Source organism: Streptomyces sp. NPDC043176, from assembly GCF_056436715.1.
The window spans coordinates 1-53189 of record NZ_JBWKCA010000034.1 but is presented as its reverse complement, the minus strand read 5'-3'; the positions used below and the strand labels follow the sequence as shown (position 1 = coordinate 53189).

At 69.0% G+C, this 53189-nt stretch carries 60 protein-coding genes, 1 tRNA gene and 10 pseudogenes; 40 read left to right on the top strand and 31 right to left on the bottom strand.

The window, feature by feature from the left end; genetic code table 11:
• Nucleotides 1-475 precede the first annotated feature (475 nt).
• Nucleotides 476-1342, top strand: coding sequence for a hypothetical protein (locus AC067A_RS34735; RefSeq protein ID WP_479247222.1), 867 nt, complete (start codon nt 476-478; stop codon nt 1340-1342).
• 396 nt (nt 1343-1738) lie between these two features.
• Here the strand turns inward: AC067A_RS34735 and AC067A_RS34730 are convergent, their stop codons facing one another.
• Both AC067A_RS34730 and AC067A_RS34725 read right to left on the bottom strand, forming a co-directional pair.
• Complete coding sequence (locus tag AC067A_RS34730) at nt 1739-2242, bottom strand: DinB family protein (protein ID WP_479247220.1); 504 nt, start codon at nt 2240-2242, stop codon at nt 1739-1741.
• Nucleotides 2243-2737: 495 nt separating this feature from the next.
• Entirely contained in the window at nt 2738-3307 is a 570-nt protein-coding gene (locus AC067A_RS34725; RefSeq protein WP_479247219.1) for a hypothetical protein, read from the bottom strand.
• Between the two features lie 262 nt (nt 3308-3569).
• Between AC067A_RS34725 and AC067A_RS34720 the strand changes: the two genes are divergently transcribed.
• The 7 genes from AC067A_RS34720 to AC067A_RS34690 all read left to right on the top strand — a co-directional run bounded on the left by AC067A_RS34720 (nt 3570) and on the right by AC067A_RS34690 (nt 6098).
• The gene (locus tag AC067A_RS34720; RefSeq protein ID WP_479247217.1) at nt 3570-4001 is read left to right on the top strand and encodes a hypothetical protein; all 432 of its coding nucleotides are present in this window, start codon (nt 3570-3572) and stop codon (nt 3999-4001) included.
• 55 nt (nt 4002-4056) lie between these two features.
• A complete protein-coding gene (locus AC067A_RS34715) occupies nt 4057-4347 on the top strand; it encodes a hypothetical protein (RefSeq protein WP_479247216.1) in 291 nt (96 codons plus the stop codon).
• Nucleotides 4340-4675 (top strand): hypothetical protein, encoded by a 336-nt coding sequence (locus AC067A_RS34710; protein WP_479247214.1) that lies wholly within the window; start codon nt 4340-4342, stop codon nt 4673-4675. Before AC067A_RS34715 ends, AC067A_RS34710 begins: the two co-directional genes overlap by 8 nt.
• Nucleotides 4672-5118, top strand: coding sequence for a MerR family transcriptional regulator (locus AC067A_RS34705; RefSeq protein ID WP_479247212.1), 447 nt, complete (start codon nt 4672-4674; stop codon nt 5116-5118). Before AC067A_RS34710 ends, AC067A_RS34705 begins: the two co-directional genes overlap by 4 nt.
• Before the next feature lie 37 nt (nt 5119-5155).
• Complete coding sequence (locus AC067A_RS34700; RefSeq protein ID WP_479247210.1) at nt 5156-5413, top strand: hypothetical protein; 258 nt, start codon at nt 5156-5158, stop codon at nt 5411-5413.
• A 154-nt stretch (nt 5414-5567) separates the two neighbouring features.
• On the top strand, nt 5568-5699 hold the full coding sequence (locus AC067A_RS34695; RefSeq protein WP_479247208.1) for a hypothetical protein: 132 nt from the start codon (nt 5568-5570) through the stop codon (nt 5697-5699).
• 63 nt (nt 5700-5762) lie between these two features.
• Nucleotides 5763-6098, top strand: a complete 336-nt coding sequence (locus AC067A_RS34690; RefSeq protein ID WP_479247206.1) for a YnfA family protein — start codon at nt 5763-5765, stop codon at nt 6096-6098.
• Between the two features lies 1 nt (nt 6099).
• On the opposite strand, the gene AC067A_RS34685 is transcribed toward AC067A_RS34690, so the two are convergent.
• Together AC067A_RS34685 and AC067A_RS34680 are read right to left on the bottom strand one after the other, a co-directional pair.
• Nucleotides 6100-6432, bottom strand: coding sequence for a Tn3 family transposase (locus AC067A_RS34685; protein ID WP_479247205.1), 333 nt, complete (start codon nt 6430-6432; stop codon nt 6100-6102).
• Nucleotides 6433-6464: 32 nt separating this feature from the next.
• The gene (locus AC067A_RS34680) at nt 6465-7025 is read right to left on the bottom strand and encodes a TetR/AcrR family transcriptional regulator (RefSeq protein WP_479247204.1); all 561 of its coding nucleotides are present in this window, start codon (nt 7023-7025) and stop codon (nt 6465-6467) included.
• A 115-nt stretch (nt 7026-7140) separates the two neighbouring features.
• On the opposite strand from AC067A_RS34680, the gene AC067A_RS34675 reads away from it, so the two are divergent.
• From AC067A_RS34675 to AC067A_RS34665, 3 genes are all read left to right on the top strand, one after another.
• Nucleotides 7141-7827: an SDR family oxidoreductase gene (locus AC067A_RS34675; protein ID WP_479247203.1), complete on the top strand. Its 687-nt coding sequence runs from the start codon at nt 7141-7143 to the stop codon at nt 7825-7827.
• 126 nt (nt 7828-7953) lie between these two features.
• Nucleotides 7954-8958 carry an NADP-dependent oxidoreductase gene (locus AC067A_RS34670; protein ID WP_479247201.1) on the top strand — a complete coding sequence of 335 codons (1005 nt, stop codon included), beginning with the start codon at nt 7954-7956 and terminating at the stop codon, nt 8956-8958.
• A 93-nt stretch (nt 8959-9051) separates the two neighbouring features.
• The gene (locus tag AC067A_RS34665) at nt 9052-9936 is read left to right on the top strand and encodes an alpha/beta fold hydrolase (protein ID WP_479247199.1); all 885 of its coding nucleotides are present in this window, start codon (nt 9052-9054) and stop codon (nt 9934-9936) included.
• Between the two features lie 324 nt (nt 9937-10260).
• Here AC067A_RS34665 and AC067A_RS34660 read toward each other — a convergent pair whose 3' ends face one another.
• The gene (locus AC067A_RS34660) at nt 10261-10482 is read right to left on the bottom strand and encodes a hypothetical protein (RefSeq protein ID WP_479247197.1); all 222 of its coding nucleotides are present in this window, start codon (nt 10480-10482) and stop codon (nt 10261-10263) included.
• Between the two features lie 592 nt (nt 10483-11074).
• Here AC067A_RS34660 and AC067A_RS34655 point away from each other — a divergent pair.
• Nucleotides 11075-11584, top strand: a complete 510-nt coding sequence (locus tag AC067A_RS34655; protein WP_479247196.1) for a GNAT family N-acetyltransferase — start codon at nt 11075-11077, stop codon at nt 11582-11584.
• A gap of 319 nt (nt 11585-11903) precedes the next feature.
• Here the strand turns inward: AC067A_RS34655 and AC067A_RS34650 are convergent, their stop codons facing one another.
• Together AC067A_RS34650 and AC067A_RS34645 are read right to left on the bottom strand one after the other, a co-directional pair.
• Nucleotides 11904-12893, bottom strand: a complete 990-nt coding sequence (locus AC067A_RS34650; RefSeq protein WP_479247195.1) for an ornithine cyclodeaminase family protein — start codon at nt 12891-12893, stop codon at nt 11904-11906.
• Between the two features lie 844 nt (nt 12894-13737).
• Nucleotides 13738-14484: an NAD(P)H oxidoreductase gene (locus AC067A_RS34645; RefSeq protein WP_479247193.1), complete on the bottom strand. Its 747-nt coding sequence runs from the start codon at nt 14482-14484 to the stop codon at nt 13738-13740.
• Between the two features lie 44 nt (nt 14485-14528).
• Here AC067A_RS34645 and AC067A_RS34640 point away from each other — a divergent pair, with 44 nt between their 5' ends.
• Entirely contained in the window at nt 14529-15458 is a 930-nt protein-coding gene (locus AC067A_RS34640; RefSeq protein ID WP_479247191.1) for an AraC family transcriptional regulator, read from the top strand.
• Between the two features lie 158 nt (nt 15459-15616).
• Nucleotides 15617-16113, top strand: a pseudogene (locus tag AC067A_RS34635) (transposase family protein); the annotation flags it as partial.
• Nucleotides 16114-16332: 219 nt separating this feature from the next.
• Here AC067A_RS34635 and AC067A_RS34630 read toward each other — a convergent pair.
• Nucleotides 16333-17379: a peptidoglycan-binding domain-containing protein gene (locus AC067A_RS34630; RefSeq protein WP_479247189.1), complete on the bottom strand. Its 1047-nt coding sequence runs from the start codon at nt 17377-17379 to the stop codon at nt 16333-16335.
• Nucleotides 17380-17818: 439 nt separating this feature from the next.
• Between AC067A_RS34630 and AC067A_RS34625 the strand changes: the two are divergent.
• Nucleotides 17819-17965 (top strand): annotated as a pseudogene (locus tag AC067A_RS34625) (IS630 family transposase); the annotation flags it as partial.
• Nucleotides 17966-18307: 342 nt separating this feature from the next.
• On the opposite strand, the gene AC067A_RS34620 reads toward AC067A_RS34625, so the two are convergent.
• Nucleotides 18308-19063 carry a hypothetical protein gene (locus AC067A_RS34620; RefSeq protein ID WP_479247187.1) on the bottom strand — a complete coding sequence of 252 codons (756 nt, stop codon included), beginning with the start codon at nt 19061-19063 and terminating at the stop codon, nt 18308-18310.
• A gap of 415 nt (nt 19064-19478) precedes the next feature.
• Here AC067A_RS34620 and AC067A_RS34615 point away from each other — a divergent pair, with 415 nt between their 5' ends.
• Nucleotides 19479-19826, top strand: coding sequence for a DUF4158 domain-containing protein (locus tag AC067A_RS34615; RefSeq protein WP_479247248.1), 348 nt, complete (start codon nt 19479-19481; stop codon nt 19824-19826).
• Between the two features lie 24 nt (nt 19827-19850).
• On the opposite strand, the gene AC067A_RS34610 is transcribed toward AC067A_RS34615, so the two are convergent.
• Nucleotides 19851-21278 carry a hypothetical protein gene (locus tag AC067A_RS34610; protein ID WP_479247185.1) on the bottom strand — a complete coding sequence of 476 codons (1428 nt, stop codon included), beginning with the start codon at nt 21276-21278 and terminating at the stop codon, nt 19851-19853.
• A gap of 263 nt (nt 21279-21541) precedes the next feature.
• On the opposite strand from AC067A_RS34610, the gene AC067A_RS34605 reads away from it, so the two are divergent.
• Nucleotides 21542-22129: an IS5 family transposase gene (locus AC067A_RS34605; RefSeq protein WP_479247246.1), complete on the top strand. Its 588-nt coding sequence runs from the start codon at nt 21542-21544 to the stop codon at nt 22127-22129.
• 61 nt (nt 22130-22190) lie between these two features.
• Here AC067A_RS34605 and AC067A_RS34600 read toward each other — a convergent pair whose 3' ends face one another.
• Entirely contained in the window at nt 22191-22712 is a 522-nt protein-coding gene (locus AC067A_RS34600; RefSeq protein WP_479247184.1) for a hypothetical protein, read from the bottom strand.
• Between the two features lie 287 nt (nt 22713-22999).
• A pseudogene (locus AC067A_RS34595) lies at nt 23000-23560 on the bottom strand (class I SAM-dependent methyltransferase); the annotation flags it as partial.
• A gap of 218 nt (nt 23561-23778) precedes the next feature.
• Between AC067A_RS34595 and AC067A_RS34590 the strand changes: the two are divergent.
• The 3 genes and pseudogenes from AC067A_RS34590 (at nt 23779) to AC067A_RS34580 (ending at nt 26933) form a co-directional block, all read left to right on the top strand.
• A complete protein-coding gene (locus AC067A_RS34590; RefSeq protein WP_479247182.1) occupies nt 23779-25026 on the top strand; it encodes a PP2C family protein-serine/threonine phosphatase in 1248 nt (415 codons plus the stop codon).
• Nucleotides 25027-25063: 37 nt separating this feature from the next.
• Nucleotides 25064-25447: pseudogene (locus tag AC067A_RS34585) on the top strand (GNAT family N-acetyltransferase); the annotation flags it as partial.
• Between the two features lie 586 nt (nt 25448-26033).
• Nucleotides 26034-26933, top strand: a complete 900-nt coding sequence (locus tag AC067A_RS34580; protein ID WP_479247180.1) for a hypothetical protein — start codon at nt 26034-26036, stop codon at nt 26931-26933.
• 193 nt (nt 26934-27126) lie between these two features.
• Here AC067A_RS34580 and AC067A_RS34575 read toward each other — a convergent pair whose 3' ends face one another.
• On the bottom strand, nt 27127-27510 hold the full coding sequence (locus AC067A_RS34575) for a DUF1622 domain-containing protein (protein WP_479247178.1): 384 nt from the start codon (nt 27508-27510) through the stop codon (nt 27127-27129).
• 153 nt (nt 27511-27663) lie between these two features.
• Between AC067A_RS34575 and AC067A_RS34570 the strand changes: the two genes are divergently transcribed.
• A complete protein-coding gene (locus AC067A_RS34570) occupies nt 27664-28653 on the top strand; it encodes a magnesium and cobalt transport protein CorA (protein ID WP_479247176.1) in 990 nt (329 codons plus the stop codon).
• Nucleotides 28654-29002: 349 nt separating this feature from the next.
• Here AC067A_RS34570 and mscL read toward each other — a convergent pair whose 3' ends face one another.
• The 9 genes and pseudogenes from mscL to AC067A_RS34525 form a co-directional block, all read right to left on the bottom strand.
• Nucleotides 29003-29446: a large conductance mechanosensitive channel protein MscL gene (gene mscL / locus AC067A_RS34565; RefSeq protein WP_479247175.1), complete on the bottom strand. Its 444-nt coding sequence runs from the start codon at nt 29444-29446 to the stop codon at nt 29003-29005.
• Between the two features lie 52 nt (nt 29447-29498).
• Nucleotides 29499-29936 carry a hypothetical protein gene (locus AC067A_RS34560; RefSeq protein ID WP_479247174.1) on the bottom strand — a complete coding sequence of 146 codons (438 nt, stop codon included), beginning with the start codon at nt 29934-29936 and terminating at the stop codon, nt 29499-29501.
• 192 nt (nt 29937-30128) lie between these two features.
• Nucleotides 30129-30428: a hypothetical protein gene (locus tag AC067A_RS34555; RefSeq protein WP_479247172.1), complete on the bottom strand. Its 300-nt coding sequence runs from the start codon at nt 30426-30428 to the stop codon at nt 30129-30131.
• Between the two features lie 80 nt (nt 30429-30508).
• Nucleotides 30509-30774: pseudogene (locus AC067A_RS34550) on the bottom strand (DUF4235 domain-containing protein).
• Nucleotides 30771-31238 (bottom strand): DUF3618 domain-containing protein, encoded by a 468-nt coding sequence (locus AC067A_RS34545; RefSeq protein ID WP_479247171.1) that lies wholly within the window; start codon nt 31236-31238, stop codon nt 30771-30773. The pseudogene AC067A_RS34550 and the gene AC067A_RS34545 overlap by 4 nt, the downstream one beginning before the upstream one ends.
• Nucleotides 31235-31663 (bottom strand): phage holin family protein, encoded by a 429-nt coding sequence (locus AC067A_RS34540; protein WP_479247170.1) that lies wholly within the window; start codon nt 31661-31663, stop codon nt 31235-31237. The genes AC067A_RS34545 and AC067A_RS34540 overlap by 4 nt, the downstream gene beginning before the upstream one ends.
• An 81-nt stretch (nt 31664-31744) precedes the next feature.
• Complete coding sequence (locus tag AC067A_RS34535; protein ID WP_479247168.1) at nt 31745-31939, bottom strand: YegP family protein; 195 nt, start codon at nt 31937-31939, stop codon at nt 31745-31747.
• Nucleotides 31940-32026: 87 nt separating this feature from the next.
• Nucleotides 32027-32524 carry a phosphatase PAP2 family protein gene (locus AC067A_RS34530; RefSeq protein ID WP_479247167.1) on the bottom strand — a complete coding sequence of 166 codons (498 nt, stop codon included), beginning with the start codon at nt 32522-32524 and terminating at the stop codon, nt 32027-32029.
• Nucleotides 32525-32731: 207 nt separating this feature from the next.
• Nucleotides 32732-33094: pseudogene (locus tag AC067A_RS34525) on the bottom strand (transposase family protein); the annotation flags it as partial.
• Between the two features lie 256 nt (nt 33095-33350).
• Here AC067A_RS34525 and AC067A_RS34520 point away from each other — a divergent pair.
• Complete coding sequence (locus AC067A_RS34520; protein ID WP_479247165.1) at nt 33351-33626, top strand: STAS domain-containing protein; 276 nt, start codon at nt 33351-33353, stop codon at nt 33624-33626.
• A 279-nt stretch (nt 33627-33905) separates the two neighbouring features.
• Here AC067A_RS34520 and AC067A_RS34515 read toward each other — a convergent pair whose 3' ends face one another.
• Nucleotides 33906-34184 (bottom strand): GlsB/YeaQ/YmgE family stress response membrane protein, encoded by a 279-nt coding sequence (locus tag AC067A_RS34515; RefSeq protein WP_190156292.1) that lies wholly within the window; start codon nt 34182-34184, stop codon nt 33906-33908.
• A 150-nt stretch (nt 34185-34334) separates the two neighbouring features.
• Here AC067A_RS34515 and AC067A_RS34510 point away from each other — a divergent pair, with 150 nt between their 5' ends.
• The 6 genes and pseudogenes from AC067A_RS34510 (at nt 34335) to AC067A_RS34485 (ending at nt 37658) form a co-directional block, all read left to right on the top strand.
• Nucleotides 34335-34814: a MerR family transcriptional regulator gene (locus tag AC067A_RS34510; protein ID WP_479247245.1), complete on the top strand. Its 480-nt coding sequence runs from the start codon at nt 34335-34337 to the stop codon at nt 34812-34814.
• 366 nt (nt 34815-35180) lie between these two features.
• Nucleotides 35181-35638 (top strand): annotated as a pseudogene (locus tag AC067A_RS34505) (DUF6415 family natural product biosynthesis protein).
• A 242-nt stretch (nt 35639-35880) separates the two neighbouring features.
• Nucleotides 35881-36177 carry a hypothetical protein gene (locus AC067A_RS34500; protein ID WP_479247163.1) on the top strand — a complete coding sequence of 99 codons (297 nt, stop codon included), beginning with the start codon at nt 35881-35883 and terminating at the stop codon, nt 36175-36177.
• Between the two features lie 43 nt (nt 36178-36220).
• The gene (locus AC067A_RS34495) at nt 36221-36376 is read left to right on the top strand and encodes a hypothetical protein (RefSeq protein ID WP_479247162.1); all 156 of its coding nucleotides are present in this window, start codon (nt 36221-36223) and stop codon (nt 36374-36376) included.
• A gap of 370 nt (nt 36377-36746) precedes the next feature.
• The gene (locus AC067A_RS34490) at nt 36747-37055 is read left to right on the top strand and encodes a TerD family protein (protein WP_479247161.1); all 309 of its coding nucleotides are present in this window, start codon (nt 36747-36749) and stop codon (nt 37053-37055) included.
• Nucleotides 37056-37097: 42 nt separating this feature from the next.
• Nucleotides 37098-37658, top strand: a complete 561-nt coding sequence (locus AC067A_RS34485; protein ID WP_479247159.1) for a hypothetical protein — start codon at nt 37098-37100, stop codon at nt 37656-37658.
• 352 nt (nt 37659-38010) lie between these two features.
• On the opposite strand, the gene AC067A_RS34480 is transcribed toward AC067A_RS34485, so the two are convergent.
• Nucleotides 38011-39291 (bottom strand): low temperature requirement protein A, encoded by a 1281-nt coding sequence (locus AC067A_RS34480; RefSeq protein WP_479247157.1) that lies wholly within the window; start codon nt 39289-39291, stop codon nt 38011-38013.
• Between the two features lie 401 nt (nt 39292-39692).
• Nucleotides 39693-39863, bottom strand: a complete 171-nt coding sequence (locus tag AC067A_RS34475; protein WP_479247156.1) for a hypothetical protein — start codon at nt 39861-39863, stop codon at nt 39693-39695.
• On the opposite strand from AC067A_RS34475, the gene AC067A_RS34470 reads away from it, so the two are divergent.
• The 7 genes and pseudogenes from AC067A_RS34470 to AC067A_RS34440 all read left to right on the top strand — a co-directional run bounded on the left by AC067A_RS34470 (nt 39862) and on the right by AC067A_RS34440 (nt 42466).
• The gene (locus tag AC067A_RS34470; RefSeq protein WP_479247155.1) at nt 39862-40116 is read left to right on the top strand and encodes a hypothetical protein; all 255 of its coding nucleotides are present in this window, start codon (nt 39862-39864) and stop codon (nt 40114-40116) included. The two genes, AC067A_RS34475 and AC067A_RS34470, sit on opposite strands and share 2 nt — an antisense overlap.
• A complete protein-coding gene (locus AC067A_RS34465) occupies nt 40085-40612 on the top strand; it encodes a DUF6879 family protein (RefSeq protein ID WP_479247153.1) in 528 nt (175 codons plus the stop codon). Before AC067A_RS34470 ends, AC067A_RS34465 begins: the two co-directional genes overlap by 32 nt.
• A 43-nt stretch (nt 40613-40655) precedes the next feature.
• Nucleotides 40656-41192: pseudogene (locus AC067A_RS34460) on the top strand (Scr1 family TA system antitoxin-like transcriptional regulator); the annotation flags it as partial.
• Between the two features lie 22 nt (nt 41193-41214).
• Nucleotides 41215-41454 carry an ATP-binding protein gene (locus AC067A_RS34455; RefSeq protein WP_479247152.1) on the top strand — a complete coding sequence of 80 codons (240 nt, stop codon included), beginning with the start codon at nt 41215-41217 and terminating at the stop codon, nt 41452-41454.
• 8 nt (nt 41455-41462) lie between these two features.
• On the top strand, nt 41463-41744 hold the full coding sequence (locus AC067A_RS34450) for a hypothetical protein (RefSeq protein WP_479247150.1): 282 nt from the start codon (nt 41463-41465) through the stop codon (nt 41742-41744).
• Between the two features lie 87 nt (nt 41745-41831).
• Nucleotides 41832-42083 (top strand): antitoxin MazE7, encoded by a 252-nt coding sequence (locus AC067A_RS34445; RefSeq protein ID WP_479247148.1) that lies wholly within the window; start codon nt 41832-41834, stop codon nt 42081-42083.
• Between the two features lie 2 nt (nt 42084-42085).
• Nucleotides 42086-42466 (top strand): toxin Doc, encoded by a 381-nt coding sequence (locus AC067A_RS34440; protein ID WP_479247146.1) that lies wholly within the window; start codon nt 42086-42088, stop codon nt 42464-42466.
• 720 nt (nt 42467-43186) lie between these two features.
• Here AC067A_RS34440 and AC067A_RS34435 read toward each other — a convergent pair.
• A tRNA-OTHER gene (locus tag AC067A_RS34435) sits at nt 43187-43306 on the bottom strand.
• Between the two features lie 138 nt (nt 43307-43444).
• Nucleotides 43445-43765: pseudogene (locus AC067A_RS34430) on the bottom strand (transposase family protein); the annotation flags it as partial.
• A 77-nt stretch (nt 43766-43842) separates the two neighbouring features.
• Between AC067A_RS34430 and AC067A_RS34425 the strand changes: the two are divergent.
• The gene (locus AC067A_RS34425) at nt 43843-44256 is read left to right on the top strand and encodes a hypothetical protein (protein ID WP_479247145.1); all 414 of its coding nucleotides are present in this window, start codon (nt 43843-43845) and stop codon (nt 44254-44256) included.
• Between the two features lie 58 nt (nt 44257-44314).
• Here the strand turns inward: AC067A_RS34425 and AC067A_RS34420 are convergent, their stop codons facing one another.
• A complete protein-coding gene (locus AC067A_RS34420; RefSeq protein WP_479247143.1) occupies nt 44315-44554 on the bottom strand; it encodes a hypothetical protein in 240 nt (79 codons plus the stop codon).
• A 505-nt stretch (nt 44555-45059) separates the two neighbouring features.
• Between AC067A_RS34420 and AC067A_RS34415 the strand changes: the two genes are divergently transcribed.
• The 3 genes from AC067A_RS34415 (at nt 45060) to AC067A_RS34405 (ending at nt 47092) form a co-directional block, all read left to right on the top strand.
• Nucleotides 45060-45470 carry a transposase family protein gene (locus tag AC067A_RS34415; protein WP_479247142.1) on the top strand — a complete coding sequence of 137 codons (411 nt, stop codon included), beginning with the start codon at nt 45060-45062 and terminating at the stop codon, nt 45468-45470.
• A 26-nt stretch (nt 45471-45496) separates the two neighbouring features.
• Nucleotides 45497-46600, top strand: a complete 1104-nt coding sequence (locus AC067A_RS34410) for an ISL3 family transposase (protein WP_479247141.1) — start codon at nt 45497-45499, stop codon at nt 46598-46600.
• A 90-nt stretch (nt 46601-46690) separates the two neighbouring features.
• Nucleotides 46691-47092 carry an SMI1/KNR4 family protein gene (locus AC067A_RS34405; protein ID WP_479247139.1) on the top strand — a complete coding sequence of 134 codons (402 nt, stop codon included), beginning with the start codon at nt 46691-46693 and terminating at the stop codon, nt 47090-47092.
• Nucleotides 47093-47101: 9 nt separating this feature from the next.
• Here the strand turns inward: AC067A_RS34405 and AC067A_RS34400 are convergent, their stop codons facing one another.
• Together AC067A_RS34400 and AC067A_RS34395 are read right to left on the bottom strand one after the other, a co-directional pair.
• Entirely contained in the window at nt 47102-47419 is a 318-nt protein-coding gene (locus AC067A_RS34400) for a suppressor of fused domain protein (RefSeq protein ID WP_479247243.1), read from the bottom strand.
• Between the two features lie 678 nt (nt 47420-48097).
• On the bottom strand, nt 48098-48271 hold the full coding sequence (locus AC067A_RS34395) for a CsbD family protein (RefSeq protein ID WP_078905605.1): 174 nt from the start codon (nt 48269-48271) through the stop codon (nt 48098-48100).
• A gap of 556 nt (nt 48272-48827) precedes the next feature.
• Between AC067A_RS34395 and AC067A_RS34390 the strand changes: the two genes are divergently transcribed.
• A complete protein-coding gene (locus AC067A_RS34390; protein WP_479247137.1) occupies nt 48828-49199 on the top strand; it encodes a ClpX C4-type zinc finger protein in 372 nt (123 codons plus the stop codon).
• A gap of 1682 nt (nt 49200-50881) precedes the next feature.
• Here AC067A_RS34390 and AC067A_RS34385 read toward each other — a convergent pair.
• A pseudogene (locus tag AC067A_RS34385) lies at nt 50882-51345 on the bottom strand (transposase); the annotation flags it as partial.
• Nucleotides 51346-53189 lie beyond the last annotated feature (1844 nt).

The following is a 53189-nucleotide window of genomic DNA, read 5'->3' as shown; positions in this document are numbered from 1 at the left end:
CCATACCAAGTTTCGGTCGTCGTGACGGCTGGCCCACCCCTACCGACGGGTGCCGGCGAAGTCCCGGACTGCGGTCCCGTGCCCGCGGTTCGGTGGTCTTGGGGCCGCGCGGTCATCCCGCGCGGCGCCGTGGACATCGCCCTACGGATTCTCGGCTGCGTGCGGCGCGGCCACCTCCTCGGCAAGAAGCGTCTCGTCGAAAGCGTGCGCCCCGTCTGCGGAGTCCTTCTGGAAGGACCTTTCCCGCCGCCCCACTTGGCGCGGCCGAAGGTGAACGGACCGGCGCTCACGCCACCCGGTCCCCGAACCGCCATGGCTCCAGGGCTTCTCCTCACGACATCCATCTCCGCGCAGTCGGGAACCACGGCGAGGGCGCACAAGTCTGGTACTGGCAGAGGGGGCAGACCGTACAACAGTGCGGTCGAGGACCCCCGAGGACGGCTGGGAGACCGCACCGAGAGCTGGGGGGCGACAGGTGGACTGGTGGCTGACCGACAGCGAAGGGATCGTGGCGCTCTGGCTGCTGATCTTCGCGGTGTGCAACGGACTGCGCGGTGCCTACTGCCGGCTCCGCGACAAGGGGGAGCGGCGGGTGGTGGAGAACCTGCTCGCCTCCCGACTCCATCCGGTAAGGGCTTCGTTCCACCTCGGGGGAATGGCCGAAGCAGCCGAGACCGCGGTCTGCATGCTCGTCGACGACGGCGTCGTGAAGGTGTCCTCCACCGGAGAGTTACGCCCCACCCACCGCGGGAGGAAACAAGCGGACCAAGCCCTGCGCGCCCTGGCGGAAGCGATCCGCGCCACGCCGAAGGGCACGACCACCAAACTGCACGAGATCCCGGCCGAGGCCCGCTTCACCTCCTTCCGAGAACGCGTCGAACGCGACGCGCCCGCAGTCCACCCGACCGTCTCGGGCAAGAGCCAGTCCCTCATGCTCGCGACCTCGATGCTGACCACGTTCGCCATGGGCATCCACGCCGGAGGGGCCATGGCGCCGACCCCGTTCGTCCCCGAAGCCCACCGCATGTCCTGGCTCTACGTCTGCATGGCCGCCTGGGTGGCGCAGTGGGCAGCGGCATGCCTGTGGCCGTCCGAAAAGCGCCGCCGCTGGAAGGCCCTCGACGCCTTCTGCAAGGACGTGACCGAGATCGCCCGCGCGGCCCTTCCCGACTCCACACGACAGGCGATCGCCCGCACCAAGGAACGCCCCAAACCGCCACCCCCACCTTCGCAACCCGCCCGCCACCACACACCCAGCGACAGCGGCACATCCTGCGGCGCCGGCATCGACACCGACTCCGGCAGCACCTGCGGCGGTTGTGGGGGCTGCGGAGGAGAGTGACTCGGCTGGGCTGGGAAACCCCGTACCGCGCGAAGCCCGTCTCACCACAGCGGCGCCGTCACCCCACATACGGACGGCCCGTTTCACCAGCCGTCTGGGGCCCTCCGACAGGCCAGAACACGCAGCGCCCGGGGCGTCCCGGAGCCCGGCTCGCCGGTGCAGACCTCCACCGCCCTCGGCGTCGCCGGGAACCTGGAGAAACTCCTGGGAAAAGTGCAGCCCGCCGACGACGGGACGGTAGCGCTTCGCCCCACAGGTGCGACGCAGGGCACGCCTGGCGGTTCACCATGGCGCATGGCGTCTGCTGTCGGATGCCGTACCCCGACCGTAGGGAGCGGTGGGGGAGAGGGCTTGCGGGGGAGCGGTGTACGGACCGTGCGGGTGACCGGACAAGTCCTAGCCGGTCGTGCCGTCGAGCATCTCGCGCAGGATGTCCAGGTGGCCGTTGTGGCGGGCCGTCTCCTCGGTGAGGTGGAGGAGGATCCAGCGCAGGTCGACGTGGAGACCGTTGCGGACGGGGCGCTTCGCCTGGCTGTCCAGGGCGTTGCCGGCGACCAGTTCGCGGTAGCGGGCGCTTTGTTCGGCGTACTCGTCGAGCAACTGCGTGAGCGGGAAGTCGACGGCGATCCGCATCTCGCGATCGGGGTCCTCCTCCGTCATGGGGGCCCGGTCTTCCTCGCCGAGGAAGACGACCTGGAACCAGTAGTACTCGACCCAGCGCAGGTGGTTGATCACTCCGCTCATGGTCATCAGCGGTGAGCCCGGCAGGAGCGCCCTGCGGGCGTTCTCCGCCGAGACGCCGGCGCACTTGGCGCGGGCGGTGTCACGTGCGTAGTCGAGGAAAGTGGTGAGCTGGGTGCGCTCGTCCCATGCGGGAGGCGTGTCATCGATGGTGGTCATCGCGCGAAGCGTCCCCGATCACCGCGCCCGCTGTCGAGGTGTTTATCGACGGACCCCACCTGCTCCACCCAGCGCCTTCTCCAGCGGCGCTACATCGATTCAGCGCCGACGGCCGCCCGGCATGATCCGCCGGACAGGCCTAGGCATGCCCTGTGGCGTGGAGGGAAGCGCGGTCGCCGTGGCGGCCTGCTCGACGGCGCCCAGTTGACGCTCGAGTCAGGCCCGGGCCATGCGCGCAGGCGATCTACCAAACGTGTGATCCGGACTCAAACAGGAGCTGGTCCCGCCAGGTTCGGCCGCACACACCAGTGGGCCGCGATCTCCCGTGACTGCTCCCGTCGCTGACACCATCCCCAGGCCAGGCCAGGCCAGGCCAGGCCAGGCCAGGCCAGGCCAGGCCAGGGAAGGGAAGGGAAGGGAAGGGAAGGGAAGGGAAGGCCAGGCCTGGGCCAGTCGCGGTCCGCACGGTCCGCCTGCTCGCGGAGCCCCAGGGCGTCAGTCAAAGCAGCCGGTTTTCGCCCCGTCCGTCTCGGAGCCGACCTCTATCTCGAATCCGGAGCCCGAATCGAACTCCGGCCCGGCGTCGTAGTCGTACTCAAACTTCAGGTCGCCGACCGTGATGAACTGCACGGTCAGCAGGAGGGCCTCTCCGTCCCCGCCTTTGGTGAAGCACAGTCCCGCCGTGGCTTCGGGGGCGTTCGGGTCCGAGGGGTTGTGCTGTAGGTGCCAGCCGTTCTCCTTGGCGGCGGTGCGGTAGAAGTCCACGACTTTCTGCCGGGAGCCGGGGAAGGCGTAGACGCGCGCGGCGTACAGCCAGGCGTCGCCGGTGTCGTCGATGCAGCGCGAGTCAACCGAGTCGAGCCCCTTCGGGGCGGTCGCCCCTTCGGGGGTGGAGCTCAGGATCGACTGAGAGCGCAGGCCCTTAAGCCGCGCTGCTGTGTCGTCACATGTGTTGAACGGGGACAACACGGAGCAGCCGGTCAGGCCGGCGGCCATCAGGGCGGCGGCCAGGAGCAGTGCGCCAGACACGGCGAGCGGCCGGACGGGGCACGTCGGCAGCGGCATGGGGTCTCCCGAAGTTTACGGAAAGGTCGGAGGCTAGGGGCGGAAGTGAACCAGAAGGAGCTCGGGGACCGGACGGCGAGAGGGCCCCAAGGAGAGAACCGGCCGATGGTCGCACGCGGGTGCCGGAGCACGCCCTCAGCAAGGCCTGCCCCGGCACCCGTCGGCCAGGTCAGCGAGTCAGTGGATGTAAGAGTTCCATGATCGCTGTGGGACCACTTCTAGGACGTGCGTCGGAAGCGGACCCTGCACATAGGGTGTCGGCATGTCGCTGAGCCACATAACTCTCTCTTCCGGTCGCTCGATCGAGCTCACCGAGCTGCGGTTGTCTACGACCTACGCAGGGATGCTGGAGGGCTATCCGGGCCAGCGCATCAACGACATGAAGGTCAGCGGCCTCCTCCGGCAGGCCGAGCATGCGTTCTCCTTCGCGCCGGTTCATCTCGTTCCGCCCTCCCGCGAGTACCCGGACCGGACCGCCGGCGCCTTCGGCCCCGTTGAGGTGCTGCCCTCCGTGGCTTGCATCGGTGTTTTCGGCTCCACGGCGGTCGATCCTGAACTCGACGCAGTGCTGCATCGCTCCGCACTCATCGTGGCCTGGTTCCAGGCCACCCCGGATGTCCCGTCGGACGAGAATGCCGATCTTGCTCTTCGCGGCATTCGCTGGGACGAGCTGGCCCAGGACCACGAGCTTTAGGGACACGTGCTGATCACAGCCACTCGTTAATGGCCGCGACGAGGACGGCCGCCTCGTGGCAGGCGGCGAGCTTTTCGTATCGCGCGGCGACGGCGCGGTGCCGTTTGAGGCGGTTGATCCCGCACTCGACCTCATGACGCTCGCGGTGGTCGACCGGGTCGAAGTGCGGCGGTCGGCCACCGTGGGAGCCGGGCTTCTAACGATTGCGAGCCTGATCGGCCTTGTCCGGGAGGATGCGGCGGATCTCCCGGCGGCCGGGGTTGCAACCGGTACCCAGGTACAGGTTTACCGTCGGAAGTGTCCTCACCACCGGGGACGTGACGACGGGAGTGAGCGCGATGAGTGATCTTGCGTGGGTGCCGCAGTCCTGCACCCTGCCCACCGAGGAGCGGCCCCTGCGGGTCGCCGAGTGGGATGCGCTGTTCGCCGGGCGGCTGTCCTCGCTGTCCCGGCCGCAGCCGCTCCATCTGCGCCTTGACCTGGTCGGCGGTGAGGGCGTGGAGGACCGGGTGCGTGACCTGGTGGAGCGCGAGAGCGGGTGCTGCTCGTTCTTCACCTTCACCACCACACCCGTCCAGGACCTGATCCGGCTGGAGATCTCGGTGGACCAGGCGCACGAGGCGGTACTGGGCGCCCTCGCCGCTCGGACCGCTGCCGCCGGGGAGCAGGGGTGAGCACGGGCCTGCGTAGCGGCCAGGTCGCCGAGGCGGCCGGGGTGAACATCCAGACCCTGCGCTACTACGAGCGGCGCGGCCTGCTGGCAGAGCCGGAGCGCAGCAATGGCGGCCACCGCCTGTACGGCGAGGACGCGGTGACCGCCCTGCGGGTGATCAAGGCGGCCCAGCGGCTCGGGTTCACGCTGGAGGAGGTCGCCGAACTGCTGGAGGCCGGCCGTCACCGCCACGGCCGCCCCGTCGCCGGGCTTCAGGAGCGGGCTGCGGCCAAGCTCGTCGAGGTCGACGCGAAGATCGCCGATCTCACCACCATCCGCACCGTCCTGGCCGCTGCCGTCGAGGCCGGCTGCGACGACCTGACCGCCTGCGCCTCCAGCTCGTGCTGCCCCATTCCCTTCACCGACCTCGCCGAGGAGAACCGCCATGCCGGGCCCTGCTGCTGATCCCCGCCCCCAGCTCGCCCCGAAGGCGCTCGGGGGCTTGGCTGCGCTGGCTTGCGTGGCGTGCTGCGCGCTGCCCGTCCTGATCACGGCGGGCGTCGTCGGCGCCGGCGCCGGGGCGGTGGTGGGCTGGCTGCCCGCCCTCGCCGTCCTCCTCGCCCTGCTCGCCGCCGGCACCTGGTGGCTCGGCCGGCGCCGCCGTTCCTGCTCCTGCGCGCCGAAGACCGCTGGTGAGGGCGGCTGCGGCTGCAAGACGTCCGCCGCCCCGCTGACCATCGACGGACCCAAGGTCCGGTAGAGCCGACGCAGCGAGCGCGGCGGCTCGTTCCCCTTCTCGGCCTGTCCGAGGACGGAGTGCCCTGGCGCTTCTGTCCGTCCTCGTCCCCTTCCGGATCGGAGCGATCCCGGTGCTTGTGGCCGCACATGTTCGGAGAAGATCCTTCCGCCCGGTCATGGCCCGGCGTCCGGCGGTGATCATCGCGGGAGCGGTTGCCGCCGCCCTGGGTGCCAACCTCGCCCTGTGGTTGATCGCTCTGGGCTTCGACGGGTCTTTCCGGTACGTCGAGGCGGAGAGGACGGCCTGACCGGACCTGCCCAGCCGGCCCGCTGAAGATCAGCGGCACGGGCCGCCGGTAGGGTCAGCCGGTATGACCGTCGCTCGTTCCGTGGCCCTGTTCGTCGTCGCCGCCCTCTTCGAGATCGGTGGCGCCTGGTTGGTGTGGCAGGGCATCCGCGAGCACAAGGGCTGGATCTGGATCGGCGCCGGCGTCATCGCCCTCGGCCTCTACGGCGTCGTGGCGACCTGGCAGCACGACGACAACTTCGGCCGCATCCTCGCCGCGTACGGCGGGATCTTCGTGGCCGGGTCGATCGCCTGGGGCATGGTCGCCGACGGCTACCGCCCCGACCGCTACGACGTCATCGGCGCCCTGGTCTGCCTCGCCGGGATGGCCGTGATCATGTACGCGCCCCGCAGCCACTGACCTACTCCTCGTCCACCGCGTCCGCGTGGCGCAGGGGCCGCAGGCCACCGGACAGGTCCGGGAGCGAGAAGGAGTAGCGGCCGAGCATGTTGATGTGGGGCCGTACGAACGACGGGATGCGGGCCATGTCCGCATCCCGTACGTCGAACCCGTCGGCGCGCAGCTGTGTGACGGCGGCGCCCATGGAGCGGGTGTCGAACAGCAGCAGGGCGTTGAGGACAAGGCCGGGGGCGCCGGTCTGGTCTTCCATGCCGTCCTGGTAGCGCTGCCCGGCCCGGCCGTGGAAGGTCTTCCGGGCGAGCGCGTGGCGGTCCTCCTGGAGGTTGGCCCGCACCTTGATCTGGCTACGGCAGCCGGGCTCTCCGGTCAGTTGGTGGCCGTCAGTGCCTCGCGTGCGGTGGTGAGGATCTCCTCGGAGAGCGGGGAGCCTTTGGTGGCCCGGGACAGGACGAGTGCGCCGAGCATGGTGCACAGCCGGGTGAGGCCGTCCTGGTCCTCGGTGGTGAGCCACTCGGCGAAGTCGCTCACTCCCTGGGTGTAGACGCGGCGGGCCTCGCTTTCTCCGCCGTCGCGGGCCATGTCGGTGGCGAGTGCGGCGACGGGGCACCCCTCTGCCGCGCCGTCACGGTGCTCGGCGGAGAGGTAGGTGTCGATCAGCGCCCGCTGGGCGGCGTCGCGCTGCCCGCCGTACTGATCGAGGCCGTCCTTGTGGTGCTGGGCGAGTTCGCCGAAGGCGCGGGCGGTGGCTTCGTCGATGAGTGCCTCCTTGGAGGCGAACTGCTTGTAGAAGCCGCCGTGGGTCATACCGGCCGCCTTCATGAGGTCGGCGACGCTGACGTGGGTCCCCTGTTCCCGGAACATGCGGGAGGCGGTTTCGACGACCCGCCTGCGGTTCTCCTCGGCCTGCGCCTGCGATACGCGGCCCATCGGCCACCTCCCGATTGGATGTCGACTGGCATCTATCTTAGACCAGTGCTTAGATTGTAGTCGTAATCTAATTGGTGCGGGTCGCTTGACGGTGGCCGTGGTGCTGGGAGTGGGCATGGAACTGAAGGACGCGGTAGCAGTGGTCACGGGCGCCAACCGGGGGCTCGGGCGGCACCTGGCCGCCCAGCTCGTGCAGCGCGGGGCCAAGGTGTACGCGGCGGCCCGTCGCCCCGAAGGGGTGGACCTTCCCGGTGTCATCCCGCTGCGGCTCGACGTGACGGACGCGGAGTCGATCCGGGCGGCGGCTCGCACCGCATCCGACGCGACGCTGCTGGTCAACAATGCGGGCATCTCCACCGGAACGCCCCTGATGGCGGGCAGCCCGGACGCGGTGCGCCTGGAGATGGAGGTGAACTTCTTCGGCCCGCTCGCCGTGACGCGGGCTTTCGCCCCGGTCATCGAGTCCAACGGCGGCGGCGCCGTGCTCAACGTGCTGTCGGTCCTGTCCTGGCTGCACCCGGCCGACCTCGGCGCCTACGCCGCGGCGAAGGCCGCGGCATGGGCGCTGACCGGCGCGACCCGGGAGGAACTGGCGCCCCGCGGCATCACCGTCACCGCGCTGCACGTCGGATACATGGACACCGACATGGCCGCCGGCGTTCCCGCCGGCCAGAAGGCCGACCCCGCCGAGGTCGCCGCCCAGGCCCTGTCCGGCATCGAGCGGGGACTGCCCGAGATCCTCGCCGACGAGACCACCCGGCACGTGAAGCGGAGCCTGGCCGCATCGCCGAACGCGGCGTGAGGCGCGCCCGCCGCATCGGTGGGGGACGTCATGAACCAGCAGTGAACACCGGAAAGTATCTCGTACCGGGGCAGCCCGAAGCGAGCAGAGATCCCGTCCCTGTGCGGACGAGACAGGAAGACGGCGATGAAGACCTACTTGATCGAGAAGTACGGCGACCAGTCCGCGGTGCGCGCCGCCGAGAGGCCCGATCCGGAGCCGGGCGCCGACGACGTGCTGGTCAAGATCCATGCGGCGAGCGTCAACCCGCTGGACTTCAAGATCCGTGACGGCGACTTCAGGATGATCCTCCCGTACCGCCTCCCCCTCGTGCTGGGCAACGACCTCGCCGGAGTGGTGGTCCAGGTCGGCTCGGCCGTCACCCGCTTCGCGGTGGGCGACGAGGTCTACGCCCGGCCCGACAAGGACCGTATCGGCACCTTCGCCGAACTCATTGCCGTCCACCAGAACGACCTGGCCCACAAGCCGGCCACCCTCACCATGGCGGAGGCCGCCTCCCTTCCCCTGGTAGCCCTCACCTCATGGCAGGCGCTGGTCGAGAGGGCACAGGTCCAGCCGGGCCAGAAAGTCCTGATCCACGCGGGCTCCGGCGGAGTGGGCACCATCGCCCTCCAACTGGCCGGGCACTTGGGCGCCCACGTGGCCACCACCGCGAGCGCGGCCAACGCCGCCCTGGTCAAGGAACTCGGCGCAGACGTCGTCATCGACTACCGCACCCAGGACTTCGAGGAGCTCCTGGACGGCTACGACGTCGTCCTGGACACCCTCGGCGGCAAGACCCTGGAGAAGTCGCTGCGGGTCCTCAAGCCAGGCGGGAAGGTCATCAGCATCGCCGGGCCGCCCGACGCGGACTTTGCCCGAGAGCTCGGCGCGAACCCGGTCCTGCGGCAGGCGATGAACGCGCTGAGCTTCAAGACCCGACGCCACGCCAAGCGTCAGGGTGTCACCTACTCCTTCCTGTTCATGAAGGCCGACGGCGACCGGCTGCGCGAACTCACCCGGCTCATCGACGCCGGAGCGATCCGCCCCGTCGTCGACCGCGTCTTCCCCTTCGAACAGACCCGCGAAGCCATGGAGTACGCCGAGAAGGGCCGCGCCAAGGCCGGCAAGGTCGTCATCGCGATGGCGTGAGGGCCGGCACTCGCCACATCACCGACAGGCCCCGGGCAGCGAGAGGATCCCGCCTCCCACCACCCACGCCTTCCACACCCCCAGGAACCGATCATGAACGCACCGAACAGTCCCACCACGCCCGCCCCGTCGTCGTACAAGGACGTACCGACCCGTTCGGTGTCCGTGCGCGGCGTCGACTTCGCCTACCGGCAACTCGGCCCGGAAGGAGGTGGCGTACCGCTGATCCTCCTCCACCACCTGACCGCGGTCCTGGACAACTGGGACCCCCGCGTCATCGACGGACTCGCCACCCGGCGCCGGGTGATCGCCTTCGACAACCGCGGAGTCGGCGCGTCGGGCGGCTCCACCCCCGACACCATCGAAGCGATGGCCGGCGACGCGGTGCTGTTCATCCGGGCCCTGGGCTTCGAACACGTCGACCTGCTCGGCCTGTCGATGGGCGGCTTCATCGCCCAGGTCATCGCGGCCGAGGAACCGCAGCTGGTACGCAGAGTCATCCTCGCGGGCACCGGCCCCGCCGGAGGCCCCGGCATCGACAAGGTCACCACCCTCACCCTCCAGGACATCCTGAAGGGCTTCCTGACCCGCAGGGACCCCAAGCAGTTCCTCTTCTTCACCGACACCGAACACGGCCGACGCGAAGCACGCGCCTTCCTGGAAAGGCTGAAAGAGCGCACGCACCACCGCGACAAAGCCATCTCGCTGAGGTCTTTCCGCGCCCAGCTCAAGGCCATCCACCGATGGGGCCTGCAGACACCCGCCGACCTGACCCGCATCCACCAGCCGGTCCTGGTGGCCAACGGCGAGAGCGACCGGATGGTGCCGAGCGAGAACACCCTCGACCTCGCCGCACGGCTGCCCCGAAGCGAACTCGTCCCCCTCTACCCGGACGCCGGCCACGGAGGCATCTTCCAGTTCCACGAAGCGTTCGTGTCCAGGGCCCTCGCATTCCTCGAAGCACGGCCCGACGCCTGACCGCTGATGCCACATCCCCCGCCGTCCCGTCCCGGGCGCGGCCGGGACGAGGAAGGATCGGGCGAGCCCGCCCTCGATCAGACGCCTCCCTGCCCGCCGGCAGTCCGCTGCCAACGGAGGAAGCGCCGTATTCGGGTGGTACGCCACGCCACGGAACCCCGTCCGGCGGCGCTGGTCCGACTTCGATGACAAGCCGGTCCATCTCCGTTGTCACAGGACAGTCGTCGGCCTTCGCGTCAGACGGCGAGCCTGCGAGCTCTGTGAGCCTCACACCCTGTTTTCCCAGGTAGACGGAGGTGGGTTGTGGGGGCATGAGGCGAGGTTTCACACCGCGCTGTCCACGGCAGCGTGCACCGCGGCTGATCGGCCGAACTGCACGTTGCTGCGGCCGAGCCGCCACCGGCCGGGCTCGACCCGGTGGAACGCGGGGAAACGGCGCAGGAGCCGGCCGAGCCCGTCCCTCCGCCGCCACCACAGCTCCTCGGCGGCACGGAAGTCGAACGCCCCGCCTTCCCTCTTGCGGTCGGCCTTGCGGTCGGCCGGCACGCTAGGACCAGGGCGTCGTTGCCGAACCGGCGCGGCCGCCGCTCACGATGCCGCAGGCCCGGGAGGTGACGGCCGGGCTGCGTGAGGCGATGGAGGATATCCGGCGCTCCGTGGCGGTGCTGGCCGCACGGGTCCATGAGGCGCACGCTGCCCGCCTCTGGCTCCCTCCCGGGCACACCAGCTGGGAGCTTACGGCGACGCGGAGTTCGGCATCAGCCGCGCCCAGGCGTACCGGCTCCTGGACGTCGCCCGCTCCCTCACCGCGATACACGGCGCCGTCGCCGCCAGCACCGAGACGTCCCGCACGCGAGACACCGGCCCGGCCCTCGCGGCCGCGCTCGACTACGGCTTGTCCCAGCGCGCCCCACGCCGGCCTTGAACGTTGGATGACCAGCGACGACGGCCGCCACTGCCGGGAGACAGGACACTTCGTGCGCTGGGCCCTTTCCAGAAGATCGCCCGCGAATTTCAACTTCCCGGCCGTCAGACGGACGGGCTTCTCGCGGTCGATGGACGACGAAAGCCCCCTGGGACACCGCCCGCCGCCTGCCGCACGACGACACTCTTCGAGCCTGAAGACCGCTGTGCAGGGATGCTGCTACGTGATGTCGAGTACGGCGACGTCGATGCCTACGTCCGGATGCGGTGCGACCCGGTCATGATGGCCGAGCTGGGCGGACCGGTGCCTCGCGAGGGGATGGAGGCGAAGGTCCGGCGTGATGTGCAACGGGTGGCAGCGGACACCGACTGGACAAAGATGATCGTGCCCGAGGGGGCAGGGCTGGGCGTGGTCGCGGGAACCGTGGCCTTGTGGTCCCACGACGCAGACGGCGGGCGTATCTGCGAGATCGGCTGGATGGTCTTGCCGGAGTACCAGGGACGGGGGCTCGGCAAGCAGGGCGTCCGCATGCTGCTTGAGCTGGCCCGCGAGGACGGCCGGTGGGGGCTGATACACGCATTCCCCGCAGCGGCCAACGCCCCGTCCAACGGTATCTGTCGCGCTCTCGGCTTCCGGTTTTTGGGCAGCCAAGACGTGCCCTTCGCCGGTCGAGTCCTGCAAACCCACCACTGGGCCATCGACCCTCGCACCGACCTGACCTGAAACAGGTCCGCAGCACCCGGGGGACCCACGAGGAGCCCCGAGGACGGAAGGCATTCAGAGAGCTTCCATACCCGATTCCACCATCAGCCATCACCCCGCCGAGGCGATCGAGGCGCATTGCCCTTTCGTCGCCCCTCGCAGGGCCACCCGCCCCAGCGATGCACGGCGGGGCCCTCCGGCTCCGGGTCCGGCGTCGGCTCTCAGGCGAGGGGGACGCTGCCCGTGATCGCGCATGCCCGGGGGCGAACGCGCGCTGCTGCCCGGGGCGGTTTCACTGGGGCGCCATGGGGTGGCGGTCGTCCTTGGCCGAGTATCAGCATCAGTGCAGCGTGACGTCTTCGCCGATGGACTGTTCGCGGGCGGCGGTGACGGCCAGGGCTGCGGCGACGGCGTCTTGTACTGCCACGCCAACCGACTTGTAGAGGGTGATCTGGTCGGGCGAAGTGCGTCCAGGTCGCCTGCCTGCGACGATTTCACCCAGCTCGGCGTGCACGTGTTCGGCCGTGATGACGCCGTTGCGGATGGGGATCAGCAGATCGTTGGCGCCCGCGGGGAAGGCCGCCAGCGCTGCCTGCCGTGATTCGACGCACACCAGCGCCTCGGCAACCGTGGCGTCGTCGATCTCGCGGCCGGCGGGATTGAAACCCACCGAGGTGACGTGCACGCCGGGCGTCAGCCAGGCGCGGCGGACGACGGGTTCCAGCGCGTGGGTGGCCGCCGAGGCGAGGTCCGCGCCGTCCAGCGCCTCGGCATAGGTGGACGCCGCTCGGACGTCGGTCTTCAGCTCGGACGACAGCTCGTCGGCCAGTGCCACCGCCTTCGCCGGATCCCGGCCCGCCACCCGAATATGACGGATCGGGCGGACCCTGCACATCGCAAGGGCGTGAGAGCGGGCCTGCACGCCCGTGCCCAGGATCGCCAGTACCGCCGCGTCCTCACGGGCCAGCAGCCGCGCGGACAGCGCCGAACAAGCCGCGGTCCGCATCGCCGTGATGGCCGTACCGTCCAGCAACGCCGTCGGCTCGCCGCTGTCCGGATCGAACATGACGATCAGCGCCTGGTGGGTCGGCAGCAGTGTCCCGGCGTTGCGCGGAAAGAGCGAGACCAACTTGGTGACCAGCGCCCCGGCCGACGGCGCATAGCCCGGCATGGCCGCGAGGAAACCCTCCCGATCGGGCACCAACGCGGCGACGCGGTTGGGCACAGAGGCCCGGCCCGCGCTGAGGTCCGCCATCGCCGGGCCCAACTCGTCGATCAGTCGGCCCACGTCAAGCAGGGCTTCGATCTGTGAGCGCCCAAGAACAAGCATCCGCCTCAGTTTCCCGCCGTCTCGTGAAAACCCGCCAAGGCGAGAGTGTCGCTGCGCCCCCCTGGCTCCGGCCACGACGCGCCGCTCTCCCGAGCACGTTCCCCCGTACACACCTGAGCACATTCATCCACCTGTACGTCCCTCCAGGCCTCCCCGTCCCTCCACCCGCAAGGGGGAGGAGGAGGGACGGGGCGCGCAGTATTGCGTCTCAGGGGTGGGTGGTACAGGTAGCGGGTGTCGGTCTGGTGGTCCCACTTCCAGTCCCGGCGGATGCCGTCGTACACGAACGGCGCGGCGGCCCCCGGGTCGCGCCGTGCGCGCTCCGCGCCCAGCCCCCGACCGCGCTGCAGCAGCCCTTCCAGCGTGTCGTGGCGGGCGCAGGACAGGGCGCGGGACGTCTCGTCGTGACAGCTCATCACGCCACACCCTGCCGATCTGGGGGCGCGGTCGCCACGCGTTGTCCGCCCGAGCCGCACGACGCGGTCATCTCAGCGGTTCGGCCGCGACAAGTGGTGCAAGTGGTCATCGACAAGAGTCGCCCGGCGCAGCGACCCGAACAAGGGACGGCAGGGCGGGATCCTGTCGGCGTGGCAGCCTCGTGCTGTCGAAACCCGGGTTCTGGCACGACTTCCGTGAAGTCGAGCAGATCCCCGGGGTTCAAGGTCGGCGAGTCCGCAGAACTGGCCGGCAGGTCGACGGCTTGCTCCGACGCGAGGGACGGGCCGGCCGACGCGGCGCTCGACCAGCAGACGGCGGAATTGTGCCCTGGCGTCCGCTGGTACGAGCCGGGCAACCAGGCCCCGCACGTACTGCCGCAGTGTCAGCTCCCGGGATCGGGAGGCCGTCAGGCCGCGACGAGTTCGTCCGCGAGGAACTCCTCCACGAACTTCCCGGCGCGACGGTCGAAATCGGTGTACTGCGCCTCCCGCTCGGCGCCGGCGGCGGCTTCGCCGATCAGCAGATTGCCCGTGGTGTCGATGCGCTGCGGTCGCTCCTCCGCGTCCAGGAGGAGGCCTACGGTGGAGTGCGAGAAGCCGCAGTAGTAGGCGATGCCGTCGCTCAGGTTGGCCTCGAGGACGGACTGCATCGACTGTGCGATGGGGTCGTCGGCGGTGGCGCCGGCCAGGGCCAGCCACAGCATGCGCTTGCCCGCCAGACGGGGCTTGCTGCGGCCGTAGGCGAACCCGTAGTTCCATACGCGGTCGATCCATCCCTTGAGGACGGCGGGCACGCTCTGCCAGTACACCGGGAAGACGGCGACGACGACATCGGCGTCGAGGATCCGTCGCATGTGGGCGTGCGTCTCTTCCGAGTACGGCTTCTCCCGGTTGCCCCAGTCCGGCTGGTCCTCCACGTTCATCCGCGGGTCGAACCCCTCGGCGTGCAGGTCGAGCAGATCGATGCGGTATCCGGCGGCCTCGAGCCGGGCAGCCGCTCGGCGGGCGGTGTGGGCGGTGAGGGAATCGCTGCGGTGGTGCGCGACGACCACGAGGGCTGTCCTGGTGTCACTGGGGTGCTGCGGCACGGTGTCTCCCGAGGGCTCGATCTGTGCGGTGAGTCCAGTACAACCGCAGCGCCGTAGATGATCCATGGGAGAAACTCTCCAGGACATAGGAGATCGTCTACGATTACGCTGTGGATCCTCTGAGTTCACTGCTGAGCGGCATCCGGGCCGAGGGCTCGGTCGTCAGCCATGCCGTCCTGACGGCGCCCTGGAGCATCACCTTCGCCGATGCCGCTCCGCTCACCATGGTCAGCGTGCTGCGCGGGGGTGGCACGCTGTTGCTGTCCGACGGCACCGAGCGCGCGATCGGTGCGGGCGACACGGCCATCGTCCGGGGCCCCGCACGGTTCCGCCTCGCGGACGAGCCGGCCACCGTCCACCGCCCCCACATCGCGTACGAGATCAACTGCTTCACCGCGGACGCCGCGTGCACCGGCCAGGAGCTCGACGGCATCCACTGGGGCACCGGCCCGGAGGGAGCGACCGCGCTGATCGTGGGCGCCTACCGCGCCTCGGGGCACCGCCACGAACGGCTCCTGCGCGCCCTGCCGCCCGTCCTGGTCGTCACCGAGGACGCCGAGGTCTGCGCCTGGCTGGAGAACTCTGCCGCCGACGCCGCCCGGCTCTCCGCCGGTTCGCAGGCGCTGATGGACCGGCTCCTCGACTGGGCCCTGGTCTGCACGCTGCGCACCTGGTTCGACCGGGCGGGCGCCGACGCCCCCGGCTGGTACCGCGGCCTCGCCGACCCGGTCCTCGCCCCCGCCCTGCACGCCTTCCACGGACAGCCCGCCCGGAGCTGGACGGTCGCGTCACTGGCCGCTCAAGCCGGCGTCTCCCGGGCCCTGTTCGCCCGGCGCTTCACCGAGCTGATGGGCCGTCCGCCCCTCACCTACCTCACCGAGTGCCGCATGGACGACGCCGAGGCACTCCTGGCCGACACCGACTTCAGCATCGCCCAGATCGCCAAGACCGTCGGCTACGCCGACGCCTTCGGCTTCAGCACCGCCTTCAAACGCCACAAGGGCCTCAGCCCCAGCGCCTTCCGCACCACGGCAGCGTGAGCCACGGCCCGCGGCCGCAAAGACACGCGCCCCACGCTCCGGACCGCAGCACGACACCAAGACGCCGTGACGGATCTCGGGCGCCGACGAGTCGGTGCCTCCGCCCGGACGCCTGTCCGGACACCGGCCTGGCCCGCCTGTCCTACGGTCAGGCCCGCCCGCTGCTGGCGCTCGAGCCGGCTCCGCGGCTGCTGGCGGACACCGAACGGTTGTGGATCGTGGACGGCACCCTGATCCCGGTCCGCGACCGGAAGACCGGTGCCTCGTCCCGCAACTACCGGTTCTCGGTAAACGTGCAGGTCACCATCGGCGCAGACACCCGCCCCGCCTGGTCATCGCGGCGGCCCGGCCGGCCCCTGGCCACAAGGCCGACGCGCACGTCTGGCGCGACTCGTCCCTGCCCGCCCTGGCGGCGGGCACGACGGTCATCGCGGACGGCGCCCACCTCGGCACCGGCCTGATCGTCCCGCAGCAGGAAGAAAGCGACCCCCTCCTGCGCGGGCAGGAGGAGGACAACGCCGAGCACCGGCGCGCCCGTGTCGAGCACACCTTCGCCCGGATGAAGAACTGGAAGATCCTGCGCGACTGCCGGCAGCGAGGCGACGGACTTCACCATGCCGTCCAGGCCGTCGCCACCCTGCACGACCTCGCTATTGATCAGAAACTCATTGAGTTCACTCGTCGAGGACGTAACGGACATGTCGACCGTCGGAGTATCTGCTCTCCGGCGCCTCCCGCCTCTCCGTCGCCTCCCGCCTCAGCGGCGAGGAACTCCCCGAGGTCGCCGGCTGGACGTTCTTCGCCCTGGGCCTTGGAGACCGTCGTCGTCCACGAGTGAGGCGGCCCCCTCCCCGGGTCTGGGCGAGAGGCTCGCTCAGCGCGTGAGTGCGCCCCACGTCTGAGGGCCGACGATGCCGTCGACGCTGATGGCGAGGCGGGTTTGGAAATTGCGGACGTGCTGCTCCGTGACAGGGCCGAGCCTCCCGTCGACCGCGAGGGCCTGGAGGTCCGGCACGTGGGCGTTCAGGAGGCGTTGGAGCTTGCGGACCGCAGGGCCACGCGAGCCGTTGCTCAGGGTCGGCGTCCCGGACGCGTCCTCCTCCGCTCGCTCACCGCCCGTCAGCATGCCCCAGGTCTCAGGACCCACGACACCGTCGATCTCGATGTCGACACGACGCTGGTACTCGCGGACGCGTTCGTCCGTGACGGGGCCGAAGTCGCCGTCGACGTCCAGAGGTCCGAGGTCCGGCACGTGGGCGTTCAGGAGGCGCTGGAGCTTCTCCACCGCCGCTCCCTGCGAGCCCGTGCTCAGTGCGGGCGTGCCGATGCCGTCGCCCGCGGGCGTGACGCCGCCTCCGCCCGGGGCACCCGACGGCTGTACGTCCAGGTACAGCGCGTACACCCCCAGGTCCCCGTCACCGTCCGTACCGCTGCAGATGACCATGTCCGTGAACTGCAGTGTGCGCGGATCGTCGGGGCGCTGCCGTATCTGGCGCCGGCTGTTCGCATCCAGCAGCTTGTCCTTCGGGATGAAGACGGCCGCCGGGTTGAACGGGTCGTCGGCGAGGCCGAGGAGGTCGCTCGCGATGTCGACGAGGGCTACGGCCAGGAAGTCGATGAAGGGTTTGGCCAGGGCCGCGCCCGCCGGACTCGTGGCGGCGGCGACGGCCGCCGTCGCCGCGGTGGAGATGGCCTGGGCGACGGCCTGCTTCTCCTGCTCGATGTCACCGGAGTCGTGCTGCACGAGCGCGAGGGACACGCTGAGGTCCTGTGCCGGTCCGGAGTACAGCAGGCGCTGGGCGCTGAAGATCCTCAGTCCTGGAGGCCCGAACGTCAGCGTGCCGGCGTCGGGGAACTTCACCGCCGGCTGTGGCGTCATTCCGGTGATCAGTTGAACGCTGCCGAAGATGTCGTCTTCCATCTCTTGCCTGACACGGCATTCAAGCCCTGTCCACACGACCTTCACGTCAGGCATGGCTCATCGGATCCCTGAACTCGGGGCCGGACGGCGAGGCTGTCCCCCGTGGGCCGCGGCCGGCCGGCCGGGCGAAGTCCCGCACCCCGCGCCCTGCCCCGGGTCCGATGACGGAGTGGGGTGGAACGCCTCTTACTCACGACTGTAAGCCTGCGCACGCGAGGTGTCCTGCGTTGGCGGAGCTGTCCGGACGTTGGGCCGTGTCTTTCGGATCAGCCCGGGGCCGCGGGGTGTGGCACGAAGCCTCGTTGACCAAGGTCTCGAAGTCCGAGTGGCCGCAGTAGGTGGCTGCCCGGTGATCCGCGTGGACGTCGCCGCCGACCGCCGTCACAGTGTCGTCGCCTATTGATCCAAAACGCTTTGGGTTCGTGCGCGTTGACGGTGTGTGAGTGATCTGGTGGGGGATGCGAGGACCTGGTCGCCGGACGTGCAGGAGGCTGTGCGGCTACGGGTGGTGTCCGCGTTGGTGGAGGGACGGGGCAGGACTGAGGTCGCGGCTCTGTTCAAAGTGCCGGTCAGAGCCGCGGACAACTGGTGGACGAGGTGGCAGACCGGTGGCCGGGACACGCTGCTGTCGCGTGCGCGGGACCGCCGGGTGGGCGAACATCAGGTTCTGTCCGAGGTCGAGCAGGCCGCCATCCGGCAGGCCGTCCTGGATCACACCCCCCGTCTTGGCGCTTTCCGGCCAACGGTGGACACGGGCCCTACAGGCGAGCTGATCTTCAAGCTCTACCGGGTCCGCTTCACCGGGCCCGGTGTGGGCAAGTGCCTCAAACGCCGGGAACTGACGTTCCAGCGTCCGGACAAGCGGGCCGGTAGCGCGTCGGCGCTTGCCTCTGGCTGTGTCGTGTGCTCATTGGCTCGGGGCAGGCGGTCACGGTGTGGGCCAGGTGCCGAGTGCTCGGGCCAATCGGTCGCTGTGTTCGCGGGTGATGCCTTGGGCCAGGCGGATTCCGCACCGCGGGCTATGGGGCTCGTCGCAGTGCAGGATGCCGGGAAAGTGCTGCGTCGTACCGGAGAGCGGGGACGGTGAGGTCAGGACCCATTCCGCCGGTTCCCACAAGGGGTGGTCGTGGAGGAGGGCATCTGCCACCTCAGGCGCTCGGTCCTTGGCGACGCCCACCTGGATGAGCGCGTCGCCGATCAGAGTGGCCGCAGTAGTGGGCAGGTTGCGGTCTCCGAGGGCCGGAAGCAGAAGCAGAAGGCGGACGTGCGGTGCGTGGACGCCAGGAGCTTTAGGGTCGGGAGTGTCGGCGATGTGCGTGAGCTCGCGCCAGGACAGTCCAGGGCCGGCTTGGTGCCCGTCGATGGTGGCCAGGTGCCCGTGCCGGTCCCACTCGGAGTGCGAGATGAAGTACTCCGTGCCCAGGTCGTCGGCGAAGTTACGGCCCACGATGAGCGCGCTGTGACGGTCGGCGAACGGGATGCGGAAGACCGGCCAGCGCTCCTCATCGGCCAGGGCCTCGTACGCCGCGTCCGCGTCGGCCTCGTCAGCGCCGAACCACAGCGGATCGGGGTCGTTGTCCTCGGTCTGGCACATCCACAGCAGGTAGGCAGCCCAGAACCCCGGCAGGGCCAGCAGGTCCTCCGCCGCAACGAGAGGGTCGTCCTCATATCCATTGATCAGCACGCGCTCAGGGTGCCACCCGGCTCTGACAGGCTCTGCATCGACCTTCCCGGTGCGCAGTCGCAGGTCCTCTCATTTCTCGCCGACCTCCCGGACGACGAGGATCGCGAAGTTTCCCTGGATGTCGTGAACAACCGCTCTCAGTCATGGCCTGTGTAGCCATCACGGAAAGTTGTGCCGGGACCGAGAACGGTTCTGGCACAACTTCCGTGAAGTCGAGTAGATCCTCGGTGTTCAAGTTCAGCGAGCCCGCAGAACTGGCAGGTCGACGGCTTGCTCCGATGCGAGGGACGGGCCGGCCGGCGCGGCTTCACAAAAGTTGTGCCAGAACCCGTTCTCGCGAACAAAACCACGGTGATGGTCCCCGATCGGTTGGCAAGGGTGATGGTGCCGATCGCTGCTCCCCGCACGCGTGGGGATGGTCCCGAGGGGACGATCGACGACCGTGGCCCGTACCCCTGTGGACCTGGACGCCCTAGTCGAGCACTGGACACTGTTGAAGGACGAGCAGAGGCTCGTGTCCGGCAATCGTGGTGCGACACGACTGGGCTTCGCCGTGCTGCTGAAGTTCTACACGCAGTACGGCCGTTTTCCCGGTGGCGGTTGGAGTCGCCGGGTGAGGCGGTGGAGTTCATCGCCCGGCAGGTACAGGTCCCTGCCGGGCGAGCTGGAGGCGTACGAGTGGAGGGGGCGGACGGTCGAGTACCACCGTGCGCAGATCCGCGGGCGCCTGGGCTTTCGTGAGTCGCCGGCTCACCGGACCTGATGCAGGCTCCTCCTGGGATCTCGCTCAACTGGCGCAGCCGGATACGGCGTCGGCCGGGCTGCAGTTGTTCGGCCGGTTTCCCCTGACCACCGTGCGGTTCAGTGTCACCGCTCCGGGCGTGGCGTTTTCGTTGAAGATGCCGCCGCCGTCGGCGTCCGGGCCGGTGGCCCTGTTGCCGTTCACGAGGGAGTCGGTCAGGGAGGCTGTGCCCCGGGCCTGGTTGAAGAGGCCGCTGCCACGCACTTCGTTGCCGCCGTCGACATGGTTGGCGTTGATGGTGGTGCGTGTGAGTGTCACCGCTCCGTCGTTGCGCAGCCCGCCTCCGCCGGCGTCGCCGCCCTGCGCGGTGGCGGTGTTGTCGGTGAGCTGGGTGTCGGTGACCGTCACCGTGCCCGAGCTGATGTTCAGGCCGCCGCCGACGGCGGTGCTACTGGGTGCCTTGACGGTGTTCCCGGTGATGCGGGTGGCGCGGATGTTCGACGGGTTGCAGGAGGATTGGGTGCATTGGGTGTAGATGCCGCCGCCGGCGGCGAAGCCGTTCGGGCCGCTGGAGACGGTGGTGGTGTTGTTGACGACCTGGCTGTCGGTCACCGTCATGGTGCCGTCGATGTTGGCAACCGCGGCCAGGGCCACCGTGGTGGCCGTTGTGGTGTTGTCCCGGACGAGGGTGCCGCGCAGGGTCAAGGTGCCGAAGTTCGTCGCAGCGGCCCCGAAGCCGAAGAGGTCACTCGTGCCGGTGGCGGTGACGGTGTTCTCGGTCAGTCGACTGTTGCTGATGGTCAGGTTCCCTGTATTGACGAGTCCGGCGCCCAGGGCGGTGCCGCCTGCCCCTGATGTGATGGTCGCGGTGTTCCTGCTGATCTCGGTGTCGTTGACGGTCGCCGTGCCCTCGTTGTCGATGGCACCGCCTTCGACGTCCGCAACCCCCGAGGCTGTCACGTTGTTGTTGAGCAATCGGCTGCTGCTGACCGTCAGGGTGCCCAGGTTGTGGATCCCGCCGCCGCAGACATCCACGAACGTGGCGCAGTCCAGGGCCTTGCCTCCGCTGATGGTGAGCCGCTCAAGTGTCAGGGTGCCCGAGTCGTCGACGAAGAGGATCCGGAAGCTCGGGGCCGAGGAGTCGCGCGTGATCGTGGCACCATTGCCGTGGATGGTGATCTCGCTGGCGACGACCGGCAGGCCGTTGGCCGCGTTGTGGGCGGTCGTCAGGCGGTATGTACATCCTGCGGCCAGCTCGAGAGTGTCCCGGCCTGGCAAGGTGTTGGCCTGGTTGATCGCCGCAATCAGGTCGGGAACGGAGCACGGCACGGGCAGTGTCGTGGCCTGGGCGGCAGAAGCCGGGAGGACTGCCCCGGCAAAGGCCGCCAGGCCGACCCCTGCCGGCAGCCAGCTCGGCATCGACCGTCGGACACCGAAGTTCACACGCCGCGCCCGGAATCTCTGCCACGACATCAGGTCTCCTCGTTCCACATCAGGAGGCACCCTGGCGGGGACGCCGCATCGCGGTCCAGCCCGTCCCATCGGACCGCCGACCTGGGGTACCGGAAACGAGCCGATCACACCTGCCGACCATCGGCGCTTTGAGTGGTCCATTCGCACGAGCAGGCGCCCTCCGAGTGTCGGCAAACGATGGCGAGCTCACATGCCACCAACGGAGTGTTCACCCGGGCCCTGCAGCAGATCCAGGCCCGGGCTGATGCGGCTGGTGACATCGACTGGCTGGTCCAGATCGACTCCACCATCATCCGCGCCCACCAGCATGCCGCCGCCACCGGGCAAAAAGGGGGAAGCACCAGACGGACGAACCGGACGATCACGCCCTCGGCCGATCCCGCGGAGGCCTGACCACCAAAATCCATCTCGCCTGTGATGGCCGCGGCCGGCCCCTGGCCGTACTGATGACTCCCGGTCAACGGCACGACGGCATCTGCGCACGACCGCTGCTCGAACGCATCCGAGTGCCCCGTGCCGGCCTGGGCCGACCCCGCTGCCGACCGGACCACGTCATCGCCGACAAGGCCTACAGCTCACGAGGATTCCGCGCCTACCTGAGCAAACGCGGCATCGGGCACACGATCCCGGAGAAGAGCGACCAGAAACGGCACCGCCGGAACCGAGGCCGCCAAGGTGGCCGACCGACAGCCTTCGACAGCGAGATCTACCGCCGCCGCAACACCGTCGAACGCTGCTTCAACCAGCTCAAAGGCTTCCGAGGCATCGCCACCCGCTACGAGAAGACCGCCACCTCCTGCGAAGCAGCTGTCACACTCGCATCACTCCTGCTCTGGGCAAGATCAATTTGAAGACGGACCCCAGGGGGCAAGGGGCGTCGGGCGTCCGAGACCGTGGTCGGCCCGACGACTCCTATCCGGCCGGCTGCAATGCCCAGTAGTGCGGTTCGATGGAAGCCTGCCTCACCACGATCTGGCCGGTCACGCCGGGATCGTCCACGATCTTTCCGTACGAGGGGGAGAGGTCGCCGGGTGTGTGCTCGATGTCGGCCCACACCACGCTGTCGGGCCCGGCGGCGCCGTAGGAGACAGTCCACTCGGTGTACCTGTCACCGCAGCTGTAGACCGACACGCTGTGCTCCGGCATCACCTTCAGGCAGGTGCGCGGGTTCGAGCCTGAGGGGGAGACTTCCATCATTCCGTCGGGGCGTCGCAGCACCTGCCAGTTCGCCGAGGTGGACGCGGTGTCCGTGCAGGCGGCCAGCGACACCGCGCCGATGCTCCCGTGTGTCTTGGGCCAGACCAGACACTTGCCGTCCGTGAGAGCCGCGAACCGGTAGACCCCGTCGACGAGCGGGACGGCGTGGGCGGGTTGCGCGAGTGCCGCGGTGGCCGCGAGCGCGGCGGCCGTGACGGCGATGACGCGTGAACGCATGGGGTGAGACTCCTCGAACAGCCGTGGTCGATCCGATCACACGGCACAGACGCGGTGGAGGGCAGCTGCCGCCGGAGACGGCGGCGGCACTGATCTTGGAACACCGGTTCGTCCGGTAGCGGCTTGCGGCGGCCGCTGTCACTCGTCTGACCGATCCGTGTCATCCGATGGCGTTGCGTCTCGGGATGCGGCCTCGCCGCCGAGAACCCCGTGATCACAAGCAGGGGGCTGGACGCCATGCCGGTGAAGCTGGCGGTGTCGCCGCACGCCCAGGTGATGTTGCCGGTGCCGTGCGCGGTGGCGGCCTTGCTTTCTTCGCTGATTATGGCCGGTTCGATGTCGACCGCGTAGACGTGGCCGACCCGTGAGGCGAGGGTGAGGGGGGAGGGGCCCCGTCCGCAGCCGACGTCGAGAACCGTCTGGGTCTCGTCGAGGTGGAAGCGGTCGGTCAGGAGCGTGAAGAACTCCTCAGGATAGTGGGGTCGGAAGGCGGCGTAGTGGTGTGCGGTGGAGGCGAAGGTCGTCACGGGGTGGTGCTCCTTCGGTCGGGGCGGGTGGCGGCGAGGACTTCGGTGCGGATCGCCTCGTGGTAGAGGCCCGAGGGGGGCGTGGTCGAGGAGGGCGCGGCGCAGGTCGCGGGTGAAGGCGTCCAGGTTGCCGCCGAGCTGTGCGGGGGTGGAGTAGGAGTTGGACAGCTGGAGCCCGACGAGCTGGTCGAGGTCGCGCGTCACGCGCTGTTCCAGGCACGTGAGTTCCACGGCGGAGAACGGTGAGTACCGGAGGGTGTCGGTGAAGCGGTCTTCGGGGTCGCAGAGCAAGCGGACGGCCCATGCAACCCCTGGCAGCATCGGCCGAGAGAGTCGCGACGGGCGTGGCTCAAACCGCCGGGGTCCCAGATCCTCATGATGCAATGGGCCTGTCCGGTGCCCCCTCGGCGCGGACCTTCGCATATCCGGGATGAACGTTCCGGGCTGGCATCGAGCACCAAGGGGTCGCTATGACCGCAGGAGAGCCGGACGGTGGGGCCTCTCGTTCTCTCGCGGGCGGAAGCCACGGGGGGAGGGCGATGACGTTGGCGGGAGCGTTGGAAGCAGCGGAGGCCGCGGCGCCGGTGGAGTCGCTCGACGTGGTCGCTCGCATGCTCAAGGATCATCTCGGGGCGGCGTCGGTGTCATTCCTGATCACCGACTTCACCGGCAGCTCAGTCGTACGGCTGGGGGCGGCGGACAGCGTCGAGACCGATGAGCCGGCCCAGCGCATCCCGCTGCGCGGCACCATGTACGACGACGTGATCCGCAGCCAACAGCCACAGGTGGAGCACCGGGGCGAGAACCGGCTGGTGCGGGTCCTCGCCCCGGTGACCAACCGTGGGGACGCCATCGGCCTCCTGGAACTGTTCCTACCCGCGCCGCCGGGCGCGGAGGTGATGCGGGAGATCGGCGAGACCGCGCACGCGCTGGCGTACATCGTCATCGCCAACCGGTCCCACACCGACGTGTACCAGTGGGGCCGGCGCACCAAGCCGCTGAGCCTGGCAGCCGAGATCCAGCACCGCCTGCTCCCGACGTCGCTCGCGTGCGAGGCGGCACAGTTCGCCGTCGCCGGGGCCCTGGAACCTGCCGACCACGTCGGGGGTGACACCTTCGACTACGTGATCGACCGGGACACCGTCCAGCTGTCGGTAACCGACGCCATGGGCCACGACGTCGACGCCGCGCTGCTCGCCACCCTTGTGGTGGGCGCCCTGCGACGGGCCCGGCGGGCGGGCGCCGACCTCGCCGAACAGGCCCACCAGGCCGACCGGGCCATGCGCGATCACGGCCACAGCGGCTACGCCACCGGCCAACTGCTGCGCATCAGCCTGATTAACGGCGAAACGGAGTTCGTCAACGCAGGACACCCCTGGCCGCTGCGGATGCGCGACGGAGAAGTCCAGGAGATCGTCCCGAAAGTCGATCTCCCTTTCGGCCTCGGTGCCCAGGTGTCGCAGGCCAACACCTACCGCGTGCAGACGCTGGATCTGTGCCCGGGTGACCGGCTGGTCATGCTGACCGACGGCATGCTCGAGCGCAACGCCGAGAACCTCGACCTGTCGGACCTGATCATTCGCACCCGCGCACTGCACCCCCGCGAGGCCGCCCGCACCCTCATCAAAGCGATCGTCGACGCCGGCCACGGGCACCTCGACGACGACGCGACCGTGATGTGCCTGGACTGGCGCGGCGTCCACAACTCCGAGCGCGACGCCGCCCACGGCGCCGACCTCACCGACGCCTCAAAGCCGTCAAGGACAGGACCGCCTGCCCCCGGATGATGGCTGCAGCGTGCACAGCGGGGAGGGAAGCGACGCACACGACTACCCGTGTTGGGGGACCTGCGGATACTGGGCCGCGCAGGAGAAGATCACCGGCGCTTTCCTGGGTTGGTTCGAGCTCCGGCCGCTGGAGGAGCACAGCCCCGCCGTGGTCGAACTCGGCTACCGGTTGAACCAGGCGGCATGGGGGCACTGCTACGCCACCGAAGGCTCCCAGGCCCTGATCCACAAGGGGTTCACGGACCTGGAGGTCGAGCGGGTCACGGCGAACACTATGGCTGTCAACACTCGTTCCCGCCGTGTCATGGAGAAGTCAGGCCTGTCCCTCGCCCGGAACTTCACCGGGGACTGGCCGGAGGCGATCGACGGCTCCGAGCACGGTGAAGTCGAGTACGAACTCACCCGGACCGAGTGGGAACAGCGGCAGACGGCAACGACCCAGTCCACAACCCTTGACAATTTCTCGAGCACCGGACCGGCCCCAACAGCCCGGTCCGCTCCCCGGTCACCGCCCCGGGTCCGGCGCCACCCTGCTGCGCGGCCTGTCCCGGGACACCGCGTGCGCTCGCCCAAGACGTGCCCGGACATGCCGAAGCGGCCCCGCCTGGAGGTGAGGCCGCCTCAGGGGAAGCTGGCTCAGTGCATGTCCGTGACGGTCGACCGCCGCGGAACCGCTGTCATGCTTACCGGTGCCAACCGACACGACGTCACCCAACTCCGGCTGTGGCTGGACGGCGTGTGGCCGATCCGGGGCCTGCGGGAACACCTCGCCACCGTCCGGGCGAATCCTGCTCAGCGGCGGAATCGCGTCCGCCTGATCGGATGATCTCTTCGCTTCTGGCGGCAGGCTGCCAGGAAGGCGCTGAGTCCCGGGGGCCCTTTCCAGGGGGATGCCGCCCGCCCCCCTCGCTCCGAGCCGCAGGAGCACCGCCACATCGACATTAAGCCACGCTAGGTGATGTCGCAATCGCTGAACGCTATCCATGTGGTTCGTCGAGAGAGGTCTCATGCGCATTGCGAAGAGGGCCCGGGTCGCTGCAGCCGCCCTGGGGGTGGTGGCCGGGACGCTGGTGGCTTCAGCCGGCCCGGGGACGGGGGTCTCGCAGGCCGCGGCGCCCGCGGACGGTGCCACCACTGCGGGGTCGCGCATCTACGGTGTCGAGATCGTCAAGGAGGGTGGCGGGGTCGGTGATCTGCAGAACCAGAGTGTCCGCTGCCCGCAGCGCAAGGTCCCGATCGGTGGAGGCGCCGAAGCCAGTTTCGGTTACACCCCCTGGGGCCACGACATCCAGCTCGTCAGCAGCGCCCCGCTGATGGAGAGCGGTCAGCCCGTCGGCTGGAGGGCGTCCGCCTTGAAGTTCGCCTCCCCCGGCATGACCCTGACGACCTATGCCGTCTGCGCCTACCAGCCCAGCGGTTACCAGATCGTTCAGAGCCCCGTCACGCCGTCCCCCAAGAACACGCTGACCACGCTGTCGTGTCCGGCCGGGAAGGCCGCCCTGGGCGGAGGCGGCGAGGCCATCGGGGCCGACTCCTGGCTCAGCAAGTCGTACCCCACCCCGGTCAGCGGCACCGCCCAGCCCACCCAGTGGGCACTGGGCACCGCCGGATGGGATACGACCACCGCCGTGGTCCACGCGGTTTGCGCCGACCCCGTCTACGCCCTGACCGTCACCCGCTTCAACACCGCCTCCGAAAGCCCCTACGGCGGCCTGCTCAAGTGCCCCGCCGGGACCGTCGTCGCCGGTGGAGGCGCGTCGGCCAACGGGCCTGCGGCCAGCCTCATCTCCAGCCGCCCCGCCAAGGCGGCCGAGATCGGCTCGCGCGACGGCTGGTGGGCCCAGGGCAGCGACGACCTGCAGAGCTCCAACATCGACCTCTACGTCATGTGCACCGAGCCCGTCTAGGGGGGAGGTTCAACGGCGAACGGCGGGCCGAGGTCCAGCGCTCCTGGCCCGGTGAGCGGGACCGGCTGTGCGGGTCGTGCGTCGGGCCCGACATCGGCCGTGCTGCCGGCCTCGTCTCCGACCCCAATACCACCGCCTGACAAAACCACCAGCTCAGGCCGGCACATCTTCAACGCCATCACGCACCAGCTCGTTAGAGAGGGTCGGGGCGCGGCGCTGTTTCTGATTGGTCGTGTTCGATCTCTGCGCGTTCCTGGGCGATCTCCCGGGTGAGGAAGAAGTTGAGGACGGTCCGGATGGCGGCGATGGCTGCCAGTTGGCCGATTTCGGTGAAGCTGGGGGCGACTGCGGTGCGTAGGACGTCTCCGGCGAGTTGGAACTCCAGCCCCAGTACGAGGAAGCGGCCGAGGCTGAGCCGAATCTTGTTGAACTCGGTGATGAAGGAACGCCTGCGGAGGGCGGTTGTGGCAAAACGAACGAAGGCCCAGGTGGCGCCGGTGAAGATGATGAGTGCGCCGGCGGCTTCGATCACGTGGACGAGCCCCGTGACTACGTCCCGCACCGAGGACTCGGACATTAGTTCTCCTGGCAATGACATCCGAGCCGTCTACCCTCTGCACGCCCGCTCTACCTGTGCGCGGGCGGTCACGCGGGGGAAGAGCGGGAAGGCAGGAGACCGGTGGCGCATGAAATCGGCGTATCGAAGCATGCGCATGGGATGGAATGTGTGATGTACGAGGAGCGGTCGGGCCGGTCGGAGACCGTGGAGTGCGGCCTGGAAGAGGAAGCCTGCCAGCTGCTGCTGAAGCGGCTGCGGGGGCTGGGCGAGGGCGAGTTTGCCTGGGTGCGCCTGGTCGACCCGGCCGAGGCCGAGTTGATGCAGCTGGCGGAGGAGCTGGGACTACATCCTCTGGCGGTCGAGGACGCGGTCCAGGCGCAGCAGCGCCCCAAGCGCGAGCGTTTCGGCGACGTCCTGGCCGTCGCCCTCAAGACGCTCTGGTACGTCGATGCGGAGGCGGCGGTGGAGACGGGGGAGCTGATGGTCTTCGTCGGCCCCCGCTACGTGCTGACCGTGCGGCATGGTGGGGCCGACCCGGCCGCCGAAGCCGCCCGTCGGCTCGACGCCGACCCCGACATGCTGCGCTTTGGTCCGCTGTCCGTTCTACATGCCGTCCTCGACGTGGTCGTCGACGCCTACACCGACAGCGCGGACAGGGTGCGGGCCGCGCTCACCAAGCTGGAGGACTGCGTCTTCTCCACCTCCCGCGAGGACCACACCGAAGCGATCTACTCCCTCAAGCGGGAGGTGCGGGAGTTCCGCGACGCCGTGCAGCCCCTGGTCCCCGTCGTGCAGGGCCTCCTGACCGGCCCCGGCCAGGACGGACAGAGCCATCCGCCGAAGGCCCTGCCCTACTTCCGCGACGTCGCGGACCATCTCCATCGCACCGACACCGAGGTCCGCACCCTCGACGAGCTTTTGAACTCGGTCCTGGACGCACAGCAGGCGCGGGTGGGGACCTGGCAGAACGACGACATGCGCCGCATCTCGGCCTGGGCGGCGATCTTCGCGATCCCCACCATGGTCGCCGGCGTCTACGGAATGAACTTCGAGCACATGCCGGAGCTGCGCTGGAGCTACGGCTATCCGCTCGCGCTCGGGCTGATGGCACTGGCGTCCGGGCTCCTCTACCGCGCCTTCCGCCGCAATGGCTGGCTCTAGAGGGTGCCTTCAAGGTGCTCGAGGATTCGGTAGGCCGTCGGGCTCGGCGGCCTGGCCGAGGAAGGCGAGGGTCGCCTCTCGGGCCGACGCCACGGCTTCGCTGACGGGGGGGCAGGTCTTGATCCAGTACTGGTGAGGCCATGGCTCCTCCCCCTGGAGGGCGTTCTACCTGTTGTGCACCTGCCCCGCCCGCGCGTGCAGAAGCGCTCGCATCAGCAGGAGAAGACCCGGGAAGGCCGCGGCCGGAACCAGCAGGTGGCAGCTGGCACACGTCTCCCGTCCCAACTGGTGGCCTGACGGAGCGTTAGAGCGGTCCGAGCTGTTGCGGACCGATCACTGGAAACCGCGGTCATCCGGCGCGCTGGGTGGACTCCCCGGCCTGGGCGGGTACGGTAGGCAGGGGGACGGTGCAGGAAGCACAGCGCCTGGCTTGCGCCGGGACGGGGCTGAGGCACTCGGGGCAGTCCCGCTTGGGGGCCTGGACATCGTGGTGCGGGGCGAGGCGCTCGTGCAGCTTGTTGATCGGGAGCACGACCAGGAAGTACAGGGCGCTGGCCAGCAAGACGAAACTGATCGCCGCGTTGATGAACGCGCCGTAGGGGAACTCGGTGGCGCCCACGGTGAAGGTCTTGCGGCTCATGTCGCCGGTGGCGCCCGTGGCCAGTCCGACCAGCGGGGTCAGGAAGGCGCCGACGAAGCCGTTCACCACCGCGGTGAACGCCGCCCCGATGACGATACCGACGGCCAGGTCGACCACGTTGCCGCGCAGGACGAAGCTGCGAAAGCCTTTCACCTTCTCCTCCTTGAGGTTCTTCGAGGTCTACAGGCAGAACTCGGCTGCGCTCTCAGCCGCTGACGAACGTCGGGGCAGACAGTGTCGGCGCGTGGGGACAGGATGTGTCAGCCGTGATCGCGGGGATGCGCATCCGGCGCAGGAGATCGCGGGTGGTGCGCATGCTCAGCGTGCTGCGCCAGACAAGGCCTGGGTGGCGGGAGCGCAGGTGCGAGAGCGCCCGAGTGCCCAACCCGGTGCTATGGAAACGCTCGTCGATCTCGATGGCGGTGATGACACCCTGGGCACAATCGGTGCAGATCCGGTAGTGGACCTGGCCGACGACCTGGCGGATGTGGACGAGGAGCAGGCACTCCTCGCCAGGGCCGGAGTGGTCCGGGAGATGCGTGGACAGGAAGTCGATCGCCCGGTATGCGAGGATCCGGCGGCGCAGACGGCCGGTGCTCCGGCCGCGGCGAGAGTGCTTGGCGCCGGCTGGAGCGGGAGGCATCTGGGCCGTGGGGGATGGACCGAACAGAGTGCTCGTGGGACGCGCGTGTTGTCCGTGCATGAGGTCTCGTGTGCCCCGAGCAGCGAGCGGTACCCGCCTGGATGCCGGCACGCTGCCGGTTGGCCCGCCTGCTGACGCGGTGATGCGCTGCTGACCAACGGCTCTTGACGGACTGCGGGTGATGCCTGGTTTCTAGCTGCGGCGGAGCTCACCTTCATGGTGCGGGTAAAGGGCGGTGAGCTTGTTCCCGTACTGCTCAAGGTGGGCGTCGGTTTCCTTCAGGACCGGGTCCAGGAAGGAGGCATGCAACTCGGCCACACGCTCGGAGACCCACTCTCCGGCCAGCGGGTGCACTGCGCGTCGCCAAGGTGCCTTCGCGGCGCTGGCGCCGTGGGCGTCGCGGACCGCGCGGGTGGCCCACCAGCGGGCGAGCAGCACGGCGGTGGTGAGAGCGGCGGCTGCGAAGGCGTGCAGCCGGGGGTGCGCGGCCACGACTTCCTCCATCGCTTTCGGGCTACAGAGGTCTGGCGGCGTCGGCCCTCAAGGCGAGGCCGACGCCGGCCTTGGGCGGTTCAGCCGGGCCACGTGCCGGCCAGGCGCCGGGTGGTGGCGGCACCAGCCCGGTCGACGGCGGCCCTGACGACTGCGAAGACCGTACCCTGCAAGGTTGCGGCGATCAGGATTTCCTGCCAGGTGCGGTCCTCATCGGTGGCGTCGGGGCATCGTCGTCGTGCCCGATCATCTTCCACCCCTGCTTGAACGCCACGCCGACGATCATGCCGCTCGCGGCGCCCAGCGCCAGACCGGCCGGCTTGTAGGCGATCTTGGATTCCTTCACCGGCGCCTCCGGCTGCGACGCAGGAGCAGGAAGACGACGAACGCGACGGCCGCGGCGATCAGGGGAGTTCGGTTGGCCTTCGCCGTAGTCACCGCCGACTCCGCCTTCTCACGGACCGGATCCGGGGTCTTCTCGGCGGCAAGCCGTCCGGCACGTGCCGCACTTTCGTGTACCTGCGCCGCGGCGTGGGCCGCCTTGTCCAAGACCGGATCGGGGGTCTTGTCCTTGACCAACTGAGCGGCATGCGCCGCCCTCTCCCGGAGCTGGTCACCGACGAGGGTGGCCTTCTCGGCGGCCTGCCCCTTGATCTCGGCCGCCTTCTCCTTGGCCTGCGCCTTGACGTCGGCCTTGGCCGCCAGCGCCTCCACGGCCATCCCGAGCTCATCACGGGTGTGCTCGACCTGCCGGCGCAGTTCCTCGGGAGTGGGCGCGGATTCCTTGCCGCCCTGGGAAGGAGTGTTCATCGGTGTGCGGCCTCCTTGATCTCGGCCACGTCGGCCTTGACGCTGTCGATGGCCTGTGGGGGTGCGGGGGTGCCGGCCTGGGTGATCTGCTTCTTCCCGGCCGCGGCCGTCACGGCTGCGACGGCCGCCAGCAGGGCGGCGATGATCAGAGCCGAGGTCCAGACCGGCGGGAGCAGGGCGAGAGCCGCGATCAACGCACCGACCAGAGCCTGCGCGGCGAGGATGCCGACCAGGCCGGCCCCGCCGACCAGGCCGCCGCCCACACCGAAGCGCTTGTCCTTCTGCGCCATCTCCGCCCGGACCAGCTGCATCTTCTCGCGGACCAGCTCCGAAATCTGCTGCGGCGCCCGTGAAACAAGGTCGCCCACCGATTCCTGGGTATCGGTACCGCTGCCGTGGCTCGGGTGCCGTCCAACGGCGCTCATCTACTCTTCACCTTCTCTGCATGCTTGGTGCGTTATGGCGCGATGGCCGCCACTCGTATCGCCTGTGCGGTGCCGCGCCGGTCAGCGGCCCGAATCGGTACCGGTGGTGTCCTGGATGGGGGCGTCGGCGTTGCGCTTGACGGAGTCGATGCCATCCAGACAGGTCCGGTGGGTCTCGTAGTGCTCGCTGGTCGCGATGACCTGCCCGTTCGTTGCGATCAGAACGAAGTGATAGCCCTTACCGGACTGGTGCCGGACCTCGAAACGAGCCGCCATGGCAGACCCCTCCCTGGTTTAAATGTGCACGCTGGTGTCACGGCGCGCCTACCCCGCCGGCAGCCGGTCACCCGCCTGCGAGTCGAGTCATCTCCAGGCGCGGATGAGCAGGCGGGGTGTTGCCCGGACGAGAGCGGCTGCGGTCAGGCCGATGGCGGCGCCGGCGGCGACGTCGGAGGGGTAGTGCGCGCCGCTGTGGACCCGCTCGACGGCCACCATCACCGTCGGTACGGCGCAGGCCGCACCCGCCCACGGCCAGGAGGGCGCGACTGCGGCCGTGAACGCGACGGCGGCAGCGGTGTGCCCGGAGGGAAAGGAGGAGCTGTCGGGCCGGTCCTCGACATCGTCGTGCGGAATCCACTCCTTCGGCGGCCGGCGCCGCTCCACAAGCTGTTTCGCGACCCCGTTGGAGAGGAGTTCCGCCGCTGTCATGCTCATGATCCCGGCGACTGCGGTCTTGCGCCCCCTCCATCCGCCGCCGGCCGCCATGATCACAGCGGCAGCCCACCACAGCTTCGTGTGCTCGGCTGCTTCCTCAACCGGCGGCAGGAGCCGGCGGGCCCAGTCGGACTCCCAGGCAGCCATCCACCGGGTCAGTCGGTGATCGCCATCGCGTAGCGCCGTCAGGATTCCCATCCCTTGACCCCTACCCGTCCGCAGAGCCTCCACACAGTGATCACTCCAGGCGGCAGTCTTCATCGCTCCACTTACGCGCGTCGCGGGGCTCGACGTAAGGCTCCTCGCCCTCCGGGTGCCCGCCGGCGACCACACGCTGGCGGGACCTCTCGGCAGCCGGGTGAGAGTGAGTTCACCGTCCGGTGGCCGTTTGAGTCCGATGGCGACCCAGGGACCGGCGCCCTGGTAGGCGCGGTCGGCGAGGATCGGGACGCCCTGACGTTCGCAGATCCGGATGATGCGGTGGGTGCGGGCCGCGGTCAGGTCGTGGGTGCGGCCCGGCAGCGCCGGCGAGATCCACAGGACCTCGCCGGCGGGGCCGGTGACGACCTGGGCGTTTACGCCGTCTCGGCGGTGTCCGGCCGAGGAGTCGGCTCGGCTGTCGCCGACGCGGTCGCACTCGGCAAGTGTCCCGTCCAGCAGGACGAACTCTGGATCATGTTCGCGCGGAGTCTTGAGCAGGCCAGGGGCCCGTTCGGCGCGGCCCTCACCTCGATCTCATCGCCGTCCCCCGATCAGTGACCACGCTGAAAACGCTCACTGCTTCGTGTACGAGGGCGGGTGTGGGACGCCGGAAGGACACGAGGCCGGCCGGCACCATGGGCGACGGCCTCGGGGATGTGGGAGTTGCCCCCACTGCGGGCACCCGAATCCCGCCATCGTCGTCACCCTCCTCCTCGAATCCGGGGTGCTTCGTCTGTGGGCTCATCAACCCCCGGAAGGGGGCACGCCCAGCATGACCGACACCACCGCCCGCATCACCCCGCATGGGGAGATCGACTCCCACACACTGACCTCACTGCGCACGGCTGTGGACCGGCTGCCGCCCCATGCCACCGACCTGCTATGGGACTTGGAACACACGTCCTTCACCGACGTAGCCAGCCTGCGCCTGCTGTTCAGCCCCGCCCCTAAGGGGCAGCCCGCACTACAGGGCAAGAGTGGCAAACCTTCGCAACCAGCCCCTGCAGCTCCTGCTCCTGGCCGCCAGCCTGTTCCCTGCGGTCTATGACGTCTCCCGGCTGATCCCGGACAACACCCGCCAGCCTTACGGATTCCAGAGCCTGAGCAGCCGCGACCTGGCTTTTCGGGGAGCTTGGCGTAGTACGGCGGGAGCGTCGGCACTGGACGGGAGCGGGATCGGGTGGGGCCGACGGGGAGAGGGAAGAAGCTCAAAGCCGAGCGCGGACGGTCCACCGGATTCGGCGGGCTGTACATGCCGAGGGCTCCCGTCCCTGTCGAAACAGGAGAGGGAGCCGTTCGGGGCTGTGGGGTTTGTGCCTTCGGTGTGTCAGGCGTGGCGATGGGTGTGGCGGTTGCCGGTGATGAGGCGGTAGAGAGCGAGGAGGATGACAGAGCCGACGATCGCGGCGATCCAGGTGGATATCTCGAAGAAGCCGTCGACGGAGTCGACGCCGAAGATGACCTTGCCGAGCCAGCCTCCGAGCAGGCCGCCGGCGATGCCGATGAGCATGGTGATGATGATGCCGCCGGGGTCCTTGCCCGGCATCAGGGCCTTGGCGATGGCGCCGGCAATCAGACCGATGAGGATCCACGCGATGATGCCCATAGTGCCTCTCCACTTCGTCACGTAAACACTGTGTCAGCTCACCGTCTTCGCCGATCTCGCCCAGGTAAACATCCCCTCGACATCAGAGCCCTGCCGATCCACGGCCCAAGGGGTCTTCGAATGTAGCGAAGTTGGGCCCGCTGCGGGTCAATACACCTAGCCCGGCCCTCGCTGCGTACGGGCGCCGGGTACCGGCTCTACACCGCCGCCGATCTCGAACGCCTGCACCGCGTCGTCGTCTACCGCGAGATCGGCCTCGGCCTGGACCGGATCCAGGCCGTCCTGGACGACGCCGACACCGATGTCCCCGCCGCGCTGCGCACCCAGCGCGCCCAGGTCGCGGAACGCGTCGAGCGGCTCCAGCGGCTCGGCGCCGGCCTGGACCAGATGATCGAGGCGCACGAGCGCGGTCTGCTGCTGACCGTCGACCGCCACCGCGCCGTCTTCGCCGCGTACTTCCCCCTGACGAGGCAGATGCAGGTCTGCCTGGCCCGCACGTACGCGTCGGATCCGGGCTTCGCCGCACACTACGACGGCGTACGCCCGGGTCTCGCGGCGTGGTTCCGCACGGTCGTGGACGCGAGCGCCCGCGCCTACGGCATCGACTCGGACGCGGCCACCTGGCGGTAGGCGGTACGGCCCCGGGATCCGGGAAGGCCGGGGGTGTGGATCACGGTGCCGGGGGCATGCGGGTGGTGAGCGCGTGGGACCGCTCTGGAGATGCAGGGCCTGCCGTACTCCCCCTTCCGGCGGGCTCTTGGGTGGATGAACGGCCTGTACCGGGTGAGGGTGCGGGCCGTTCGCCGTGCGGGCCCGTGGTGCCCGGGTGGAAGAGGACCGTGTGCCGGGCGGCGCCGGATCGTGCAGAGGACGGCCACGCCCACCGCCATGGCGTTACTGGAGGCGGAGGGACAGGGCCAGGTGGTGCGGCGCGTGCCCGCACGGTGAGGTGCCCTGGGACCGCACTGTTGCGGACGGCAGGGGTGTGCTCGGTGGCTGTTCCCGAAGTGGATCGAAGCCGGGCTCCCGCTCGATCGCGAACCGTACGAGTGCCTCGTCAAGGCCGTTCTCGCGTGGACCGGCGAGGACACGCTCAGCACCCGCGACTTGGAGCAGGTCGCCCTCCAGCTCACCGGCCACGCCCGCGCGCTCGCCTCCGACGTCCGCCGCCGCGCCGCCCAGCTGCCCAAGGACAGCGGCCCCGGGCGCTCGCCGACGTCGTCCTGCGCGAGGCAGAAGGCCGGCTGTCCGCGACGATCGAGGGCACCGTGCGCTGCGTCCAGAACCGCGCCCGTCTCGTTCGCGCTCTCTACGAACGGCTGGACCGCCTGGACGTCGCGCTCGCCCCGGAGAGGGTGGTACCGAGCGGGGCTGGACGGTGGGCTGGACGGTTGCTTCCAGCTACTTCGTCAGCGTGTCCAGTGCCTTCCTCGTCTCACCCAACAAGTCGCTGACCTGGCGCAGAACATCTTCCTGAGCGTCGGCGGGCTTGCTGACCGTTCCAGCGGAGGAGGCCTGGCCCGGCTCCCGCCTCGGATACCGTGTTGCTCTACGGGGTGCCATAACGGATGTGGCGCCCCTCACCGGAGGTAGTCAGCGTATGAGTTCAAAGCGCAGCAAGAATCCAGCCCTGCCCGTACTTGACGACGCATTCCGACTCGAGTCGGTCAAGGACGCCGAAGAGTCCACACGTGACTTGGCCGCGCGGCTGGCCACCACCGAGCTGCGCCGCGTTTCCCACCCGGGCCGGGTCACCTGGGAGCCCACCGATCAGGCCGAGCCCGTTCCGGTCCCGCCGACTGTGGTCGACGGTGACGGGGACCTGTGGCTGCGGGACCGGGGCACTGGCACCTGGACCATGCCCGAGTTCAACCCGAAGGAGTTCCCGGACCGCTGTGGCGAGGTTCTGACGTGGAACGAGCTTGCCTGCGAGTTCGGCCCGCTGACCGCACTGGCCGACGACCGCCGCATCGGCGGCGGCCGGCGGCGGTGACCGCGCAGCCTTCTGGGACGGCCGCGCCCCTGAAACGCCCGTTATGGGTAGCTGGGAGCTCCAGCTCACCGCCGAGCTCGACGATGGCGGCGAGCAGGTGAGCGTGGTGGTGGCGTGCGACGGCCTCGAGCAGCGTGGTGCGGGCCTGGCGCCACCCGATGTCCTCGGTGCGGCCGGCGTCGGTGGACCAGCCGGGTAGCGGTCGGCCTTCAGTTGCCGTGGTGAGCGCGCGGCCCAGCTCGCCGATCGACTGCTGCCAGTCGGCCAACTGGCCGAGCAGGCCGCGCACCAGCTCGTCGACGGCGGCCGCCGGGCCGGCGCCGACAGCACGAGGCCCCGGGCGATGACGCCCGGGGCCTCTCGGTGCACTTCGCTTGACCGTCCTGTTCAACGACCAGCCGCAGCCGGTGTCACGCCGGTGTGCAAGATCCGCTCATGCTCAGGGGATTGATCAAGGGAGACAACGCCTTCGTCCCGACGGCGGCACTGCGCGTCGCCGTCCGGAACGGCGTCGACGTCGCGGCGCTGCTCGTGACGGAACAGGGCAGGGTCGGGGGGACGCCGACATCGTGTTCGACGGCGCTCCGGCGCACCCCTCCGGGGCGGTACGGCTGTCCGCCGGTGAGGACGGCACGGTGTGGCTGGAGACAGGCCTCACCTCGGTCGAGGAGGAGATTACCTGCGTCCTCGTCGTCGTATCGACGGAGGAGGACGCGCTGCGGGACGTGCGCGGGCTGTCCGTGGAGGTCTTCGGGCCGGATGGCGCGACGGTCGTGGGGTACGAGGTGGCCGACGCGGGCGGCGAGACGGCGATGGTCCTCGCGGAGCTGTACCGCCGGTCCGGCGGCTGGAAGTTCCGCGCGATCGGCCGGGGGTAAGTGGACGGGTTGACGGGCCTTGCGGCGGACCACGGGGTGGACGTGGACGAGGATCCACAGGAGGTCCTGGAACGGATCCCGACGCCCGCCCCGGCCGAGGCCCAGGCTCCGCCCGCCGCCCCGGCCGAGGCCCCGGCTCAGGGTCTGCGCCTCACCGGGGACCAGATCCTGGACATGACCCCGGAGCAGATACGGGCCCTGGCCCTGGCCCAGAAGCAGGCCAGAGCCGAGGCACCGGACCAGGCGCCCCTGACGGCGTCCTCCCCGGCCGCGCCGAAGCCCGACCCGTCGGCCTGGACGTGCGGGCCCGTCTTCAAGCCGCGCACCGTCACCGGCCGGGACAACGACGTGATCACCGTGACGGATCTCCCGCACGGCCCCGTCATGGTCGAACTGACCCTGAAGGGCGACGGTTACACGGGTCTGTGGCCCCTCGACGAGTCCAACGCCAAGGGGCGTTATCTCGTCAGCACCACGGAGAAGGACTTCCGGGGACGGGTGATCACCTCCGTCCTCGAGCAGGGGCGGCTTCGCCTGCGGCTGGAGGCGAGCGGCTCCTGGCAGGTACGGATCCTGCCGCTGGCGGAGGCCCGACGCCTGTGAGGTGTCCGCACACGGGCCCGGCTTGCCCACAAGGGGTGACCTGCAGAAATGGGCGGTGCCTGATTTTTTTGGGGGGCACACCTCCGGCAGTACCTCCGGTCCCCCGCTGAAAGCAACCGTCCAGCCTACTCAAGTTGCCACCGTCATCGGCTCTTCCGTCCTCGCCGAGCTCGTTCCTTCGGCCGGCAGGCCTAAGGGACGAGGCAGAGCGAGCCGAACTTCTCTCCATACTCCTTACTACGGAACGGGGAGAGCCCGGTCTCTCGACACATCCGTGAGGGGTGGGATCCGTCCCACCCATATCGGGCGCGTTGATGGTCCGCTGCGGTGTCCGGTGATGATGGCGCCCTGCCTACTGCGCACCCAGTTCTTGCAGCATCTGCTGCTGGTGACGGTGGCCGACCGTCTCGTAGCCGATCACAGTGACGAAGGGCGCGAGCATGACCACGAGCAGGCACACCGCGATGGCCACACCGGCGGCGGCCAGGAGGACTGCCGCGAGCAGTACGGCGATGGTGAGGGCGACCAGAAGGATGTGGAAGCGGTCTGCTGTGGACAGCAGCAGGGTGTGTAGGAGGTAGACCATCAGCATGTAGAGGCCGACGGGGAGAGCGAGGGCGAGGACGACGGCGATGCCGGAGATCTTGGCGTGGTGTTCCATGTAGAGGCCCGCCACGTGCAGCCCGGCGCCGGCCCCGGCAACGCCGATGAACAGGGGGATGTGGCCGTAGCCGAAGAGGTATCCGCGGCTGCGGCGGTGCACCAGGATGTCGCCGAAAGGCGTCAGGAAATACATCCACCACATGCCGAAGGTCAGACCGACACCGGCGATGACGACGGCGACGGCGTTCCAGGTCCAGTGTGTGCCGTCCCCGCCCCCCAGGAGGTCTCCGGAAGAGGCGACCGTACCGACGACGCCCTCGCCGAGGACGATGATCGCGAAGAGTCCGTACCGTTCGGCGACGTGGTGCGGGTGCCAGGGGGTGCCGCCCGCGGAGCCCTGTGTGAGCACCGGCAGGACGAGTTCGAGGGCGCCCAGGACACCGAACGCGGCGAAGGCGACGCCGATCGGCATGTGCACGAAGGCCACCACGATCCAACCGGCCTGGACGATCACCGTCCAGCGGATGTTGGCCATGCCCACGTCGTGGAACGACGGGGACTGGCGGGCGGCACGCCACCACTGGAGCACCATCGCGATCCGCATCACGACGTAGCCGATGACCATGGCACGCAGTTCGAGGTGGCCGCCCTCCTGGACGGAGTGGAACATCGCGGGCAGGCCGAGCGAGAACACCACGACGCCGATCATCTGCACCATCGTCACGGCCCGGTAGAGCCAGTCGTCGGTGGCGAACGCGGAGGCGAACCAGCTGAAGCTGATCCAGGCGATGCTGATCGCGAACATCGCCAGGACGAACGCGATGACCGCCTGGCCGGCGTGCCCCTCGGCGACCATCTCGGCGAACTGGAACGCCGCCGTGCCGACGGCGACCACGAAGGTGAGGTCGAACAGCAGCTCCAGCGGCGAGGCGGTCCGGCCGTGCTCTTCCGGGTCACGACCGGTCATGGGGACCAGCCGTCGCGACAGACCGAGCTTGCCGGGCCTGTCGGCGGGTGGGGAATCATTCATGTGCAGCAGTATTTCTGACGCTGCCCCTGCCGGCCCGGCCGCCCTGCCGACGCAGAGCACTCCGGCGACAACGGCGAAACACTGTACCCGCCCGGCCCCAGCGGCATCGTGGGATGCGGCCATTCGGGCAGCCGTCTCTCCTGGACGTACCTTCGCGCTCGGTCCCTGACGTGCCCGTCGGTGTCTGCCAGCAGCACGGCCGCCGGCTCCGGTTGCCAGGCCGTCCTCGAATGCCGAGCAGTACCTCGCGGCCCTCGCAGACTCGGAGTGGGGCCGCCGCGAGCGTCACAGCCTGAGGTAGCACCCGGGCCCGTTGGTCCCATGAACACCAGCTCCTGCCCGTCGCGTTGGCGGACCCGACGGGCAGGAGCTGGTTGGTGAACCCGCGACCGTGTGTAGGTTCAGGCCGTGAGCTTCCTGAAGACTGCCTCGAAGCGGTCGAGGGTGTCGTCGTCGACCTGCACGAGGCCCCGGCGCGATGGCAGCCCGGGCCCCGTCTTGACCAAGGGCCCTGCGCGCGGGACGGTCAGATGCGCAACTACGCGCCACCGCCTCGCCTCGGAGAGGATCATGGCGTTACTTTTCTTCGGCACGGACCCGAACTCGGGCGGAGGGAACTGCCCGGCGGTGTGGGTGGACACCGAGACCGCCCAGGGCCCGGAACTGGTTCTGCAGGGCAAGTTAGCCGACGCGTCGACCCGGGCCGCGTGCCGTCAGGACAGTCCGCCCGCGGACGACGAAGGGATCGTCCGGATCCCGCTCAGCATGGTGGAGCAGAGCAGGAGGGCGTGCGATGCCGCAGAGGCCGTCGGCACCCAGCTTTGAGGATCTGCTCGACTCCGCCCAGCACCACGCCCCGCACCTGGAGCTCCGCGACGTGTACGCCGTGGGGGAGGAGCGCGAGGTCTTCGAGGCGTTCCTGCGGGACGGGAGCGTGCCCGCGGACGACTCGGAGTATTGGAGCGGCTGGCTGCCGCTGGTGGAACGTTCCGTCGCCCGCGGGGTGAAGGCCCGCCGGGCCCGGATCGTATCCGAGCCCGTCACCGACTACCTCCGCTTCGAGCACGCCATCACCGACGCCAACTGCCGCGCCGGCGAACAGGTCCGCTGGCTGCCCCGCCGCCGCGCCTCCACCCTCGCCCTGCCCGGCAACGACTTCTGGCTCATCGACGACCGGATCGTGCGCTGGAACCTGTTCTCCGGCGACGGCCAGGCCCTCGAGCCCGACCACACCGACGACCCGCAGGCCATCAAGCTGTGTGCCGAGGCGTTCCGCGCCGTGTGGGACCTGGCCACCGACCACGCCGACTACCGCATCTGACCGACGTACAACCCAAGGGCCCTGCACCTCATGACGACCGCCCCCCTCGTCCAGCGCACAGGCGGCCCGCGAGGCGCTCGCCGTCCGGCTCACGCACCTGCGCAAGGACGCCGGCCTCACCGGGAAGGAACTCTCCGCCCGGTGCGGCTGGCACTCCGCGAAGACCACCCGCATCCAAAAGGGCGCGGCCGCGCCCTCGGACGTGGACATCCGCACCTGGGGCGCGGCGTGCGGCGCGGACGACCAAGTCGACGACCTCATCGCCGCCGCTCGCGCGGTCGACTCGATGTACATGGAGTGGCGCCGGCTGCACCGCAACGGCATGCGCCAGGTCCAGGAGGACTGGCTCGCCCTCCATGAGTAGACCCGCCACTGCCGCGTCTACCTGTCCAACGTGCCGCCGGGCTTCCTCCAGACCCCGGTGTTCGCGGCCGCCCTCATGCAGCAGATCACCCGCTTCCAGGGCACCCCCGACGACGTCGCCGAAGCCGTCGCCGCCCGGGTCACCCGCTCCCGGTTCCTCTACGAAGGCGGCCACCGCTACGTCGTGCTCATGCTAGGGCAGGTGGGACGGTCACGACCCGGGGCAGAGACCCGTACGCATGGAGCTGCGCATCAGCGCCAGCCGCGTGGACGTCGTCGTCTGGGACAGCGCACCCGCCGGCCCGCCGGCCCGCCGGCCCGGCGGCCCGGCGGCCCGGGCCGCCGGGACGGGCCGTGTGGGTCAGCACTGCAGGGAGATCATCAAGGCCGTCAGCGAGGAGCTGTTCATCGAGCACGAACCGGTCGGCAAGCGCATTCCGGCCCGCATCACCCTGGCCTACGCCCCCAGCCTGGCGTAGAGGCCGAAGTGGAGGCCACCGGTATCCCCGATGTGCCGCGCGCCGTCGCCGAGCTCGGCACCCCGGAGCCCGGCGCGGGCGAGCTGCTGGTGAAGGGCGCTGTCTCATCGGTGAACGACTTCGACCTGTCGGTCGTCTCGGGCCGGCTGGAGGTGGCCCACCGGATCCCCGCCGAGCAGCCGACCGGGCCCGGACGGCCGACCTCGCCGCGACGCGCACCGAGTCCCCCTGATCAAGAAGCTCGGGCACCGCCCGCCTCCCGGCCGCCGACAGCAACGACACCGCTGTAGATCCTCTGCGGCTGGGCCCGCTGTCGGTCACACAGCCCACGACCAACCGGTATTCATGAAGGTGCCTGTCGGTGCATACTCGGAGGCATGGCAGACACCACAGTGAAGGTCAGCTCCGAGACTAAAGACCGGTTGGCCGCCGTCGCCGAGGCGCACGGTATGAGCTTGCGTGCGTTCCTGGCGGACCTGGCCGTCCAGGAGGAGAACCACTTGAAGCTGACCCGGGCGACCGCAGTGTTCCGTGAGGTCACTGGGAGGCCGGGCATCGCCGAGGCGTTCGATACCGCGTTCCCCGACGACGCCCCAGCTCCCCAAGATGCTGCACGCCGGGCGGCCTGACCTTGGAACTGCACGTTGACCTCCGGTGGCTTCTCGACCGCCAGGAGGAAATCCTCGGCAAGGAGCTCGGCGTCCGTGACTGGTCGGGCCTGGTGGCCGCCGTCGCACGGCACAAGGCGAACACCCCCGGTCTCGACGCCGGTGAGCCTGATGCCTACTGGCGCGCCGCGGCGCTGCTGGATGCCCTGGTATTGCTGCGGCCACTGCCGGCCCGCAACGCGTTCTTTGCTTACGGCGTGGCGGTGGCGTACATCCGGGCCTCCGGAGCGAGTGTCGACGACGCCTTCGAGCCGTGGGAGACGCTGATCCGCGACGTCCGAGGACTGCGGCTGTCGGTGTATGACATCGCCGACCGGCTGCGGTCGATGCAGCCGCTCCTCTGACCAGGGACCCGATCTCCACATCGTCTGTTCGTCGGTACGAGGCCCCTGCACTCGGCAAGGCGCCCTCACCCCTCTCTCGCGCTCAGTGCCTCGCCGACGCGGGATCACCGAGCACGCCTGAGACCCTTCTCTGCACAACCCTCAGGTGCTGACTCCTGCTCCGGTTGGATGTCGGCACGCCCCGAGAGAACGGGGCATGGATCCCTCCTTCGTGGCGATCGCCCCTGTGTCATCTCGACGAACCACCACGTACCCGCCACCACGCACCCCAGCAGCAGTCCGTTCAACATGGCCCTTGGCCATGTGGCGTGCTCCGCCCAGCGTTCCATGGCCGTCAGCGCTCCCCAGCTGACCAGCAGGACGCACGCAACCCTTACACGTCGGTGTCTGAACATGCCGACCCGGCTACCCGAGTCAGCAGCGCTCACACCGCTCTCGGGCACCCTCGTCGCAGGAGGCCCCGGGCGCCCTGTCTGCACTGTCGGCCCGACGCGCGGGGGGCAGCCCGCGTGGGGCAGCGTAGAACTTGACACAGAGCCCTGCTCGGAAAGACCGCGCGCGGGGACGCAGGCGAGCGCATGACGCCTCGGCACTCTTCGGCGGTTAACGGCGTATCAGCCGGGCTTGTGGCTTTGTTCGCGAGAACCGGTTCTGGCACAACTTCTGTGGACCTGGCGCGAGGCGGCAGGTCCGTACGCCCTACTGCGTCCTGGTCGGCTGCGGTGCCGACGGGATTTGAACCCGCGAGACAGATGGGAGCAGGCCCGCCCCGTCTCCGTCACTCGCCGTGGGAGGGACCTCGCCCACGGCGATCGCAATGGACCGCTCTGCCACGGCACCGCAGCCTGCGGAAATGCGCGCACTCCCGCTCTGACCAAGCGTAGAGACACCGTTCTTTGCGGACGAATCTTTATCTGGTCGTCGGCAACCGCTGCCACGGGTCCACAGAAGTTGTGCCAGAGCCCGTTCTCGTGGACAAAGCCACAGCTCGATGCCCTCGGCCTGGGCATAGGCGAACACATCGGCGAGGGTCCGTAGCCGCAGGCCAGGACGTTCGGGGACCGCACATCCTCGCTCGGCCAGAAGGGCCCGTATCTCCCCTACGGCCCGGGTGACGGTGGAGTGGTCGACGTCGAACAGCAGGGCGAGGACAGAGAGCGGGAGATCGGGCGGCAGATGGATCAGCGTGGCCACCAGCCGGTCGGTGAAGACCAGCTGATGCCGGGTGCCGGCACCTGCCGCCCGGCTCCTGGCCCCGCCACGTGAGTGGGCACCTATTGGTGGTAAGGGACTTTCCACGTGCCCGCTTCCTACTCGGGTGTGAGTGAGTATCCGTACTCTGACGTGGGGCGGGGGGCTGCCGGGAGGCTGGGGTCATGACGAACGAACCGCGCAATCCCGTTCCCCTGTCGATGACGACCGTGCTGCTTGCCGGTGTGGCGGTGGTGATGTGGGCGGTCTGGTTGGGGTGGGACCAGCACCGTGACGTACACCCCGACGGCTCTACGACCGGCCCCTACGAGGCGTGGCAGGTGATCGGGCTGGGGCTGGGTCTGCTGGTACCGGTGTGCTGGGCGGCGTTCCGGGGGCACGTCGTGGCCGCGGCGCTGGGCACCTCCGGCGGTCTGGCCCTGGCCGCAGCCTACGACTGGTCGGACGACGCCAGTGGCCTGTTCGTGATCAGTGTGGGGATGGTGATGATCGGGAGCGTGGCCGCGACCGGTCTCGCCGCGGTCCTGACCTCCGCCCTCCACAAGGCAGTGGCCGGAGCCGGCCGCCCCGGTCACTGACCCCAGCGGCACGCCTCCCCAACCGCCTTGCCTCGCCTAGAGCCGCAGGTCAAGAAGCCTATTGCCCGCGCCTGCGGAGATGAATGCCCGTTCCTCCCCGGAGCCCGCCGCACTCATACCACTCAACTCCGAGTTCCCGGAGCGCGTCGCGTTGCTCCGCGGTGAGTTTGTCGCGTCGGGTTTTGGTGTGGGAGACCCATACACCCAGCTTCACAGGCACCGGTTCCGTCTGGCTGTCGACGGTGATCTCCTCGTCGTGGGCGCGGGGTACGGGCCGGCGGGCGCCTTCCCGTTCCACCCACTGCGTGAGGGCGGTCAGGCCGCGTTGGAACGCCTGCTGTGCCTTGCTTGGCCCCCTTCGCCCCGCAGCTGGCCGCAGGGGCGGGAGAGGGCGCCTTGTCGGGCTGCACGCCCAGCTTCGACAGCCGCTGCTGCTGTTCGGTCGACAGTTGCGCCCAGGTGACCGGGTTCTTCTGCCGCTCTAGCCACCTGCCGATGCCGTCGCCGTCAAAGACGACGCCCGGGGCGATGTGGGGCAGGACGCCGCCGGGTTCGTCGGTGGCGAGGTCGGTGAGGACGCGGTGGTGGCGTTACCAGTCCAGTGGCCAGGGGCAGTCCCAGTCCGGGTCGATCGCTGTCAGCTGCGCCGCGCGCAGTGCGGCCCGCTCGGGGTTCTTCCCGAGGCCGCTTTTGCGCCTCAGGTTGGCGAGGATGGTTTCGCTGATGAAAACGGGGTTCTGGCACACATTCCGTGAGAACGATCTACAAGGTTTCGCCACGGTGATGCCGCATCATCTGGGACCGTGGTGCGGTGTCATGACCTCGTTGGTGACCTGTTTCCGCATGTCAGAGCGTTGCTGCTGGAGCGCGTGTTCTTCGAGTGCGGGGTGGTCCGCCTGGTCGCGAGAACGCAGCCGATCGGAGTCGCTTGCCCCGCGTGTGCGGCAGTGTCCAATCGGGTCCACAGCGTGTACGAGAGACGCCTTGAGGACACGCCAGTCGGTGATCGGCCAGTCGTCATCGAACTGACGGTGCGACGTCTGTATTGCGAGAACTCCGCTTGCCCGCGCCGTACGTTCGCTGAACAGGTCGAAGGGCTGACCATTCGCTATGGGCGTCGAACCCCCTCCTCCCGGCGTCTCCTGGAGGCGGTCGCGGTCGCGCTCGCCGGTCGCGCCGGTGCCCGTCTGGCAGCCGCCCTGCGCATAAGGTGAGCCGGACAACGCTCCTGCGGGCGATCATGGCCTTGCCCGATCCCGTGTGGGCCGTCCCGAAAGTCCTGGGGGTCGACAACTTCGCCACCCGCCGCGGGCATCATTACGGGACCGTCCTCATTGACTGCGAGACTGGTCAGCCTTTCGACCTGCTTACCGGGCGGGACGCCGCCGCCCTGGCGGGCTGGCTGCGCGAGCATCCCGGCGCCGAGATCATCTGCCGTGACCGGGCCGGTTCTTACGCCGATGGCGCCCACACCGGTGCCCCCAAGGCGGTCCAGGTGGCCGACCGGTTCCACCTCTGGCAGAACCTCGGCACCGCCGTCGAAGCCAGCATCCGGCTCCACAGCAAATGCTTCAAGACGGCCGTCACCAGCCCTGATGGCCCGACGGACGATGGCGACACCTTGGATGCGACGAAGGCGATGCCGCCGATCGAGGCCCGCATCCGAGAGCGCCATGCGGCCATCCACGCCCTGCTGGCCCAGGGGCACGGCATCCGCGAGATCGCCAGAGAACTGCACATCGGCGGCAACACCGTCCGCCGCAACGCCCGCGCGGCAGTCCCCGAACAGCTGCTGACCGGACGCCACCAGCCCCGGCCCAGCCGGCTTGACCCCTACAAGCCCCACCTGGACAAACGCTGGGCCGAAGGCCACACCAACGCCATCCAGCTGCATGCCGAGCTCCAAGCCCTCGGCTATCGCGGGAGCTACCAGATCATCAGTGACTACCTGCGATCGAGGCGCCGACGACGCATCCGCGTCGTCCCACTCCCGCCACCGGGAATCCGCCGGGTCACCGGCTGGATGATGCGACACCCCGAGCGCCTGGGCAACGAGGAACGTGAGCAGTTCGCCGCTGTCCTCGCCCGCTGCCCTGAGATGAAGGCCCTTCACGCGCACGTCCGCGGTTTCGCGGAGATCCTTCAAAGCCGCTCCGGCCAACACCTCAAGAACTGGATCACCGCCACCCGCACCGCGGACCTGCCCCGGCTGCACGCGTTCGCCACCAGTCTGGAGAAAGACTGGGACGCCGTCGTCCAGGGCCTGAGCACCCGCTGGAAATCCGGACCCGTCGAGGGCTGTGTCAACCACATCAAGATGATCAAACGCCAGATGTTCGGATGAGCCAAGCTCCCCCTACTTCGCAAACGTGTCCTCCTCACCGCAGCACAAGCCGGCCACCGTCACCCGTTCCGCCCTTGATAGAACTGCCTCATGAGTTCGAACGATGACCGGATCGTGCAGGTCGAGCACCACTTCGGAGTCCGTTTTCCCCAGGACTACCGGGACTTCCTGAGCACTACAGGCAGTCTGAGTCAGTTCGTTCCTCCCGCTGACGACTTCCTGGTGATCGACGAGCTGGACGAGCTCATCGGCATCAACGAGGCAGGCGAATTCCAGAAGTGCTTCCCCGGCGCCGTCGTCATCGGCGGAGACGGAAGTCGCGAGCTGCTTGCCTACGACTTCCGCCAGGACACCCCGCCTCTGGTGACACTCGACGTCTCCGCGGAAGACTGGTCATCGGCCATCCACCAGGCAGCGTCCCTCTCCGCCCTGCTGGATCAGTTCCCTCAAACCGGGTGGAAATGGGACGACACCGATGCCTCGCTCTCCTGACCACTGCCCTTACGGAATGTGTGCCAGAACCGAAAACGGACAGCGTTTGTCGACGGCTTTGGGAGGCAGTCGGTGATCACTGTGCCCCGACATGTCGACGAGTTTTGACGGCGCCGGAGGACTCCGTGGCTGCCGCTTGCATCCAGAAGCCCTCGCGAGGTCAGACCACGGATGGCGCCTTGGGTCGGTCGGGACGATCGCGTGCTCATCGAAGAGCTGTTCAAGGGCTTCGTGGCCGTGCTGCCGGCGGTATGCCATCTCGGCTGCGGTGACCGGCAGAACCCAGAGGATGCGGGCATCGCCGTCGGGCAGGGGGCAGTGCTCCAGGTCAGGGCCGTGGAGGTAGGGAAGGCTGATCAGCAGGTGGTCGCAGTGGGACCCGGGCAGCTACGGCTCCCCGATGGGCAGGCTGTGCTCGAGATCGAGGTGGTGATCGGCGTGATAGTAGGCAGTCATGGCCAGGAGATCAGCGAAGCGTTCGTCGCGGCCGAGCGCGGTAAGGGCAAACACGAGGCCGTGACCGTCCATCTCGACCGTGGGCCAGCAGCCGACGGTGATGTAGGCCCGGCTATCGGCTCGTGGTCCCGGGCTGACGGTAAGGATCCTGAGGTCTGGAACTGCTTCTCTTCGCCCAGGTCCGAGGTCGTAGTCGTTGACCGTGATCTCATGGCCGGTGAAGAAGCCGCGAGCTGCGTCGGGGGAAAGGTTCGGCCGGCCGGTTTTCCCGCTTGTGCGGGCGAGTTGATGGTGTGGGTGTTTTGTCTGTTTCGGTGAAAGTGGTGTGAGGCGAGACCAGTGCGCCGTAAAGTCGCAGGTCACGCAGTCTGCTTCCCGCTTGTGCGGGGATGGTCCCAACCTGGCGACACAGGTTCACATCCTGTCCCCCGCTATTTGGCCGGCGCTGTATTCGGAGACTTCTTCACGTCACGGCGCGCCGACACGCTCTGAAAACCCGTAGGGCCCCGACCGGGGGAGTGGCCGGGGCCCTACGGGATGTGGGGTGGCTTAATGCCGGAAGGTGTCCTTGATGTCTTCCTTGGCCTGGCGTGCGTGGCCCTTGGTCTGGTCGGCGCGGCCTTCGGCGGCCATGCGCTCGTTGCCGACGGCGCGGCCTACGGTCTCCTTGACCTTGCCCTTGGCCTGCTCGGTATGGGCCTTGCTCTTCTCCGTGCCCGACATCGGGACCTCCTCGTGAAGCAACCGGATTGGTCTTGCCCCCCGCCTACTCGCCCCCGCCCGTCCTAAACACTCACCACCGGCATGACTCACTTCTCCATCCGGCTTCAAGCACACCGCTGACAGCGGAGCGTGCCCCCGCGGCCGCGGCCCTGACGCCGGCAGCTCGCGGCGTTGGACCTGTCACCGAGGATCCGGGAACTACCCTGACCGACTGCCTCCCGCTCGTGTGGGGATGGCCCCATCGCCTGGATGGACCGGGCGAGAGTGTCACCCTGCTCCCCGCGCGCGGGGATGGCCCCCGGCTCTTCGACGCCTACCTGAGCAGCCTCCGCTGCTCCCCGCACGCGCGGGGGTGGTTCCCGCAGACCGAGTGGGAGAAGAAGGAACTCGGCTTGTTCCCTGTTTGTGTGGGGGGTGGTTTTTGCTCTTCCGGGGGTGATCTCCTTCATTTTTAGGGGTTGTAGCGGCCGGGGTGTGAGCCGGGTGACTGTCTTGTCAGGGTTCCCCTGACGTCCATATTCTGTCAGGGGAACCCTGACAGAACGGGAAGGTCGCCATGTCAGTCACTGCACAGTCCGAGGACCCCACCCACTGCTCCTTCTGCGGGAAGCCGGGCTCCGAGGTCGGCAAGCTGGTCTCGGGACCCGGTGTCTACATCTGCGGCGAGTGCGTGGCACTGGCGGAGCGGATCGTTGCCGGGACGATCGGGGAGCCTTCGGCGCAGGGTATCCGCGCCTGGATCTCCATGACGGACGAAGAGATCTTGAACCATCTCCCTCGTGTCGCCGCGGAAATCGACCGAGCCGAGGCTGAGCTGCGCCTGTGGGTTCAGGAACTGCGGCGACGTGGGGTGACCTGGACGCGGATCGGCGAGACCTTCGGCATCACTCGTCAGTCTGCGTGGGAACGCTTCTCCGGCGAAGAGTGACAGGCGGAGGCCGGCGCAAAGCCACTGCTCTTTGTGTGCACGGGTCGAGTTGAGAGTTTTGACCGGTTTAGGGGTTTCGGGGAAAGTGATGCGGAACAGATCTAGCGCACCGTAAAGCCGCAGGTCACACAGTCTGCTCCCCGCACTCGCGGGAATGGCCCCGTACGCCGGCGTCATGGTCGGCGGAGAGAAGCTGCTCCCCGCACTCGCGGGGTGGTCCCTGGCCGAGGTCACCCTCGGACCCAAGACCGAACTGCCCCCCGCGCCCGTGGGGATGGTCCCATGCCTGAGCTGCTGCGGATCTGGCGTACCGTCTGTTCCCTGTGCCCACGGGGATGGCCCTGGCAACAACGTCTTGGCCGGTAAGTCGATGCTCTGCTCCGTGTTCGACTGCTCCCCGCCTGCGCGGGGATGACCCCTACTCGTTCCGGCTACAGTCCGAGGCTCCCGGCCCCGGACTCTGCTCCCCGCACCTGCGGGGATAGTCCCGTGATCCAGCGCAAGGCCGGTACGGTCTCGTACTGCTCCCCGCATCCGTGGGGATGGCCCCCACGCCCACGACGCCTTGCGTGCCGAGGGGTGCTGCTTCCCGCCTCGCGGGGGGTGGTTCTATCGTGCGCCGACTGTGCCGGGTGTCTGGACGCTGCTCCTCTTATGCGGTTTCCGCATATACGCCCCGGGGCTCAGGCTTGGTGCCTGTGCCGTTCTTCCTCGCCGCTTCTCCACTCGCCCGCGATTCTTGTGTCGGGCCGGCCGTCTCGTTCCTGCCTCCTCACACTCAGCCCCCGGTCTCTGACTCACTGACCCGGCCCCTGCCTCCTTGCTGCACCCCGGGGGTGTCACTTCGGCCCCCCGGGGATGTCCTGCCCCCTTATTGCGGGGCTCCTGACGCGGCCTTGGAACCGGCCCGACGCCCTCTTGTGCCTTGTGGCGGGCTCTCCATGGCCCTGAGGTTTGGGGAGTGTGATTCAGGCCCGCAGGGCCTGGTCCTGCCTGTTCTTGCCTGGATGGTGGACGGGGGAGCGGGGGATGTGGGGTCCGCATACGGGTGGTTTGCGTTTTCTGCATACGCAGGGAGTGTTTCCCGAGGTCGAGGATTACTACCCCGGGGACAACGGCCCGCGATTGCTTCTATGCCAACCAGGAGAGCCGCCGGTTTCCGCCCCCGCCGGTTTCCGCGCCGGGGCGCCTGTGTTCTGTGGGCCGTTGCATCCCGCTCCGGTCGGCCAGGTCTACCCCCCGGGCGAAGCGCGCCCTGCACGCCGCACTGTTTCCTGGTACCTCTGGCGGCCTGCTGCGCCTGCGGAAGCCGCTGCCCGCGGCCCCGGCCCTTTTGTGGTGTGGGGGTGTGGGCAAGCGGGGGCCTGTGAGCCTCTCAGGCTGTTGTCCCAGGTGGATGGGCGGGTTGAGAGCTTGTGTGGGCAGGCTCACCGTGGCCGTGTCCTGCAGCCAGCCACGTGGTCCAGGGTGGGCAGGCCACCTTCTGCCCGGCAGCCGGACGTACCGGTTCCCGCCCCGTCGTCGCACGGGACCCTGCTGCGCCCTGTTCTTCCCGGAGGTCAGAGATTCTGCATCGGTCGTGGCTCGGTGCTGTATGCCGGGCCTGGTGGGCGTGCGGGTGGCGCTGGACGCCCCTGGCGGGCGCGGGGGAGTGGGGCATGTGTGGGTTCGTCTTAGAGCTCCTAACAAAGGCGTTGGACGTGTCGGTGGGTGATCAGGCAGGTCGCGAGGCCGAGGAAGGCTTCGTGGATGTCGTCGCGTCGTTCCCACCGGACGCGCAGGCGCCGGAAGCCGTGCAGCCAGGCGATCGTCCGCTCGACGACCCAGCGGTGGACGCCGCGGCGGGCGATCACGGGTTTGACTCCGGTCGCCCAGACCAGGCGGCGGTACTTGTCGTGGTCGTGGCCGCGGTCGGCAAGGAGGGTGTCGGGGCGTCTGCGGGGTCGGCCGACGAGGCCGGCGACCGACGGGATCTTGTTCAGCAGGGGCATCAACTGGGTGACGTCGTTGCGGTTCCCGCCGGTCAGCGACACCGCCAGCGAGATGCCCTGGCCGTCGACGAGGACGTGGTGTTTGCTGCCCGGAGGTGCTCGGTCGACCGGGCTGGGCCCGCTTTTGGGCCCCGTCGAGCGGCCCGGACATGGGTGGTGTGAGTGGGTGGTGGGGTGGCTGTGGGTGGGCGTCAGCGGGATTGCGGTGTTGATGTCCTGGTAGTGGGTGTGGGGTGGGGGTTGTGGTCGCTGTCATGGGGTGACCAAGCTGCTGTTGTGAGATGGCTGGCAGATGGGTTGTTGGCTGTCATGGGTTTCGCTGTTCCTATGGGAGGGGCGGGCAGGGTCGGGTGGGCTGGGCTGTATGACGGTTCACGAGACGGCGGGTGTGGCCGAGGACGTGGCGGGACCGGCTGGGGCGACGCGGGCCGGGGGTGTGTCGTTGGCGCGGGGTGCGGTGGTCCGGCGGCTGCTTGCGGTGGACGGGGAGGGGACGCTGACCGCGTTGCATGTGCGGATCGCGGCGGAGCTGGCGGGGGTGTCGGAGCGGACGGTGTGGCGGTGGCTGGCCGATCGACGCCGGGGCCATTGCCGAGGTCCACACCCGAGCTTCGAGACTGTCGGCTACGAGCGGTGGTTGCGCCTGGCCGGATGCTAGCCGCGGCCCTCCTCCCTTTCGCCGTCCTGCTGACTCGAGGCGATGTAGGGCCCGTAAGCCTTCGGCCCGACTCGCTTGTCTGCTCTCGCACTGGCGTGTTCAACGACGGGATCTCACCGCCCTCCAGAGTGGGCTGCTCTGGTCCTGTTCCTTGAGGCGGGCCTGGTGGGGGAGGGGGCCGGGGTGTGAGTGACGGGAGCGACTGGGATTCACGGTTGGTTGTCTGTACGTACCGGGGTGCGTGTGGCCGGCCTGCGGCTGGTCGTTCTTCGTCACCGTATGCGGCTTCCGCATCTTCCGGGGATCGCTCTCCAGGGTTTGCGTTTTCCGCATACGTGCAGGTCCGGTGGGTGTGGGTGTTTTCGTTTTCTGCATACGCAGCTTGAAGTCCCTGACGCCCCTATTCTCGCCCTGCCCTGGCCCGTTGCAGCTCTCGCTGTTCTGCGGGTCTGGGTACCGCGGAGCCCGTCGGGTGCACGACCCCTCAGGGCCGGCCACAACCCTGCACCCCAGCCCGGCGCTGCCAGCCACGGGCCCCGGCTGCGCCCCGGTGGTGGCGGCCTTGCCCCGTCTTGCGGGGGACTCCTGTCGTCGCCCGGTTCATCTGTAGCCCGCGGCGCCTCGACGTCCTGTGCGACCTGTGGGGTGCGGGGCCGCAGGCCCCGTGCTTCTTGCTCGTCTTAGTCTTTGAGAGGGGCGATGCTCGGCATGGGTGATGGGTTGTCTTATGTGCCTTGTGTAGGGGGTGGTGATGTGGCACCAGGAGGCTTTGGTGGTGCGGTTTTTGCGTTCTCGTCATGTGGCTGTCTGGTGGTGGGGGTTGATGGCGGGCGCAGTTTTGTGGTCTCGGCATGCTCTTCCGGCTTCGGAACATCGCACGTCCACTCTGAGGACGCCGCGCATGATCACTTTTGGTATAGACCACTTGAGATCGGGATACACTGCCGCACTCTACTTAGAGTGACAACTCCTCTCGTGGACCGAGGGAACTCCTGAGCGCCGGCTGAGCGGCCCAGACGCCTCTTGGAGTCTTCCAGGGGCGAAGTGAAAGCATCCCGTGCTGGCCGATCCCGCAGGGATCGGCATCCTGAACCCGTCACCCAACAACCCATCAACAACCAAGAAATACATCTTACTTACCACACCACAACCCGCCGCGGGCAGGCGCCAAACCACATACCAGCCCCACCCCACAACCCGCACTCCTCGACTCACCTCACCACCCCGCAGACACCGAAGGTGACTGCCCCTCAGGTAGTCAGCCGAGCGCCGCGCAGCGGCGCCGCGGCACTGGGAGTGACGCAGTCACTCCGCGTCGTGTCTCCGCAGGAGACCGCGCGC

Excerpts from the sequence above, each read along its gene's own strand:
- AC067A_RS34445 (WP_479247148.1), top strand. The coding sequence starts at position 41,832 with ATGGCAGACACCACAGTGAAGGTCAGCTCCGAGACTAAAGACCGGTTG.
- AC067A_RS34455 (WP_479247152.1), top strand. The coding sequence starts at position 41,215 with ATGGAGCTGCGCATCAGCGCCAGCCGCGTGGACGTCGTCGTCTGGGAC.
- AC067A_RS34575 (WP_479247178.1), bottom strand. The coding sequence starts at position 27,510 with ATGTCCGAGTCCTCGGTGCGGGACGTAGTCACGGGGCTCGTCCACGTG.
- AC067A_RS34465 (WP_479247153.1), top strand. The coding sequence starts at position 40,085 with ATGCCGCAGAGGCCGTCGGCACCCAGCTTTGAGGATCTGCTCGACTCC.
- AC067A_RS34515 (WP_190156292.1), bottom strand. The coding sequence starts at position 34,184 with ATGGGCATCATCGCGTGGATCCTCATCGGTCTGATTGCCGGCGCCATC.
- AC067A_RS34655 (WP_479247196.1), top strand. The coding sequence starts at position 11,075 with ATGCTGCTACGTGATGTCGAGTACGGCGACGTCGATGCCTACGTCCGG.
- AC067A_RS34690 (WP_479247206.1), top strand. The coding sequence starts at position 5,763 with ATGACCGTCGCTCGTTCCGTGGCCCTGTTCGTCGTCGCCGCCCTCTTC.
- AC067A_RS34480 (WP_479247157.1), bottom strand. The coding sequence starts at position 39,291 with ATGAATGATTCCCCACCCGCCGACAGGCCCGGCAAGCTCGGTCTGTCG.
- AC067A_RS34725 (WP_479247219.1), bottom strand. The coding sequence starts at position 3,307 with ATGCCGCTGCCGACGTGCCCCGTCCGGCCGCTCGCCGTGTCTGGCGCA.
- AC067A_RS34520 (WP_479247165.1), top strand. The coding sequence starts at position 33,351 with ATGACCGACACCACCGCCCGCATCACCCCGCATGGGGAGATCGACTCC.
- AC067A_RS34695 (WP_479247208.1), top strand. The coding sequence starts at position 5,568 with ATGGCCCGGCGTCCGGCGGTGATCATCGCGGGAGCGGTTGCCGCCGCC.
- AC067A_RS34475 (WP_479247156.1), bottom strand. The coding sequence starts at position 39,863 with ATGATCCTCTCCGAGGCGAGGCGGTGGCGCGTAGTTGCGCATCTGACC.
- AC067A_RS34610 (WP_479247185.1), bottom strand. The coding sequence starts at position 21,278 with ATGTCGTGGCAGAGATTCCGGGCGCGGCGTGTGAACTTCGGTGTCCGA.
- AC067A_RS34730 (WP_479247220.1), bottom strand. The coding sequence starts at position 2,242 with ATGACCACCATCGATGACACGCCTCCCGCATGGGACGAGCGCACCCAG.
- AC067A_RS34680 (WP_479247204.1), bottom strand. The coding sequence starts at position 7,025 with ATGGGCCGCGTATCGCAGGCGCAGGCCGAGGAGAACCGCAGGCGGGTC.
- AC067A_RS34645 (WP_479247193.1), bottom strand. The coding sequence starts at position 14,484 with ATGGATCATCTACGGCGCTGCGGTTGTACTGGACTCACCGCACAGATC.
- AC067A_RS34570 (WP_479247176.1), top strand. The coding sequence starts at position 27,664 with ATGTACGAGGAGCGGTCGGGCCGGTCGGAGACCGTGGAGTGCGGCCTG.
- AC067A_RS34390 (WP_479247137.1), top strand. The coding sequence starts at position 48,828 with ATGTCAGTCACTGCACAGTCCGAGGACCCCACCCACTGCTCCTTCTGC.
- AC067A_RS34720 (WP_479247217.1), top strand. The coding sequence starts at position 3,570 with ATGTCGCTGAGCCACATAACTCTCTCTTCCGGTCGCTCGATCGAGCTC.
- AC067A_RS34665 (WP_479247199.1), top strand. The coding sequence starts at position 9,052 with ATGAACGCACCGAACAGTCCCACCACGCCCGCCCCGTCGTCGTACAAG.
- AC067A_RS34650 (WP_479247195.1), bottom strand. The coding sequence starts at position 12,893 with ATGCTTGTTCTTGGGCGCTCACAGATCGAAGCCCTGCTTGACGTGGGC.
- AC067A_RS34540 (WP_479247170.1), bottom strand. The coding sequence starts at position 31,663 with ATGAGCGCCGTTGGACGGCACCCGAGCCACGGCAGCGGTACCGATACC.
- AC067A_RS34410 (WP_479247141.1), top strand. The coding sequence starts at position 45,497 with ATGGCCTTGCCCGATCCCGTGTGGGCCGTCCCGAAAGTCCTGGGGGTC.
- AC067A_RS34495 (WP_479247162.1), top strand. The coding sequence starts at position 36,221 with ATGGGTAGCTGGGAGCTCCAGCTCACCGCCGAGCTCGACGATGGCGGC.
- AC067A_RS34710 (WP_479247214.1), top strand. The coding sequence starts at position 4,340 with ATGAGTGATCTTGCGTGGGTGCCGCAGTCCTGCACCCTGCCCACCGAG.
- AC067A_RS34405 (WP_479247139.1), top strand. The coding sequence starts at position 46,691 with ATGAGTTCGAACGATGACCGGATCGTGCAGGTCGAGCACCACTTCGGA.
- AC067A_RS34545 (WP_479247171.1), bottom strand. The coding sequence starts at position 31,238 with ATGAACACTCCTTCCCAGGGCGGCAAGGAATCCGCGCCCACTCCCGAG.
- AC067A_RS34670 (WP_479247201.1), top strand. The coding sequence starts at position 7,954 with ATGAAGACCTACTTGATCGAGAAGTACGGCGACCAGTCCGCGGTGCGC.
- AC067A_RS34590 (WP_479247182.1), top strand. The coding sequence starts at position 23,779 with ATGACGTTGGCGGGAGCGTTGGAAGCAGCGGAGGCCGCGGCGCCGGTG.
- AC067A_RS34615 (WP_479247248.1), top strand. The coding sequence starts at position 19,479 with ATGGTCCCGAGGGGACGATCGACGACCGTGGCCCGTACCCCTGTGGAC.
- AC067A_RS34560 (WP_479247174.1), bottom strand. The coding sequence starts at position 29,936 with ATGCCTCCCGCTCCAGCCGGCGCCAAGCACTCTCGCCGCGGCCGGAGC.
- AC067A_RS34470 (WP_479247155.1), top strand. The coding sequence starts at position 39,862 with ATGGCGTTACTTTTCTTCGGCACGGACCCGAACTCGGGCGGAGGGAAC.
- AC067A_RS34675 (WP_479247203.1), top strand. The coding sequence starts at position 7,141 with ATGGAACTGAAGGACGCGGTAGCAGTGGTCACGGGCGCCAACCGGGGG.
- AC067A_RS34425 (WP_479247145.1), top strand. The coding sequence starts at position 43,843 with ATGACGAACGAACCGCGCAATCCCGTTCCCCTGTCGATGACGACCGTG.
- AC067A_RS34535 (WP_479247168.1), bottom strand. The coding sequence starts at position 31,939 with ATGGCGGCTCGTTTCGAGGTCCGGCACCAGTCCGGTAAGGGCTATCAC.
- AC067A_RS34600 (WP_479247184.1), bottom strand. The coding sequence starts at position 22,712 with ATGCGTTCACGCGTCATCGCCGTCACGGCCGCCGCGCTCGCGGCCACC.
- AC067A_RS34630 (WP_479247189.1), bottom strand. The coding sequence starts at position 17,379 with ATGGAAGACGACATCTTCGGCAGCGTTCAACTGATCACCGGAATGACG.
- AC067A_RS34395 (WP_078905605.1), bottom strand. The coding sequence starts at position 48,271 with ATGTCGGGCACGGAGAAGAGCAAGGCCCATACCGAGCAGGCCAAGGGC.
- AC067A_RS34580 (WP_479247180.1), top strand. The coding sequence starts at position 26,034 with ATGCGCATTGCGAAGAGGGCCCGGGTCGCTGCAGCCGCCCTGGGGGTG.
- AC067A_RS34530 (WP_479247167.1), bottom strand. The coding sequence starts at position 32,524 with ATGGCTGCCTGGGAGTCCGACTGGGCCCGCCGGCTCCTGCCGCCGGTT.